The organism is Mycolicibacterium chlorophenolicum, from assembly GCF_001044235.1.
GTDB classification, from domain to species: Bacteria; Actinomycetota; Actinomycetes; order Mycobacteriales; family Mycobacteriaceae; genus Mycobacterium; species Mycobacterium chlorophenolicum.
This window is the reverse complement of the sequence record NZ_JYNL01000001.1, coordinates 170,729-216,266: the sequence shown is the minus strand read 5'-3', so window position 1 is coordinate 216,266 and position 45,538 is coordinate 170,729. Positions and strand designations below refer to the sequence as shown.

Genomic DNA, 45,538 nt, shown 5'->3' with positions numbered 1-45,538 from the left:
TAGCAGTTCTGCGCCACCGTCGGCGGGACCCGAACCGCGGCGGGATCGTAATCAGCCACCCACACATCGATACGGTCACGCAGCTTCTTCTTCGACAGACGCATCCATTTGCGCGCCTGCCCGGCCAGCGACGCATCCAACCCGGCGATGATGTCGTCCTCGACATTCGTGGTGCGGTTGATCACCATCTGCAGCACCCGATAATCGATATCGCCGCGCGCGAACACCGCCGCCACCTGCGGCAGACGCTGATACAACGACACCGCGACCCGCACCTGGCATCCCGCCCGCCCCCGGCTGATGTTCTGCGCCGCCGACACCTCCGCCGCGACCGCCTCGAACACATCCGTGCGCCAGAACTGCGCCTCCTCATAATCCCGGGAGCGCACCCGATACAGACCCGCCACCGCCTCCAGACGCGCAGCGATCGCCGCCGACTCCGCCCGCGACGCCGCAGCCATCGCGTCAATCAGCGCCGCAGGATCACGGGAATCGAACATACATTCGATTCTAATTGCGACGGCCGACACCGGCCGGCACNACCCGCCACCGCCTCCAGACGCGCAGCGATCGCCGCCGACTCCGCCCGCGACGCCGCAGCCATCGCGTCAATCAGCGCCGCAGGATCACGGGAATCGAACATACATTCGATTCTAATTGCGACGGCCGACACCGGCCGGCACAATCTTCAGCCTGTGGATAACTTCGCTCTTGCGCCGGCCTTGAGGGCTAGCGGTCCGAATCGTCCTCCGCCGCAGCACGTCCCGCACGATAGCGCCGCATCGCCGGCCCGAACTCGATCCGGACCGACAGCATCCGCATGTACCCGCGATGCCAGAGCTTGGCCAGTGCGAGCGATTCGCCCGCGTACGGGTTCGGGTCCCCCACCTCGGCCAACGAACCCTCGTACAGTGCTCGGATCACCCTCTGGCGGAACGTCGACATCGGTCAAGTATCCCCCCGCAGTGACCGTCAGAGCCGGAAGCGCCCGGCGAATCCCCGCAGCGGCAGGTCGGCGCTGGTGAGGATTCCCGGCGGTGCCGCCACGACGGACTTGATCGCGTTCAGCGCCGGCATCCCCGTCACCGTCATCCCGATCGAGGCGAAGCTCGCCGGGTCGGACAGGTCGACGCCGGGCTTCGGGAAGATCATGTGCTTGTTGTAGATGTTCGGGTCGCCCTTGATCTGAGTGATGTAGCAGCCCTTGATGTCCCACGACGGGTCGGTGTGCGGCGTCATCTGCCACTCGAGGTGCGTCTCGACGCGCGGCACCCCGTCGACGATCCCCTGGTACTTGATGTAGTTGCCGCCCAGGGAGCCCTTCGGCAGCTGAAACCAGCCCAGGTCGACGTCCTTGGTGCACGCGCCGAGTTCGTAGCTGAAAGTCACGTCGTCGAGGGTCAGACCGAAGCAGTCGGCCATCATCAGCACGCTGTCGGCGAAAACCCGGGTGTACTTCTCCAGCTTGCCCGGGATCGACGGATCGTCGACGGGCTGGCCGTAGCCGACCTCGATCCAGGTGTCGCGGGAGTGGTGGCACGACACGTCCACCGACTCGATGGTGGTGACGTTCTCGATGTCGGCGACGTCGGCCGAGCAGACCACGCCGAGGATCTGGTTGACGCCCGGATTCATCCCGGTGCCGTAGAACGTGGAACCACCCTTCTCGCAAGCGTCTTGGAGCAACTGGGTGACCGGCTTACCGGAGTGGTGCGGATGGTTGCGGTCGCGGTGCCAGCCGGTGATCCAGTCCGCAGTCGTGACGACGTCGATGCCGGCCTCCAACACCTGCACGTAGAGGTCCTCATCGGGGAACACACCGTGGAACGTCAGCACATCGGGCCGGGCCGCGATGATCTCCCCCACCGCGCCGGTGGCGATCACCCCGTTGGGCGCCAGCCCCACCAGTTCGCCGGTGTCACGGCCGATCTTCTCCGGTGAGTAGCAGTGCACCCCGACCAGTTCGAGATCGGGCTGGGTCGCGATGCGCTTGATCATCTCCGAGCCGACGTTGCCCGTCGCCACCTGGAACACCCTGATCGTCATCGATTGCCTTTCTGCTCCGGATAGAACTGCTTCGCCCACTGGCGGATTGCGGTGAAGCCGGCCAGCTCCGAACCGGCCAGCGCCGGCGGATCGGAGTAGCGCTGGTGCGACCAGATGTGGATGTCCTGGCGGAACTGCCGGATGACCTCGATGCCGAACTCGTCGGCCCGGACCCGGGCCTTCTCGGTGTCTTTGCCGGGAGTGCGGCCGATGTAGACCATGAACCGCACATCGGAGGTGGCCTCGTCGACGGGGGTGATCGCCGAGATCGTGCGGTTGTCGATCATCCCCCAGCTCTTGGTGACCGCGATGCCCAGTCCACCGTTGATGGCCTCGACACCGCTGCCGACATCCTCGATGCGCTGGCCGTCATCGCCGGTGAACGTGATCGTGAAATCGACGAACGCCACGGGGGCGTCGAAGTCGTGCCGGGTGAAGACCGGGCTGATCGGGGTGTGGTGGACGTACCGGAAATGCTCGACGTCGACGCCGTTTTCGAGCACGTACTGCGGGTGCATCTCCAGGCCCGGCTCGAACAGCCGCTGCTGCGGGTAGTAGTCGCCGGCGCTGCTGCCGTCGCCGAAGCCGGCGAACACGTCCGGGGCCTCGAAGAACGGTTCGCGGCCCTCGACGTCGTGCCAGACGTACACCGACTCGTTGCGCTCGACCACCGGATAGGTGGTGATCCGCCGCCCCCGGTTGGGCCTGTCCTCGTAGGGGATACACACGTTGCGGCCCTGCTGATTCCACTGCCACCCGTGGAACGGGCACTGCAGGACCTCGCCGTGCACCGTGCCCCCGAAACCGAGGTGGGCGCCCAGGTGTTCGCAGTAGGCGTCCATCACGGTGAGCCGCCCCGACTCGGCACGCCAGGCCACCATCTCGCGGCCGAAGTACTTCATCGTGTGCACGGCGCCGACGCCGATCTCGTCGGACCACGCGACCTGGAACCAGCCGGTCGGTCTCATCGACAGGGGCGGTGGGGCCATGCGTCGGATCATAGAACACTCAATGAAACTTTCGGTACCCTCTGACCATGGCCGACGTAGCAGCCCCCGCACGGCGCCCCAACCGGCGCGGTCAGGCCACGCGCGAGAACATGCTGGAAGCGGCCCTGCGGTCGTTGGCCTCGGGCGATCCGGGGTCCGTGTCGGCCAATCGCATCGCCAAGGACATCGGTGCGACGTGGGGCGCCGTGCAGTACCAGTTCGGCGACGCCGACGGATTCTGGGCCGCGGTGCTGCACCGCACCGCCGAGCGCCGGGCGCATGTGTTCACCCCCGCCGACTCCGACGCGTCGTTGCGCGACCGCGTCGCCGCCATCATCGACACGCTGTACGACGGCCTGGCAGAACCGGATTCGCGCGCGATCGAGAACCTGCGCGCCGCGCTCCCCCGCGATCACGCGGAGTTGGAGCGGCTGTACCCGCAGACCGCGGCCGAGCTGTACTCCTGGGGGCAGTCGTGGCTGGCGATCTGTCACGACGCGTTCGCGGGCCTGGACGTCGACCCCGAGCGCGTCCGCGAGGTCGCCACGCTGATCCCCGGGGCGATGCGCGGGCTGGTCTCCGAACGCCAACTCGGCTCGTACGCCGATCTGGACGTCGCACGCCGCGGGCTGACCAACGCGCTGGTGGCCTACCTGCAGGGCGCGGACTGACTCAGCCGCCCCACGCCGTCATCAACGTCACGTAGCAGGCCGTACCGGCGAGGATGCTCAGCAGCGCCCGTCCGCGCCAGAGCTGCAGACCCGCCGTCACCGCGACCGCCACCGCCAGCCACAGCAGTTGCAGCGCGGTGTCCCCCACAACCGTCGTCACCGAGTAGATCGCCAGCATCGCCATCACGCCGACGGGCATGTGCACGCTGAGGTAGCGCACGACGGCGCTGTCCCGCATGGGGGCCAGCACCGCGAACGGCAACGCGCGCAGCGCCCAGGTGACCGCCGCGCTGACCACCACCAGCAGGGCGATGTAACCGGTGTCAGGCATGGCGGGTCCGTCGCCGCAGCAAGAGCATGGCGGTGAACGCCGCGAACGCACACACCAGCATCTGGCCGGGAACCACCAGCCACGCGCCGACGGCGCAGGCCACGGCGATCGCCGCGGTGAGCCGGTCCGGCCGCTGCCGGTACGCCTCGATGCCCAACACGATGAACAGGGCGGTCAGCGCGAAGTCCAGGCCGACGAGCCGGTCGATCGGCAGCGCCTCCCCCACCAGCCCGCCCAGTCCCGCACCGGTCACCCACAGCAGGTGAAACGTCAACTGCATGAACAGGATCGGGCGGGTGGTCCAGCCCTGCGCCTCCGGGCTGACGGCGACGGCGTACGCCTCGTCGGACAGCGTGTACGTGCTGTAGAGCTTCGCCGGCAGACCGGTCACGCGGTGCAGCGGGAAGGACAGCGCATAGAAGATGTGCCGTGAATTCACCACCATCGAGGTGACCGCGACGGTCGCCACCGGGGCCGCGCCCGCCACCAGCGCCACCATCAGGAACTCCAGCGATCCGGCGTAGATCACCCCGGCGAACACCGGCGCCCACCACCACGCCAACCCGGCGTGCACCACCAGGAAACCCAGCGCCATGCCCAGCGGGATGAACGCGAGCCCGAGCGGGGCGACCAGGGCGAGCACGCGCCGCATCGTCCGAACACCTCCTCCGATCAGCCTCTGACACGCTAGCTTTTCACGCGTGGACGTCTTCGACGAATGGCAACGAGCGGGAACGACTTTCACCTGGGCGTCGACCACGCCCGCCAACGGCGGGCGCGCGGTCGACGTGTTCACCCGTCGCTGCGGGACGCCGGGCGCCCCACCGCTGGTGTGCGTGCACGGATTCCCCACCGCGAGCATCGACTTCCGCGCACTGGCGGACGAACTGGCCGCCGACGTCGAGATCCACACGCTGGATTTCCCGGGGTACGGGCTGTCGGACAAGCCCCGGGCGCCCTACGTCTACTCGCTCTACGACGACGCGCGGTTGCTGTTGCACGCGATCACCGAGGTGTGGCAACTGGGCGAGTACCGGATGATCACCCACGACCGGGGCAGCAGCGTCGGCATGATCACGCTCGCCATGCTCGCCGACCTCGCCGACGCCGCGCTCCCGCGAGAGCTGTTCCTGACCAACGCCAACATCTACCTCCCGCTGGCGAATCTGACCGCGTTCCAGGTCGCGCTGCTCGACGACGCGACCGGCCGCGCCACGGCGGCGGCGACCACCCCGCAGATGTTGGCGGCCGGACTGGGCGCCGCCACGTTCCTGCCCCGCCGTGATCTACAGGATCCCGAGATCGCCGCACTGGCACGCTGTTTCGCACACAATGACGGGATCGCGGTGCTTCCCGACACCGTCCGCTATCTGCACGAACGCGCCGCCGACGAGACCGGGTGGCTGCAGCGGCTCTCGGGCATCGGCGTCGACACCACCCTCATCTGGGGGCTGCACGACAGCGTCGCTCCGCTGCGGGTCGCCAACCACGTCTGGCAGACCTACCTGCGATCCAAGCCGGGCCGCAACCGCTACTGGGTGGTGCCGGGCGCCGACCACTACCTGCAGTGCGACGCACCGGCCGAGCTCGCGCAGATCATCCGGTTGACGATGGCCGACGGCCCGGTCGACCTGCAGACCATCGGCGACCGACCCGACGGGGCGGTGCTGGTGGATCAATCAGGCGGCGACGACCGATGACGTTGCGTCACCGGGGATTCCGACGGTGTCGAAGGCATTGCCGATCGCGCTCTGCTGCGCGGCGGTCAGGCCGAGGGCACGCGCCGCGCTGAGCACCGCGGCTCGCCCGTCGGTGAAGACCGAATCGGTGCTGAGCCGGTACAGCGCGTGATAGAAGACCGTGGCCCACATGTCGTTCGAGATACCCGCCGTCGCAGGGTCGGTCATCATCAGGTACGCCGCATGGCTGAAGATCGTGCTGTTGACGTGCTCTCCGGCGTCGTCGCCCAGCCCTTTGTAGCGGCTCGCGTACGTGTCGCGGTAGGGGCCCATCGACGTACTGATCGACGTGGGATCGGCGAGGTTGCGCACGGCCCCGAGCTGGGAGTCCTCCCCGAGCAGCCAGCGCTGCGTTCCGGACTTGTTCTCGATCAGCATGCCCATGATGTCGGCCATCGCCTCGTTGAGAGCGCCCGACTCCCCGTAGTCGAGTACCGAACCGCCCGATGGCCCGCCCACGACGAAGCTGATCACCGCGTGGGTGAATTCGTGGCCGATGACGTCGACGGCGGCCTCGAGGTGGCCGCTGTCGCCGAAGGCGAGCTGCTCGCGGCCCGGATCCCAGAAGGCGTTGGCGTAGCCGCCGGCCGACTTCTGCGGGTTGTACAGGATGCTGACGTCGACGGGCGCGCCGTTGCCGTCGAAAGACGTGCGGCCCAACACATCCCGGTAATAGTCGTAGACCAGCGCGGTGTTGGCGTGGGCGGATACGCCGCCGGTGTTCCAGCCCAGCAGGCCGCGTTTGACCACGGTCCCCGGCAGCACGCCGCCGCCCAGACCGAAGAACGGGTACGACGTCTTGTACGTGGTGATGTCGCGGCCGGCGTCGATCAGACGATAGGTGGTGAACCAGGACGTCGTGCGGACGTCGACGGTGATGAGGCGCGTCCTGCCGCTCCAGTCCTTGGCGGAGGTCACGGCTGTCAGCGGCACGGCGTTGGGGACGCTGACGAGCACCGTCGCCGTCTGCGCGCCCTCGGCGCCGACGAGCCAGGTGGTCCCCGGCCGGTAGAACAGGGAGTGCGGCGCGGACCCGACGACACGCCACGCGAGGCTGGGGGCCGTCTGGTCGTCGGGGGCGTAGATGACCAGTTGCTTGGTGAACGTCGCGCGCGGGCGGGCGATCGCCGCGATCTCGGCGTTGCCGTCCATCCGGGCGTCAGGTGTCACGTCGAAAGCCGCTGACACGCCCCGGTAGTTGTTGAACAGTCCGGTCACCGTGCCGCTCGCGTCGGTCACCAGGATCACGTCGCTGCCGACGACGGGGATTCCGCCGACGGTCTCGGTATAGCGGTAAAAGGTCTCGGCAGTGTCTCCGGTTCCGGCCGTCACGGTGGAGATGGCCGCGGGGTCGGCGAAGCCGGCGGCGGCGCCGAGCGTCGCGGCGACGTCGTTCATCACCGCGGCCGCGGCCGCGGCATCGGTGACCACCCGGTCGGTGAACGGGCCGTCGATGCGGCGGGGCGGCGCGGCGCCGGCGGCCAGGGTGGCGTCGGCGGGGACGGCGATGACGACCTCGGTCGGCCGGTTCACACCGAGGAGCCCGAGCAGGCCGTGGACGTGGAACGGGTTGCCGGTGGTGTCGTCGACGGTGACCGTGAAACTGTCTGCGCGACCGACCTTTCCGGCGAACGGGGTGTAGACGAACCCGCCGTCGGCGTCGATGCTCACCGTGCCGTAGGCCCCGGCCGAGCTGACGCTGTAGGTCAGGGAGGCGTCGTCGTAGTCGGTGGCGTTGAGGCTTCCGCGCAAGGTGCCGTCGGGGCCCGGTCCGGAAGTGGTGGGCGCCGCGGTCGGCCGCTGGTTGTGCAGGGTGTACTGCGACTGCCGCACCCCCAGCCACAGCGACTGCACCAGGGCCGACACCGGGGCGCTGGGCAGCGGCAGCCCGTCGGGCAGCGGGCGCAGCCCGGACCACGTCAGCACGTCGGTGGCGATGCTCTTCACCGTCACGGGCCGCGCGCTCACCACGCTGCGCAGTGTCGGCCGTTCCGGCGGGGTGTCGACGGTGACGGCCTCGGTCGTGCGGGCGGCCGCCGGTTCGGGAGGTTCGGGCGCCTCCGGTCGTTCGATGGCGGGCCGGTCCGGCGTCGCGGCTGCGTCGGCCTTCTCGGCCTGCGCCTCGACGTGTCGGGCGGCACGGCGGTGACGGCCGCCTGCCGTCGACGTTTCGCGCGACTCGGTCTCGGTGAGGCTCTCGGTGTCGGCAGGTTCGGTGTCGGCGACCGCAGCGTGACGGGAGGCCGGTTCGGTGTCGGGGGCGGTGTGCGCGGTGCCGGTGTCGGCGTCCGCGGAGGCCGTGGTGTCGGCGGAGTCGGCGGGAGCGGCGGCGGCGACGCCCGGTCCGGCGGCCAGGCCCAGGCCGATCCCGATCAGCGCCGCGCCCGTGCACAGCGTCGAGGTCGACCATCGCTTGGGCGGTCGGTCACACCGGGCCACGGTGACCCCCCTCCGCGAAGGTGTGCTGTAGCGGGGAAATTTACCACCACCGACCTCGGATGCGGCCGTCTGCGGAGGATTCGCCGGCGCCGGTGTCACCTACCGTGGAGCCATGAAATACATCGACGTGGACGGGGTCGGACGGGTCAGCCGGATCGGCCTGGGGACCTGGCAGTTCGGCTCGCGGGAGTGGGGCTACGGCGACACGTACGCGGCGGGCGCGGCCCGCGACATCGTCTCCCGCGCCCTCGCCCTCGGGGTGACGCTGTTCGACACCGCCGAGGTCTACGGCTTCGGTCGCAGCGAGCGCATCCTCGCCGAGGCGCTCGGCGATCAACGCTCCGAGGTGGCCGTCGCCAGCAAGGTGTTCCCGGTGGCGCCGTTCCCCGCGGTGGTCAAGCAGCGCGCCCGGGCCAGCGCGCAGCGGCTGCAGCTCGACCGCATCCCGCTCTACCAGATCCATCAGCCCAACCCGGTGGTGCCCGATTCGGTCATCATGCCCGGCATGCGCGACCTGCTCGACAGCGGACTGATCGGCGCGGCCGGGGTGTCGAACTACTCGCTCGCGCGCTGGCGGAAAGCCGATGCCGCGCTGGGCCGGCCCGTGGTGAGCAATCAGGTGCACTTCTCGCTCGCCCACCCCGACGCGCTCGACGATCTGGTCCCGTTCGCCGAACGGGAGAACCGGATCGTCATCGCCTACAGCCCACTGGCGCAGGGTCTGCTGGGTGGCAAGTACGGCGAGCACAACCGGCCCGGCGGCGTGCGGGCGGTGAATCCCCTGTTCGCGCCCGAGAACCTGCGCCGCATCGAGCCGCTGCTGCAGATCCTGCGCGATGTGGCCGCCGACCTCGGCGCCGAGCCGGCGCAGGTCGCGCTGGCATGGCTGATCGCCCTGCCCGGCGTCGTCGCCATCCCCGGCGCGTCCAGCGTCGCCCAACTCGAGTTCAACGTCGCCGCAGCGGACCTCGAGCTGAGCGTGCAGGCACGCGACGCGCTCACCGCCGCGGCGCGTGCGTTCCGTCCCGTGCCACCGACCCGGATCGTCACCGACCTGATCAAGAAGAAGCTGGGGCGGTGACCGCAGCGGGCCCCCTCTAGGCTGTCACGGTGACCCTTCTGCTCGGTCCGGTGCTGCGCCACGTCGGTGACACGACCGCAACGGTGTGGGTGCAGACCGACACCTCCGCGGAAGTGGAGGTGCTGGGTTGCCGCAACCGCACGTTCGAGGTGCAGGGCTGTCATTTCGCCCTGGTTGCGGTCAGCGGTCTGACCCCGGACTCCTCCACCGCCTACGAGGTGCACGTCGACGGCATCAAGTGCTGGCCGGAGGCGGACACGCCGTTCCCGCCGAGCGTCATCAGAACCCGCGGTCCAGGCACGGCCGACCGGCTCAAGGTGATCTTCGGGTCGTGCCGCTACCCCAAGACCGGCGACGCGAAGCTGGACGAGAAGCTGGGCCTGGACGCCCTCGACTGCTACGCCACCCGGCTGACGTCGTCGCCGGTCGACGAGTGGCCGGATGCGCTGTTGCTGCTCGGCGATCAGGTCTACGCCGACGAACTGACCCCCGAGGCGCGCCGGCATCTGGCCGGCCGCCGGTCGTCACGGCGCTCGGCCAACCGCCGTCCACCCGACGAGGTGGTCTCGTTCTCCGAGTACGAGGGCCTGTACCGGCACACCTGGGGCGATCCGGAGATCCGGTGGATCCTGTCCACGTTGCCGACCGCGATGATCTTCGACGACCACGACATCCGCGACGACTGGAACACCTCGGCGACGTGGCGGGCCGACATCAACGCCGAGCCGTGGTGGCGCGACCGCATCCGCGCCGGGCTGGGCTCCTACTGGGTGTACCAGCACCTGGGCAATCTGAGCCCGAGCGAACTCGAGTCCGACGAGGACTACCAGAAGGTGCTCGCCACCGACGGTGACTGCTGGCCGCTGGTCGCCGAGCTGGCCGACCGCGCTGACAGCGAGGTCGACGGCGACAAGGGGCTGCGGTTCAGTTTCCGCTGGGACCTGGGCCGCAGCCGACTGGTCATGGTGGACTCCCGCAACGCCCGCATCCTCGACGGCGGTGAGCGGAAGATGCTGGGCAACCGCGAGTTCGCGTGGGTCGAGCAGCAGGTCGGTGACGACCTGGACAGCGTCGACCACCTGATCATCGGGTCGTCGCTGCCGTGGCTGCTGCCACCCGCGCTCGCCGACCTGCAGACCGTCAACGAGATCGCGGCCGGCCGCGACGGGCTGCGCGGGCGGCTGGCCGAAAAGATCAGGCAGACCGCCGATCTCGAGCACTGGCCGGCGTTCTTCGCGTCGTTCCTGCGGCTCGGAGAGCTCATCGCCGCCGCCGCGTCGTCGCCGCAGGGGCCGGCCACGATCTCGGTGCTGTCCGGCGACGTCCACCACAGCTACGCCGCGCGCGCCGATTTCGGCGTGCCGACGCCGACGCGGGTGCATCAGCTGGTCTGCTCGCCGGTGCACAACTACGTGCCGGCCTTCGTCAAGCCCGCGTTCAAGCTGGGCTGGTCGGCACCGGCGGCCCGGCTCACCCGACGCTGGGCGCGCCGCGCGGGCTCGCCGGAGCTGCCGGTGTCATGGCGCAACCTGAGCGGACCGCTGTTCGGCAACACCATCGCCTCGCTGAACGCGACGGGCCGTCACGCGGAGGTGGTCTTCGAGCAGCCCACCGACGACGGAAACCTGACCGAGGTGACCACGGTCGCGCTCAGTGCACCCCTTCCATCTGGCGGCTGATCCACGGCGAGATGACGAACACCACGGCACCGGCGGCCACCGCGACCACGCCCAGGATGCCGAAATAGGCGAACTCCCGCGACGAGTCGTAGTAGCCGGCGAGCACCCCGGACAGCGCGGTGCCGAGGCCGACCGAGAAGAAGTACAGGGCCATCATCTGTGCGCGGAACGCCTCCGGAGCCAGCTTGGTGGTCACCGACAGGCCGATCGGGGAGAGCAGCAGTTCGGACACCGCGAACACGGCCATGATCGCCATCACGAGCAGGGCGGGCGTCGCCTTGCCCGTCGTGCCGGCCAGCGGCACGAAGCACAGGAACGCCAGGCCCATGCCGATGACGCCGTAGGCGAACTTGCGCGGCGTGGTGGGCGCGCGGTTGCCCAGCCGGGTCCACAGCAGCGCGAACAGCGGCGAGAGCAGGATGATCCACACCGGTTCGATGGAGCCGATCCAGCTCGACGGCGCCGTCCAGCCGAAGATCGACCAGTTCATCCTCTCGTCGGAGTAGACGGCCAGCACCGTGAAGATCTGCTGGAACAGCGACCAGAACACCGCGTTGGCGATGAACAGCGGGATGAACGCGCGGACCCGGACCCGCTCTTCGGTGGTGACGTGGCCGCTGCGCAGCATGACCGCGAAGTACACCACCGATGCGACGACGATGACGCCGGTGGTCACCTGCGACAGGTTGGCCAGCGTGACGAGCTTCAGCGCGATCGCGATGCCGATCACCACCAGGCCGGCGACCATGACGCTGACGGTCTTACCGATGGCGTTGCGCGGCAACGGGTTCGGTACGTCGCGGCCGTGCTCGCCGAGGTTGCGCCGGAACGCCACGTACTGCGCCAGACCCAGGGCCATCCCGATTGCGGCCGCGCCGAAACCGTAGTGGAACCCGACGTGGGTCTGCAGCAGCCCGGTGATCAGCGGCCCGATGAACGCGCCCAGGTTGATGCCCAGGTAGAACAGCGTGAAACCACCGTCGGCGCGCGCGTCACCCTTGTCGTAGAGCGTGCCCAGCAGCGACGACGCGTTGGCCTTGAGCGCGCCCGAACCCAGTGCCACGCACACCAGTCCGACGCCGACACCGGTCAGTCCGGGCAGCACGGCCAGCGCGATGTGCCCGATCATCACCACCACACCGCCGTAGAAGACGGTGCGCTCCATGCCCAGCAGCCGGTCGGCCACCCAGCCGCCGAGCACGGTGGACAGATATACCAATCCGCCGTAGGCGCCGACGATTCCGGTGGCGGTGCTCTGCGGCAGCCCGAGGCCGCCGTCGGTCACGGAGTAGTAGAGGTAGTACGCCAGGATCGTGAGCATCCCGTAGAAGGAGAAGCGTTCCCACAACTCGACGCCGAACAGGTTGGTCAGTCCGATCGGGTGCCCGAAGAACGTGCGCTGACGCTGATGGTCTCGGATGGTCATGGGTCCAGCGTGCCCCTCGGGGGCGGTGATCGAAACAGGGGACGAAGAATTTCGGCCTACACTCGGCGGCATGCCCGTACCGGACAAGCCCCGACCTGGACAGGAGTCGGTGTGGGACTATCCCCGTCCCCCACGACTCGAGGAGTTCGCCGGGTCGATCACCGTCGAATTGGGCGGTCAGGTGATCGCGTCCACCGACCGCGCCTGGCGGGTGCTCGAGACCAGCCATCCCCCCACCTACTACCTGCCGGCCGAGAGCTTCGGAGACGGCGTGCTGCGTCCCGCCGACGGCGCGTCCTGGTGCGAATGGAAAGGGCAGGCAAGCTATTTCGACCTGGTGACGCCGACGGTCGTCGCGCCGCGGGCGGCGTGGACCTACCGCTCACCGACGCGCGGGTTCACCGCGATCGCCGGGGCGGTGGCCGTGATGGCCGCCGCAGTGGACCGCTGCACCGTCAACGGCGAGGACGTCGTGCCGCAACCGGGCGGGTTCTACGGCGGCTGGATCAACAGCTGGATCGCCGGACCCTTCAAAGGGGTGCCGGGCTCCATGGGCTGGTGAGCCGCGCTCAGCAGCCGAGGTGGAGAGCCGCGGCGGCGACGATGTCGTTGCCGGTGGCCAGCGCGATACCCATCTCCCGGTAGAGGGTCTGAACCGCGACGGGCGCGGGCTGGCCGGAGTCGAGGATCGCGCACGAGATCGAGCCGGCGTTCAGCAGCTGCTCGCGGCTCAGCGACGTGTACACGGGTTCCAACCCGTCGAGGAACGCGGCGGTGTCGGCGCCGGCGGGCGGCGCCAGCGTCAGCAGTGCGGCCACGGCGGTCACTCCGCACAGACCCGTACGCGTCATCACCGATCGGTTCACATCCAGCCCCCTGTCGTCGCTGACATCCTAGGACGGTCGGCCGGTGCCCGGATGACGAACGCGCCCTTCGTCAGTCCGCGAGCCAACCGTACTGGCGACCGCAGTCGGTGCATTCGACGTCGAGGAACCAGCGGCTGACCCGGTCGGACCCGGCCGACCAGGTGGGCTGTGACGACACCACCGGTGACGTTCGGCCGCATTTCCCACAACTGGCCTCGATCGGAGCGGTCACCCCTCGAACGTAACCGCGATCGACGGCCTTGGCCACCATCTACCCTCAGCGGGGTGGGTCGCCCCGCCACGAAAAGCTGTTGACGTATTTGCCCATGTCGAGGGCGAGTTGGACGTTGGCGCCCGAGGGCTTGCCGGGGCCGAAGTCCGGCCCGAACTGGTGATAGGGGCCGACGACCGAGGCGACCAGGGCCAGATCGTTCTTGACCGCCACCATCACGATGACGCGCATCCGGGAGTAGCTACTCGTGCCGCCCTGCGGGTAGTAGTCGATCGCCTCGCCGTAGCCGGGCTGGTAGCCCACCATCGCGTTGGGGATCTCGTAGGCCGTGCGGGGATCCGGTACGTGGGCGCCCACCAGGTCGGTGGCGATCTGGCGCGCATCCCTGCCGCGAGCGGGTTCGCTGAACAGGCGCATCGTCCCGCCCTCCCCACCGGTGAACTCCGCGGTGACCCCGGCGTCCTCCGTGGCGATGCGGTACGCCGCGCCGGAGGCGGGATAGGAGACCGAGAAGGATCCGTCGGGGGCGGTGAAGCGCGGATTGATCGCGACGGGCGTGCCGGTGGGCGGCCGGCCGCAGTCCGGCGGGCACACGTAGCGCACCGGCGCCGGGGTGGTCTTCGCCGAGATGGCGGCGAGCACGGCGCCGACGATGATGACTGGTATGAGCCACAGCAGCAACACCTTTCGATGCGAGCTGCGGCGGATGGACGTCGCCTCGTAGCGCTTCCCGCTGACCGCGTAGCCGGGAAAGAACGTGGTGGTGGTCAACGCACGTCGCCGTCGCCGTCAGCGTCGACGGGTTGGGGGCGCGCGGTACGGCGCAGGGCGCGGGAGGACCGCGACGACGCCCGCGCCGCGACTCCGCAGCCCGGGCAGAACGCCATGTCGGGCACCACGTGGCCGCAGTTCTGACAGAGCACGGGTTCGTCGGCGGCGATCTCGTCGTGCGCCTCGTGCAGCAGCGCCAGGTGCAGGCTGACCCGCAGCAGCAGCACGGCCACCGCCGCGACGGCCGTGTACAGCGCCAGCATCAGCCACTGGTGCGAGCGGGAGACGTCGACCAGCCCCAGCGCGATGCTCAGCAGCAGGATCGCCACGGCGAAGAACACCAGGATCGCGCGGGCGACAACGGGGCGCTGATGCTTCTTGCTCTCCGGGCGCACGAACCACAGTGCGGCGCCGATCAGTCCACCCGTCGCGGCGGAGATCAACGGCACCGCGACACCGCGGATGCCCGCTTCGACGACGTAGAAGCTCAGCGGCGCGGTGGCGACGAGCCCGGTGTCGAGCTGGGGCACCAGCCTGGTCATCATCGCCGCCGCGGTGAACATCAGCGCACCCAGCGCACCGATCATGAAGCCTTCCAACGACTCCCGAGAGGGTGGTCCGATCAGGCGGATGACGACGACGGGAGCCAGCATCAGCACCGCGCCGGCCAGCGGGATCGCGACGCCCTCCATCAGCATCTGCTGGGTGGTCATCCCGACGCCGAGCGCGAACCCGGAGGACCGGTCGAACGCGGCACCACTGAACAGCGCGAAACCGATTCCGAGACCGATGCCCAACACCGCGGTCAGCGCCAGCACGCGGGGCGGCAGGTCACGGAACGCGTCGGCCTCGCGCAGATAGATCAGGAACAGGGTGGGCAGGCCGAGGACACCGACGGCGATCAGCGCCGCCGGCATGCGCAGCAGCGCGAAGGCCACCAGCGACACCACCATGGCGCCCAGCGCCACGCGGAACGCGCCGCGATGCGTCAGTTGCGGGAACAGCGAGCTGACCAGTGACGGCGACAGCACGCTCTCACCCGGCGCGGCCCCGAAGTTGCGGATCCGCAACCAGTCCGGGCCCTCGAACTTGCGGGGAGTCAGATGGCATCCGCACAGTCCGCAGAACGTGCCCGCGGGAACGTCGACGCGGCAGATCCGGCACTCGGTGGTGGGCGGTTGTTCGTCGTCGCTCATGAGGTCTCCCGTTGCAGATCCGCGACGTCGCGGACCAGGTTGCCGACCCGGGGGGTGCCCAGACCGGTGACGAGGTCGTAGCCCGGCGCGGCGTTGTCGACGGCATTGCCGCCCAGGGTCACATCGCGAAACGCCGGCAGGCGTGCCCCCGCGGCGATGCGATAGAGCAGCGGATTGAGGTCGCCGAGGCGTCGGCCCCCGGTGGAGAGCAGGTAGTCGTTCATCACTGCTGCGAAGCCCGCCCAGATCGGGGCGGCCTGCGACGTGCCGCCGCCGATGGTCGGCTGGCCGTCGAGGATGAAGCTCACCCCGGTGAACGGGTCGGCGACCGCGGCCACGTCCGGGGTCAGCCGCCGTCCGGTGTTGCGGTCGGCGGCGACGGTGCCGGAGGCGGCGCCCTGCCACCCGGGCAGATCGAAGAGCTCCGACACTCCCCCGCTGGTGCCCAGCGACAGCGGGATGTCGTACCACGTCTGCTCGCCGAGCCAGCCACCGCGGGCGTCGGTCGACAGGGTCGTCCCGCCCACGTTGACCATTTCCGGAAGGGAGGCAACCGAATTCAGCCCGACATTGTCGGCCGCCGGCGCCGACGACCAGTCGTCGCCGCTCTTGCATTCCAGCCCGGCCAGGTCGCCGTTGGCCATGAACGCCGTCGTGCCGCGGGCCGCGGCCGCGGTCAGGGCCGACCGCGCGGGCGCGAGATCGGTTGCGGTGAGCAGCTTGTCGCAACCCCAGCTGATCGAGAAGCTCCACACCGCGCCGGGGAACTGCCGGTCGACGTCCTCCATCATCTGGCCGATCTTGACGTAGGCGCCGTCACCCTCGACCGTCGGGCGCGCGTTGACCACCACCTTCTGCGCATCGGGCGCGATCGCGTGCACGATCGACAGGTCCATCGTCGTCTCCGCACTCGATGGACCGGGCGATCCGCCGATCACCGTCGGAGTGAACCGCGGCAACGCGTATCGGGTCGCGAACGCGTCGAGGTCTGCCTGATCGAAGCCGCCGAACGCGAAGATCGCGATCGTCTGCCCCTTACCGGTGTACCCGTCGCCGAACAGACCGTCGGCCTCGTACGTGGTGCGCAACGCGGCGGGCGTCAGCCCGAATTCGGGGACGTCGAGCGGCAACTGCCGCGGCTGTGAGGTGCGGTAAGGCGTGTATCCCAGGATCCGGCCGACGCCGCTGACCTCCCCGGCCAGCGCGTCGGGGACCGCGGGTTGGTGGCGGGACGCGTAGAACACCCGACCGTGGCGTTCGCGGAAGTCGTGGACGTCGACGCCGAAAGCGCGCGCCACCGTCTGCGCGCCGCCCTCGACGACCGCCCACTGCTGTCCCGGACGCCACCGCACCGCCAGCGACCGGCTGCCGGCCCAGCTCTGCAGGGTGCGCGGTGGGCCGCCGTCGCGCAGCTCGACGATGAGTTGTGCGGTGCGGTCGTGCGACGGCCCGAGATCGACCGAATGCGCCAGCAGCGCGGCATAGGGCCCGCCGATCAGCTCGCCGGGCCCGCCGCGCAGGGAACCCGGCGCCGGCCCGACACTGGCGGTGAGCAGCACGAGGACGCTCACCACCAGTGCCGCGAGACCGGCGTGCCGTTCAGTGACGATGGGTCACCACGGTCACTGTGGCGCGCGGGGCGCCCCCGGGTTCCTGCCGTTGTCTCCCGCGTTGGGCGGGATCGAGGTGAAGGGGTTGCCACCGGCGGTCCGGGGCGCGTTCTCCGTCGGCGCGGCCGGCGGGGGCGGCGGCGGAGCCGCCGGCGTGGTCGCGGTCGTCGTCGTGGTCGTCGTTGTCGTCGTGGTGGAGGTCTCCGGCGCGTTGCTCTCGTTCGAGCTACACCCCACAGCCAGCCACGCCATCGCCGAGAGGGCGATACCGCCGGCAACCAGCGACAGGCGACTGGTCGGTGATCTCATACTGTTCCCCATCTGTTCGTCGAGCCGCGAGCGTTCCCGGTTTTCCCGGGTAGCGACTAGATCTTGACATTCCGCCGTCGTCTCGACCAGCGCAAGAGAGTATCTTGCCCCGGTTCTGCCAGTCGGCGCACTGTAGAACGCCGACGACGCAGAGAAATATGCCGTGACGTCACGTGGTGGAGTGTCGGCAGGGCCGCCCGGCGTTACAGTCGTTCCGCGATTCGCCGCCGGGGCCGTCGCCGGTGACCTATACAGAAGGTCATGACAGGGGCGTCGTGCATCGGTCGCGTCGGGGGGCTCGCCGTGGCCCTGGGCATCGGCCTGGCGGTGAGCAGTGGTCTGGCGGTGGCCTCCGCGGACACCGGTGCCGACTCGAGCCAGGCGTCAGGGGCGGCGGAGCGCGACACCGCGCGGCCCTTCGCGCGGATCGCGAACCGGAACCGACACGAGACCCGGGCCACCGAGGGCGCCGAACCGGCGCGCCAGCCCGGACGACGGGCGCGCGTGAGCGTCGACGACGACCCCACCGGAGCGGAGACGGAGCCGCCGGCCCGCCGGACCCCGAAGCGGCCGGAGGGCGCCGGCCCCGCCGCCTGGCTGACGGCCGCGGCGGCCCGTCGTGAGCTCGGCACGGACGCCGAGCCGGACTCGCCGGTTCGCACTCATGCCGACCCGGTCGACGCGGTGGTCTTCACCCCGATCCACACGCTGGCGCAGGCGTGGATCACCAGCGACGTCGGGCTCGTCGTCGACACCTCCATCAACAGGGTGTTCCGCTCGTACGTGATCGGCAACGGAACGGCCGGCACCGCCGACCATCCCGACGGCGGTGACGGCGGCTGGCTGCTCGGCGACGGCGGCGCGGGATGGAACAGCACCATCGCGGGTGTCTCGGGCGGACGAGGCGGCAGCGCCGGAGGGTTCGGTGTCGGCGGGCGGGGCGGTGAGGGCGGCGCAGGTGCCGACGGAGGGGCCGGCGGGTCGGGCGGCACCGTGATGGGGGTCGGCGGGGCCGGTGGACGCGGCGGACAGGGCAGCGACGCACTCGCCGGTGGTGCCGGCGGGTCGGGCGGCGCCGGGCGCGGCTTCCTGCTGGGCATCGGCGGAGTGGGTGGCGACGGCGGCGCCGGTTCGGGATTGCCCGCCCTCGGCGGCGCGGGCGGTACCGCCGGACGGGTCGGCAGCCACGGCGCGGTCGGGCGACCGGGCGGGGCCCTCACGACTCCGACGCGCGGGACGTTACCGCCGCTGGGCACCACCGGCACCTGGGTGACCAACGGCGACGGCCAGGTCGTCCTGCTGCACGGCCTCAACGAGGTGTACAAGATCGCGCCGTACACCCCGGCGGCCAGCGGGTTCGGTGACGACGACGCCGCGTTCCTGGCGGCCAACGGGTTCAACGTGGTTCGCCTCGGCGTCATCTGGAGCGCCATCGAGCCCGAGCCCGGCGTCTACGACGCCGCCTACCTCGACTCGATCGAGCAGACCGTGCAGACGCTGGCCGCCCACGGAATCCACACCGTCCTCGACATGCATCAGGACAACTACAGCGAGGCGTTCCAAGGTGAGGGCGCGCCGGACTGGGCGACGCAGGACGGCGGACTGCCCAATCCGAGCAACGGCTTCCCGGGCAACTACTTCACCAATCCCGCCCAGTGGAATGCCTGGGACATGTTCTGGGACAACGCGTCCGCGCCCGACGGGCGGGGCCTGTCGGATCACTTCGCGCTGACGTGGCAGCAGGTCGCGGCCCGGTTCAGCGGCAACACCGACGTCGTCGGATACGAGATCATCAACGAGCCGTGGCCGGGCAGCCAGTGGCTGCGCGCCGCGCTCGGCAACGATTTCTTCGGCCGCCAGCAGCTGACCCCGCTGTACAACCAGGTGATCGCCGCCATCCGCTCCGTCGACCCGACCACGACCGTGTACGTCGAACCACCGAACCCGGGCGTCTCGGAGATCCCGATGGTCTTGTCACTGCACGTCAGCCTGGGACCCGTCGACGACCCCAACACCGTGCTGTCCTATCACGGGTACTGCGGCGGGCTGACGCCGATCTGCGGGTTCATCGCGAACCGGATGGGGACCGCGGCCCAGCGCTACGCCAAGCGACACGACATGCCCGCGCTGCTCACCGAATTCGGCGCCACCGACGACCTGACGATCCTGGCCCATGAGATGGCGGGTGCGCAGGACAGGCTGCTGGGCTGGATCGAGTGGGCCTACAGCGGGGTCGGCGACGTCACCGGCTCCCCCGACACCGAGTGGCTGGTCCGCGATCCGGCGCTGCCGCCGGCGGGCGACAACGTCGACTCCGCGAAACTCGCGCTGCTGGCACAGCCCTACCCCCAGGTGATCTCGGGAGTTCCTCAGTCGTGGTCGTTCACCGACGACACGATGACGCTGCGCTACAGCACCCGGAAGGCCGATGGCACAGGCGATTTCGTGGCAGGTTCGCAGACCGTCATCGCCGTTCCCCAGATCGCTTTCCTTGCAGGCTATTCCGTGGCGGTCACGGGAGGGCATGTCGTCTCGGCACCCGGGGCGCCGGTGCTGCTCATCGCGTCCGATGCCGGCGCGAAGAGCGTCGAGGTGGTCGTGACCGGGGTCGCCGCCCGCACCCCTGCGGGCACGGGCGGCAACGTGGTCGGCTGATCCTCTACAGCTGGCCGAGGATCTGGTTGAGCAGGTTGACGATGTTCTGCAGGATTCCGCTGAGGATCCCGTCAGGACCGGCCAGTGCACAGAGCAGCTGGCCCAGCAGGCCGTCGGCCGGGATCGCCGTGATCTCCAGATGCACCTGGTTCAGCTGCACCCGCAGGCCCAGCAGGTTCAGGTCCAGCGGCCCCAGCACCAGGTCGAGCACCGAGCAGCTGGCCTGCTGGCTGGCGAACTGGACGCCACCCTGGCCGGGCGTGGACGAGGAGGGCTGCGCCTGCGCCGCGGGCGGGAAGTTGATCGCCGAGACCGGCATAGCGAAGGTCGAGATGTTCACGTCCTGCGCGGCGCCGGGAGCGCCCGAAGGCTGACCCCCGCCCGGCTTGACCAGCTTCCCGATCAGCTGACCGGTCAGGGCCACACCCGTGTTGGACGAGGTCGCGCCGTTCTCGTCGGATGCCGCCGGGCCGTCCTGCTTGGTGACCTCTTTCGCGGCGGTCGCCACGAACTGGCCGTTGAACTTCACTCCGTCCGGACCGGTGCCCTGCACCTGGACGACGTTCTTCTTGCCCACGCCGGGTGGTTGGGCGGATGCGGTGCTGCCGGTGACCAGACCGACCAATGCGATCATCGCGACGCTGACTGCCAGGGCGAGCAGTCGGGTTAAGCGTGACGTCATGGATGTGCTCCTTGTTTGTGGTGCAGGAAAGCAGCGATCCGGCCCCCGACATATCGGCCAGCGCGTCAACCCGGGAGGACAGGATCTGCCTGCCTGACGCGAATACGCCACTGCTCCCGGGGATTCGATAGCCCTGGACGCCGGCAGCTAAACGGTTCCGGCACTGGTTCTTTCGGATTCAGCAAACGAAGCGGCCGGAACGACGACGCGCCGGCTTCGCCCGCCAGGGTGTCCCAGATATGGGACACCCTGGTGATTAGTGGCAAACGTGGCGCGGTAGGGGCGGCAGGCTAAGTAACTGAACTGACGCCGGCGGTGATTTGTGTATTTGCGGATGCAAATACCTCGAGAAGTCGACTGAATGTGCAGTCATCCGTGCAGTGAAGGACGGTAAAGAAGCTCTTGGATGTGACCATCGAGCGTTCGGCTGGCGACCAGCTCGAGATCGAAGTCGGCCGCACCCTCGAAGATGGGCGCGTCGCCCGTGCGCCCGGTGATCACCGGAAACAGGGTCACCTGCAGGACATCCACGAGACCGGCCGCCATCAACGCCCGATTCATCGAGAGACTGCCGTGGGAACGCAGCGGGACGTCGGACTGCCGTTTGAGCCTGGCGACCACCTCCACCGCGTCACCGCTGTCGACGGTGGCATCCGGCCAGTCCGCGGGCCCGTTCAGCGTGCTCGACATCACCGTGGCCGGCAGTTCCCTCATCCGGGCCACCCAGGGGTCCCGCACGTCGGACCCCTCGGTGCTCTTGGCCAGCATCTGCGCGAACAGTCGGTAGGTGTTCGCACCGAACACCATCCGTTGGTCGGCGTCGTACAGCTCGAGACGACGGTCGAGCAACTCCGGGCCCTGCTTGCCCCAGTAGCCACCCCAGTCGCCGCCGTTGACGCTGCCGAAGCCGTCGAGGCTGGAGAAAACGTCGAACGTGTAGGTCGCTGCCATCGGCTCTCCTCTATCGGGTCTCACTGCTCAGACCGGACGACGTCGCTCAACTCATCGCAGCGGCGAGCAGCCCGAACCGGTCAGCAGATAGGCCGGTTCGAGGGTGGCCGGATCGGAGCGCACCAGGTCGACCATCGCCGCACCCGCGATCTGCGGAGTGATCAGAGGTCCCAGATCGCGGGTGAATTCGTCCTCTGACCGGCCGCCGGCTTGCGCGTACGCCCGGATCCCCGCCCTCCCCACCTCGCCGTGGGGCGTCATCCGCGGCATGACCGTGGTGATGGAGATCTTCAAACCGTCTGTGTCCGAGAGTTGTTGGCTGTACTGGGCGATGAACCATTGGGTGGCCTTGGCGCCCGCATACCCTCCGCTGAGCGGAGACCCGTTCAGCGCTGCCCCGCTGCTGAACAGGACGATTCGGCTGCCCGGAGCCAAGGGTGCGGCCAGCGCCGCGCGCAGCCAGGCGAAAGCGATCCTGACGTCGGAATGCCAGTTGGCCGAGAACGTCTCCCACGTGAGGTGGTGCAGGTCCCCCATCACCGGGGCGGCGCCGGCGACCAGGACCAGCACCTGCGGCCGATACCGGTCGATCAGCCGGCTCGCCGTGTCTTCCTCGACGGCGTCCGCGACCTCGATGCCGATACCCCGATGAGCGGCCGCGAGCTCGGCCAACGGCGCCGCGCGGCGGGCGACGGCGACCACGTCGGCACCCGCCGCGCGGAACGCGATCGCGATCCCTCGACCCAGGCCGCGGCTCGCGCCGACGACCAGAGTGCTTGTTCCTGACATCTCGTTCATCTCTGCCTCCGTGGTGTTGTACGCCGTCACACAGGTAGACGCGGTGCGACCGGCACATCGGGCGGTCGGAGAGCGACCAGTTTCCGCCTCCACAGACGTCAGTACTTGGGAGACGCCGCGACAGGCGGCGAGGCGACAAAGGTGGACGGTGATGCCGGATGACGACCGAGTTGATCGCACGGGCGCGGGTCGGGGACGGCGAGGCGTTCCGGACGGTGATCGAGCCCTACCACCGGGAACTGTTGGTGCACTGTTACCGGATGATGGGCTCGCTGCCCGACGCGGAGGACATGGTGCAGAACACGCTGCTGGCAGCGTGGCAGCATCTCGACGGTTTCGAGGAGCGGGCGTCGATCCGCACGTGGCTGCACCGTATCGCCACCAACGTATGTCTCAGTGCGCTCCGCTCCGCGCGACGGCGACCGGTCGTGCAGGTCGACGTGTCGGCTGCTGACCTTCCCCAGCCCACACACCTGGGCGACATCGCGTGGTTGGAACCGATCCCCGATGCGCTGCTCCCGGACCCCGTCGCCGCCGGCCCCGAGGCGCGCTACGAGCAGCGGGAGGCCATTTCGCTCGCCTTCGTGACGGCGTTGCAGGTGCTGCCCGCCCGCCAGCGGGCGGTGCTGATCTTGCGGGAAGTCCTCGGATACCGGGCCGCCGAGGTGGCCGCCATGCTGAACGGCACCGTGGAGTCCGTCAACAGCGCACTGAAACGTGCCCGCGCCACGCTCGATTCCCGAAGGCCGACCGGTGACGTCCCTCCGGCACCGCATTCGGCGGCCGAGCGGGCCCTCGTCGAGAGGTTCGTGCACGCCTACCAGTCCGGTGACGTCGATGCGCTGGTCGGCCTGCTGACCGCCGACGTGCGGCTGACCATGCCGCCCGTTCCCCTCGAGTACCACGGCCGTCAGGCGGTTGAGCTGTTCTACCGCAGCGTGTTTCGGCATCGGCGCTACGCACTTGTCGCGACCCGCGCCAACGGTCAGCCAGCCTTCGGCGCCTATCTGCGTGCCGCCGACGAATCGATCGGCCACGCAGCGGGTCTGGTCGTCCTCGACCTGACCGGCGAGCGGATCAGCGCCGTCACCCGGTTCGACAACGACGTGATGGCGCGCTTCGGGCTGCCGCATTCGCTGCCGGTCTGACGGCAGGCAGAACCCGGCCGGGTGTCCTCCATACTGAGCGCGTGGACATCGCGCTGCTGGTCATCACCCTGATCCTCTCGGCGGGGCTGATCACGCTCGGCGTGCTGCTCACCGTTTCGCGGCGCCAGCTCGCCAATGCCCGGAAAGAGTTGCGGCACAAGCGTGACCGTCCGCCGGGCGACGGCCGGAGAAGGCGACCCGGAGTGGCACCGCTGGCGGTCAGGACCGTGACGCACACCCTGCGCAACGCCGACGCGCTGATCCGGCATGGCATCGTCGGCCCCGTCCGGAGCTCGGTCGACGAGCTCGCGGCGTGGGCGCGCGTCGAACGGCCGGACCTGGCCCGCATCACCTCCGACGGTCGCGTGGTGCTGGTCTTCTCCGATATCGAAGGTTCCACCCAACGCAACGAATCACTCGGGGACCGCGAATGGGTGAAGCTCCTCGAACGGCACAACGCGCTCATCCAGCGACAGGTCGCCGACCACCACGGTTACGTCGTCAAGAACCAGGGCGACGGCTTCATGATCGCCTTCGCCGATCCCGCCGACGCGGTGCGGTGCAGCATGGCGATACAGCGGACACTGCTCGCGGACCCCGCCCGCTACGACGGAATCCGGGTGCGGATCGGCATCCACGCCGGCACATCGGTCCGGCGCGGTGACGACCTGTTCGGCCGCAACGTCGCGATGGCGGCGCGGATCGCCGATCTCGCGGCCGGCGGCCAGATCCTCGTCAGCGACGAGCTACGCACCGCGGTCGGGGGCGCCAACATCGGATTCGACGAGCCCGTCGAGGTCGAGCTCAAGGGGCTCAGCGGCACGCAGTCGGTGTCTTCGGTCAGGCTGACGTCGCGAGACGCCGAGATCTGAAGCACCGCTATGGAACACTGTTGCCACGACGGAAGGACGTGGATGTCGGACTGGACGTGGAGAAGGGCCTTCGCCGCGCGTAAGGCAGCAGGCGTTGTTTCGATGGTGCTCGCGATCCTGGCAGTGGGCGCAGGAACCGCGGTCGCCCAGCCCGCCCCCGGTGCTCCCGCGGGACAGGACCCGACGCCGTTCGTCGGCGTGGCGCCCTTCGGACCGCCGAAAGTGGCCCCGGTCAACGGTTCTACCGTCGGTGTCGCCCAGCCGATCATCATCGACTTCCCCGGGCTCGTCGACAACTCCGTCGCCGCCGAAACCGCAATCCACGTCTCCTCGATCCCGCCGGTTCCCGGCAAGTTCTACTGGATGACGCCCACGCAGCTGCGATGGCGCCCGCTGGATTTCTGGCCCGCACACACCACGGTGACCGTCGATGCCGGTGGCGCGGTGTCCAGCTTCCAGACCGGCGACAGCCTCATTGCCACAGCAGACGACACGACCCACCAGCTGACCATCACCCGCAACGGAACCGTGGAGAAGACGATTCCGATGTCGATGGGCATGGCCGCCGGCGGCCACCAGACTCCGAACGGCACCTACTACGTCCAGGAGAAGATGCCATCGGTGGTGATGGATTCCTCGACCTACGGTGTGCCGGTCGACTCCACCTACGGATACAAGACGACCGTCGAGTTGGCCGTCCGCTTCGACGACAGCGGCGACTTCGTCCACAGCGCCCCGTGGTCGGTGGCCGACCAGGGCAAGCGGGACGTCAGCCACGGGTGCATCAACATCAGCCCGGCCAACGCCCAGTGGTTCTACGACAACTTCGGCGCCGGCGACCCGATCGTCGTGAAGAACTCCAGTGGCGGCACGTACTCGCGGCACGACGGCTCCAACGACTGGCAGCTGTAGCCCGGGATGAACGTCGAGGCCCTGCTGCAGGCGATCCCGCCGATCGCGGTGTATCTGCTGGTGGGCGGGGTCATCGGTATCGAGAGCCTCGGCATCCCCCTACCGGGCGAGATCGCACTGGTCAGTGCCGCGCTGCTGTCGTCGCGCCACACCCTCGACATCAGCCCGGTCGGCGTGGCGGCGGCCGCCGCCATCGGCGCGATCATCGGCGACACGATCGGATACTCGATCGGGCGCCGGTTCGGGATGTCGCTGTTCGAACGACTCGGCAACCGCTTCCCGAAACACTTCGGGCCCGGACATGTCGCGCTGGCCAAAGGACTGTTCGAACGGTGGGGCGTCTGGGCGGTGTTCTTCGGCCGGTTCATCGCGCTGCTGCGCATCTTCGCGGGCCCGCTGGCCGGTGCCATGCGGATGCGCTACCCCCGCTTCCTCGCCGCCAACGCCACCGGCGCCGTGGTGTGGGCCGGCGGCACCACCGCCGTCATCTACTACGCGGGCATCGCCGCCGAGCGCTGGCTCTCGAGGTTCTCCTGGATCGCCTTGGTGCTCGCCGTCGTGATCGGCATCGGCGCGACACTGCTGATGCGCGAACAGACGTCGCGGCTCATCGCCCAGTTGGAAGCCGAGAACGACTGGGAGACGCTACGACGGCACTGACGGGCGTTGTCCGCTGCGACGGCGTCGATCTGCTGTGTTACGAAGAGGAGGTGGATCAGCCCCCCTTCACCTGGCGCGGCACCCCGGTCAGCCGCCGCGCCCTGCTCGCCGGCGCCGGCGCGGTCGCCGCTTTCCTCGCCGTGGACCTCGGCGCCGTGGCCTATGCCAACAACTGGATGGGCGGGCGCTTCACCCGCCAGGCCATCATCGACCGGTTCCAAGCGCTGTCCGGTGTCCATCCCGGCTTCCGCCGCAACCACGCCAAGGGTGTCGCGGTGTCGGGGCGCTTCGAAAGTACCGGAGCCGCAGCTGAACTGACCGTCGCCACGGTGCTTGCGGCAGGTGTGTCGCCCGTTGTGGGCCGCTTCTCGCTCGGCGGCGGCAACCCCACGGTCGCCGACACACCGGGCGCGGTGCGCGGTTTCGGTGTGGCCATCGGCTTCCCCGGCCGAGATCAGTGGCGCAGCGCGATGATCAACCTGCCGGTGTTCCCGGTGAACAGTCCAGAAGCGTTCTACGACCAACTGCTGGCCTCGGCGCCGGACCCGGCGACGGGCAAGCCCGACCCCGCCGCGATGGCCGCGTTCCTCGCCAAGTATCCGGCGAGTAAGGCCGCCACCGCAGTGATCAAACAACACCCGCCAACACCGGGTTTCGCGGACAGCCCGTTCGGCGGCCTGAACACCTTCCACTTTGTCGACGACTCCGGAGTCAGGACCCCGGTGCGCTGGATGCTCGTCCCCCGCCAGCAGGCGCGGCCGCCGGCCGCCACCGGCCCCAACGGCCTCTTCGACGCGTTGATCCAGCAGGTGAAGGCCGGCCCGGTCGCCTGGGATCTGCGCGTGGTCGTCGGCACCGATCAGGATCCCGTCGACCCGACGCTGCCGTGGCCCGCGGACCGCCGCGCCGTCACCGCCGGCACCCTGGTGCTCGACACCATCGAGACCGAGTCACCGGGAAATGCACGGGACCTCAACTTTGATCCGCTCGCCCTGCCCCACGGCATGGAACCGTCCGACGACCCGATTCTCGGGGCGCGGTCGGCGGTGTACGCAGAGTCTTATCGGCTTCGCACCGGGGAACCGAAGTCGCCGTCGGCCGTGCAGGTGGACGAGGTCGCGTCGTGAGCGGCGGGCGCTTCCCCGTCCGGTCCCGGGTGCTGCACTGGATCACGGCGGTTCTCGTGTTCGCGGCGCTGCTCATCGGGTTCACGATGGTCAACGCGCTGGGCTCGTACGGCGTTCTCGTCGGTATCCACATGACGATCGGGGTAACGATCCTGGTGGTCATGATCGTGCGGCTGATCAACCGGTGGCGCTCGACGCCACCGCCGTGGCCGTCCACCGTCGGCAGAGTCGAGGGAAAGATCGTCTCCCTGTCGGAGCGAATGATTTACGCGCTGCTTCTCGCGCAACCACTCGTCGGCTGGGCGATGGTGTCGGCCGCCGGACGGCCGCCGGTGATCGCCGGGGGCCTGCACCTGCCGCGGATCGCCCCCTTCGACGCCGACGTGTATGCCGTTCTACGCCCGACACATTCGGTGCTGGCGTTCCTGCTCGTCGCCGTCATCGCCGCGCACGTGAGCGCGGTGCTGTTGCACACGCTCACGCTCCGCGACGGGATGCTGTCCCGGATGACGTTCGGCCGCTCCGCCGACCCGGCGGCGTCGTCTACTTCGGTGGCATCCTGATGCCGCCGTCGACGCGGACCACCTCGGCGTTCATGTAAGAGTTCGTGATCAGTTCGACGACCATGGATGCGAGCTCTTCGGGCTTGCCGAGCCGTCGCGGGTAGAGCACGGACTCGCCGAGCTTCGCCTTGAACGCCTCCGATTCCGGTCCCTCGCCGTAGATCGGCGTGTCGATCAGGCCGGGAGCGACGGTGTTGACCCGGATCCCGACAGCGGCGAGATCGCGCGCCACCGGCAGGGTCAGTCCCACCACGCCGCCCTTCGACGAGGAGTAGGCGGCCTGGCCGATCTGACCGTCGAAGGCTGCGACGCTGGTCATGTTGACGATCGCGCCGCGCTCACCGGACTCCGTGAGGTCGAGTCGGCTCATCGCCGTTGCCGCCAGCCGGATGCAGTCGAAGGTTCCGACAAGGTTGATCGCGAGCACCTTCTTGTAGGCGTCCAGGTTGTGCGCCGAGGAGAACTCGCCGTCCTTACCGATCGTCCTTTGCGCCCAACCGATTCCGGCAGAGTTGACCAGCGCGCGCAGGGGTCCGAGATCGATGGCGGTGTTCACCGCGTCTTCGATCTGCGATGTGTCGGTGACATCGACGCTGACGTAGACGCCGCCGATCTCGTGAGCCAGTTCCTGACCGCGTTCGGCCTGCAGGTCGGCGATGACGACCCGGGCACCCTGTGATGCCAGTAGCCGGGCGGTGGCGGCGCCGATACCCGAGGCTCCGCCGGTGACAATTGCGCTGGTTCCGTTGACGTCCACAGCGCGAGTGTAGGGGCAGGGTGTGGGGGGTTCGAACCCGACCAAGGGATCCTGTGATCGCGAGATCGGCCTGCTCTCGAAGATGATGCGCGACTGTCAGTTTTTTCGCGTGGGGGTTCGCCGTCGACGACGCAAGACGAACTGACGCAGGTCGCCGAAGTAGCGGGCCTCGGTCACGGGGGTATCCGGGCGAACGATCATGCCGCGGGCGACGAACTCGCCCACCACCGCGACGCCGGACACCTGGGCCAGCAGAAGCGAGACGAGCACCAACACCTGCACCGCGCCGGCTTGCGCGGCCGACCCCGTCGCCAACAACACCCCCACGAACGCACCGGGAAGCGTGACCAGTCCGGCGGTGCGCGCTTGATCGAGATTGGGCAGGAGAGCATCCGACAGGGGCCGCTCGATCACCATCATCCGCGAGAAGCGTTCCGGGAGGCCGAGACTGAGAGCGGCCTCGACCTCGCCGGCGCGCTGGCCCAATGCATCGAGTGCACGGCGCGCCGCAACGGCTGCGGCCGTCATGGTCCCGCCCAGCACGATGCCGAACACAGGGACCAGCGCGACGCCCTTCAGGGGCACGACGCCGGTCAGCAACAGCAGGGGCATCACTGCGAGCATTCCGGCGGCAAGGGCAACGGCCAGCCACGCCGCACCCCGGCGTGCCTCGCTGCGGCGCGCGGCGGTGATCGATGCCACGGTGAACATCACCGCCAGCACCAGGATCGATGACCACAAACGTTGCAACGCGATCGCCAAGACGGTCGCCACCGCGGCCAACTGGACGGACGCACGTATCGCAGCGACGGGTGCTGCAAAGGGCGATCCACTCAAGACGAATCGGTTCACGGCGGCGGCTGCGAGCGCCATGATCACGCACACGGCGACCAGCGTCGGGGTCAACACAGGTCCCGCAGCGGTCATCCGCTCAGTGTGAAGTAAGGGGGCGGGGCTCGAACCCGCGGCCAATGGATCGTGAGTCCGATTTCAGCCTTGCCGCGGGCTACCCAAACGGGTGCCGGCGTTCTCAATACGCCGTCAGTACGAGCTAGGTACGTGCCCGGTTAGCCCCCAGTCGGCGGGGCGAGACCGATGTCTGCAGACGTCTAGGGGGCAGCCTGCGGCGTGACGAGGAACTTCTCCCCCGTGGCCCGTTTCACGTATTCGTTGAACGCCTCGGGTTGGAGCATGCCGGCGAGAGACACCTCGCGGGTATAGCTGCTTGCGAAGGTCGTTGCAAGCTCGGCGGCCACCCGAGCGCGCAGCCGACCAATGGTCTCGGCGCCTGCGCTCGCCAGGAATGGCGTCAGCAGCCATCCGCCGATCCCCCAGGCCATACCGAAGTTCCTGGTCAGGATCGTCGGGCTGGTGTCGAGCCCGCCGTAGATGTACACCTGCTTGTGGACGTTCGACCCGTAGCGGGAGTACTCAGCCGCGGTCGCGCTGGCCGCCTCTTCCATCGCATTGAGGATCTGGCTGGCCAGGGTTCCGCCGCCGATGGCATCGAATGCAATGGTCGCCTCGGTCGCGGTGAGCGCCTCGACCAGATCGGACTCAAAGGACGGCGACGTGGAATTGAGGACGTGTTCTGCGCCGAGGGACTTCAGCAGTTCCTCTTGCTCGGGCTTGCGGACGATGTTGACCAGCGGGATGCCGTCTTTCTGGCAGAGCTTGACCAACATCTGCCCGAGGTTGGACGCGGCGGCGGTGTGCACGAGGGCTGAATGTCCTTCGCGGCGCATGGTTTCCGTCATGCCGAGTGCGGTCAGCGGGTTTACGAACGACGATGCCCCGTCGCGCGCGGTGGCGCCGTCGGGCAGAACAAGAGCCGCTCGTGCATCGACTGCGCGGTACTGGGAGTACATCGCACCGCCGGCGATGCCCACCGTTTTGCCGAGAAGAGCTTGGGCTGCGTCGGATGATCCGGCCGCGACGACAGTGCCCGCTCCCTCATTGCCAACGGGGAGGGATTGGTCGAGGCGCGCGGCGAAGGCGTTGACGGCGCCGTCTGGCAGCGGGGCGGTGACGACGGGGCGGTCGGGTGTGCCGCTCACCGTGGCTTTGGACATGTCGGCGCCGCCGACGAGAAGACCCAGGTCGGAGGGATTGATCGGCGAGGCCTCGATCCGTACCAGCACCTCGTTGTCGCCCGGGGTGGGTACGTCGACGTCCTGCAGCGAGAGTTCGAGGGTGCCCGCTGATGTCACCAGCGACCGCAGTTCGATGGCTGTGTCAGGCAGATCTGCGGCCATGGTCGTTGCCTCGTTCCAGATTGGGATTCATCTCAACGATAGGAACTCACGGCACCGAACGGAATGTTCCCGACGTTTCTCGAGGTCGATGATGTTCGGGCGGTTGTACGCCTTTGCCGCTTGACCCGCTTTCCGTGAGGGCAACATGAGGCCTCTGGGCGATGGTGTGGTTTCCGCACCGATCAGGGGCGTGACGTAACGGGGCGTAGAGCATCAACTGTCGTAATACACGCCAGAGGTAGGGATGTTGAGCTTCGGTTGATTCTTGACGGATGTGTGTCGCCTGCGAGATCGACAACCCATCGCTGATCACCGCTAACACAGCCTGATACCGCTGCTCAGCCACGCTCAACTCCCTCATCTAGGGAGTGTCAAGGATCAGCCGAAGCAACTGTCAAGCATCAGCCGAAACACTGTCAGCGATCACCCGAACGAGAAATGTCAGGCATCAGCCGACGCAATACACGCCAGAGGTAGGGCGGGCGGGACTCGAACCCGCGACCAATGGATTATGAGTCCACGGCTCTAACCGACTGAGCTACCGCCCCATCGCGACGTACGCGGCCACCATGGTCGCATACCCGGGGCGGGGCCGACGGACCGATCGTCCCCGAAACGACGACCGACGGTGCCCCTCCGGCCGACATCGGAGTTGTACCGAATCGGCTTTCGGACTACGGGCCGACGAGTCGATCCACCAGCAGCGCAACGCGTTCGGTGACGTGACCCGGCCGTAGCCGTCCGGCGCGGTCGAGGATCACCAGTCCGTGCAAGGACGACCAGAAAACCTCGGTGAGGGTGTCTGCGTCGTCGGCTCTCGCGACACGGCCCACGGCGTGACGCAGCCTGGCGAACGCTGCGTCCAATTGTTCCGGAGTGTCCGCAGTCGCGAACCGCAGCGTCGTCGATCGGGTGAACATCGCGTCGTAGACGGCGGGATTGGCCTGCGCGAACGCCAAATAGGCGTGGGCGACGCGCGCCAGCGCGTCTGAGGCTCCAGTGGTCACGTCGGCAGCGCCGATAGCCTCGGCGAGTTCACCGAAGCCGTCCACCGCGACGGCTTCGGCGATCTGTTCCATTCCTGCAAAGTGCTTGTACAAAACCGGTTGGCTGTACTCGATTTCGGAGGACAGGCGGCGAGTGGTGACGGCGTCCCAGCCCTCCTCCTCGGCGAGTCGGCGTGCCGTGGCGACGATCAGTGTGCGGCGCTCTGCTCGCTCTCGGTCGCGGCGGCGATCATTGGCCATGCCGCAGATTAGCATCGAAATTATTTCTAGCAGCGCTATTGCCACAATATCGAACAGGGGTTAGCGTTGCTAACACCTACCACGAACGGATAGATCATGACCCTCGAACTGGCCCGCTGGGCTGCTGCGATCGCCGTGCTGGGCACCGCTGTGGTGTACGGCACCGACGTGTTCTGCGCGATGGTGGTGCGAGCGGCACTTGCCGCCGTCAGCGACGACGCGCTCGTGGAGGTGATGGGTGGCATACACCGCTACGGAGACCGGCGCATGCCGGTGCCCGGAGTGCTGGGCATCGTCGCGGCAGGGATCAGCGCCGCCGTGGCAGCTGTGTCCGCCCACTGGGCGCAGGCGGTCGCCGCGGGTGTCGCCTTCGCCCTCCTGCTCGGCTGGCTGGGCATCTACGCGCGGGTGAGTGCGCCGATCAACAGTCAGCTGACCGCGGCGTCCACCGCCCTCACCTCACTGCCCCAGGCTCGCGCGCTGCAGGCCAAATGGGACAGCGTGATCGATCTGCGCGCAGCAGTACAAGGGCTGGCAGTGGCCGCTCTGTGCGTGGCCTTGGCGGTGTGATGTTCCAGCTCCGGATCTACACCCTGCGGACGCCCCGAGCCCTGCAGCAGTACGCCGCCGTGCACTGGGCCCGGCACGTCGTCACCTTCCCCTGTTTCGGAGTGCATACGCACGGCGTGTGGACGGAGTCCGACGGCGACGCGCACCGGCTCGTAGCCCTTATCAGCTTTCGGCGGGACGCCGACCCGGGCCGGATCACCGGGGAAGTCATGGCCAGCGCGGAGTTCGCCGCCGATATGGCCGGCTTCGACGCCGATGACATCGTCGCGGTGCAGACGATGCTGCTCGACCCCGCGACGTGCTCACCACTTCACTGACACGGCAGGGAGATACAGACATGCTCATCACCATCGGCTACATCCTCGCGGGACTCATCGCCGCGGCCATCATCGCCATCGGAGCGCGGTTCCTCGTCGCCCCACGGACCGCCGCCGCCGGGTACGGTGTCGCCCCCGACGTCGACATCGCGCAGATCCGCGCCTACCTCAGCGTCAAAGGGGTTCGCGACATCACCTCGGGACTGTTCGTCCTCATCCTGATGATCGCCGGCGCCACCCACCTCGTCGGCTGGGTCGTCCTGGCCGCCACCATCATTCCGATCGCAGATGCGGTCATCGTGCTGCGCAGCGGCGGCCCCAGGTCGATCGCCTACGGTGTGCACGGCACGACCGCCGTCGTCATGCTCCTGACATGCGCTCTGCTCCTGGCGTCTTGAAGTGGGGCCGGGGGGCGGTCAGGCGAAGACGGTCTGTCCCGCCTCGTCGACTTCGTAGCGCTCGGTGCCCTCGGCCACCCGCGGCGCGTCCGCGGCCAGCGAGACGGCGATCTTGTTGGCGGCGTTGCGCATGACGTCCAGTGTCAGCTCGAACGATTGCTTTTCCGAGAAGTGCTGGTGCACCCCGTCCACCACCGCGTCGTCGATCTGCGAGGGCGACCAGATCAGCGCGTCGACGTAGCGCAGCGCCGCCTTGTGGGCCTCCGACAGGTCCGGCGCTGTCTCGAAGTCCTCGATCTGGCGGTACAGGCTCTCCGAGCCGCCCGCATCGAGGGCGTGCGTTTCGCGCAGCGACTTGCACAGCCGGCAGTTGTGCGCGGCCGCTCCGCGCAGCCGCACCACCTCTGTCGTCACCGCATCCAGTTCGCGCAGCCGCGCCACCGCGGGCACGAACCCGCCGAGCAGCTGCTCCACCGGATCGCCGTCGGCGTCCCAGGCCACCTCGGACACCCAACCCGGCCTGCCATGGCCGAGCGCCTCACAGCCCGCCCACACCCGGGGCACGAAGTCGGCGACGAACACCGCGACCACCACGCGAAAGGCGTTGCCTCCGTAGGCTTCTGTGAGCCGCTGCCGCTGGTTGTCGCCGATCCCGGTGACGTCGGTGCAGAACTGCTCGGCGAACGCGGCCAGCACCAACTCCGCATCGGAGCGCCCGTCGGCGAGGTCGGCCGGCACCGGCAGCGGTGGCAGCGACAGCGCGCGCCCGCACGTCAACCGGATCAGGGTGTCGGCGCGGCTGTCCCCCGAGGACAGCGCGACGAGATCGGCCAGCCGTTCGGGCAGCGCGTGGTCGCTCACCCGAGTGATTATTGCGCCTGACTGACCGATGACATGTGGAAGTCGGGAATCCGCAGGGACGGCATCTGCGCGCGGGTGGCCCAATCGCCCCACTCCCGGGGCAGGGTCGCCTCGCTGACCCCCGCCTCGGTGGCCCGACGCAGCAGATCGAGCGGGCTCTCGTTGAACCGGAAGTTGTTGACCGCGGCGGTCACCTCGCCGTCCTCGACGAGGTACACCCCGTCGCGGGTCAGCCCGGTCAACAGCAGCACCGACGGGTCGACCTCGCGGATGTACCACAGCGTGGTGAGCAGCAGTCCCCGCTCGGTCGCCGCGATCATGTCCGGCAGGGCCGCCGACCCTCCCGTCATCAACAGATTGTCGGCACCCACGGCGACCGGGGCGCCGAACTCGGCGGCCGCCGCCCGCGGATACGCCAGCGCGTTGATCACGCCGTCGCGGATCCAGTCGACCCGCTCGATGTCCATGCCGTTGTCGAACACCGAGGCCCGTTCCGAGGACGTCGAGACGGCCACGTACGGCGCGCACTCCAGCCCCGGCGCGTGCGGGTCGGAGTACAGCGTCAACGGAAGATCGGTCAGCGTCTCCCCCACCCGGGTGCCGCCGCCGGGCGCCGCGAGCGCGGTCCGGCCCTCCTGCGCGCCGCGCCCGCCCATCGTCCACGTCAGGTAGATCATCAGGTCGGCGACCGTCGACGGGGGCAGGATCGTCTCGTAGCGGCCCGCCGGCAACTCGACGGTGCGGCGCGCCCACGACAACCGGGTGCTCAACTCCTCGAGCAGCGCATCGGCGGACACCCCGGCGAGATCGGGCGTGCTCACCCCCGCCCAGGCGCTGGCGCCGTCACGCTTGGCGTTGATCTCGACCGAGCCCGTCGGCTGCGTGAAGCGCCGGCGCAGCCCGCCCGACGTGGCGACGAACGTGGTCTCCAGGATGTGGCGGGCATAGCCGAACAACGTGTCACTGCCCCGGAAACCGCGTGCGAGATCGGTTGCGACACCGGCGAACACATCAGCCCCGGTGCCGGGGACGGGCGCGTCCCAGTCCGACGGAGCGTCACCACCGGGCAGCGGCGGCGCACTGTCGCGGGCCGGAGGCGCTGCGGCCGCGGCCCGCTGCGACGCGGTGACCAGGTCGACGAGCACCGCCGGATCGACGGCGCTGGAACGCACGGAGCCGACGTGCGCGTCGTCCCCACGGCGGACGATCGAGATGACGGTGGTGGTCCTGCTGGTGGATTCGCCGTTGGTGGTCATCGTGTTGTTCGCCCACCGCAGCGCCGCGTCGCTGCGATCGGTGACCAGCACGACGGTCTCGTCGGCCCCGCCCAGCCGCGCCGCCTCGGCGAGCGCGAGATCGACGACCTGCGCCGCGCCGATCATCGTCCGCCCTCTTCGCGCGTGTTGAGCACCGAGATGCCGCGGAACAGCGCGGACGGGCACCCGTGACTGACCGCCGCGACCTGCCCGGGCTGCGCCTTGCCGCAGTTGAACGCCCCACCGAGACGCCAGGTCGATTGTCCGCCAACGGCTTCCATCGCACCCCAGAAGTCCGTGGTGGTCGCCTGGTACGCCACGTCGCGCACCTGCCCGTCGAGTCTGCCGTCCCGAATGCGGAAGAACCGCTGACCGGTGAACTGGAAGTTGTACCGCTGCATGTCGATCGACCAGCTCTTGTCGCCGACGATGTAGATCCCGTCGCTCACCCGGGCGATCAGGTCCTCGGTGCTGACGTCGTCGGGTGACGGTTGCAGCGACACGTTGGCCATCCGCTGGATCGGGACGTGGTGGGCCGAATCGGCGTAGGAGCACCCGTTGGACCGGGCCACCCCCAGCCGCGGAGCGAACACCCGGTCGAGCTGGTAACCGACGAACAGCCCGTCGCGCACCAGATCCCAGCTCTGCGCCCGCACGCCCTCGTCGTCGAATCCGACGGTCGCCAGGCCGTGCTCGACGGTGCGGTCGGCGGTCACGTTCATCACCGCCGAACCGTAGGCCATCCGGCCCAGTTTGTCGGGGGTGGCGAACGACGTGCCGGCGTAGGCCGCCTCGTAACCGATGGCCCGGTCGTATTCGGTGGCGTGGCCGATGGATTCGTGGATGGTCAGCCACAGGTTCGACGGGTCGATCACCAGATCGGTCGGTCCGGCGACGACACTGGGCGCCTTGACCTTCTCGGCCAGCAGGGCCGGCAGCGCCGCCAGCTCGCCGGTCCAGTCCCAGACCTGGTCACCGGCAACGGCTTCCCAACCGCGCCCGGTCGGCGGGGCCAAGGTGCGCATGGTCTCGAACGTGCCAGCCGCCGCGTCCACCGTGACCGCGTCCAGGTTGGGCAGCACCCGCACCCGCTGCTGGGTGATCGACGACCCGAACGTGTCGGCGTAGAAGGTCTGCTCCTTGGCCGCGTGCAGCCACGCCGACACGTGATCGACCCCGTCGGAGGCCAGCAGCCGGCCCGAGTAGTCCTCGAGCACCGCGATCTTCTCCGCGACGGGCACCGCGAACGGGTCGATGCGGTAATCCGAGACCCACGTCATGTCTCGGTACACCGGCTCCGGCGCGAGCTCGATGCGTTCGGCGTTCAGCGCCGCCAGCGTGGTGGCCACCCGCACCGCGCGCCGCGCCGTCTCGACGGCCGCGTCCGGGCTCAGTTCGGCGTGCGACGCGAAACCCCACGTGCCGTCGACGATCACCCGCACCGCGAGGCCGATCTCGTCGTCGACGACGGCGTTCTCGAGGGCGCCGTCGCGCAACTGCACGGTCTCGGTGGTGATCGCGTGGATGCGCAGATCGGCATAGCTGGCACCGGCGTGCAGTGCCGCACTCAGCGCCGCGTCGGCAAGGGACTGGCGGGGAAGGGCGAGGAAGTCCGCGTCGACTGTTCGGGGCGCCGTCACGCCCCTACCGTATCGGCTCAGCTACGCGCGGCGCTGGTCGGAAACACGGTGAGCTCGACGGCCAGCGCCACGGCGCACACGGCGATGACGACCGCGAACGCCACCCAGTCGCGGCGCGCGGGCCGCGACGGGGCGGCCGAGATCTGGCCGGCCCCACCGCGCGCGGTGATCGCGTCGCCCATCTCGTCGGCCCGTCGCAAGGCGACGGTGATGGCGGCGGCGAGCAGATCGATCAGCTCGGCGGCCCAGCGTCGTCCCCGCGCCCGCCGGTGCACGTCGACGTCCTGCGGTCGCAACCGGCGTGCCGCGTAGAGCACGCTGAATTCCTCGATCAGCATCGGAAAGGCTCTCAGCGCCAACGACAGTGCGACCGCCCAGTCGTCGACGGGGATGCGCAGCGGGCGTAGCGGGCGGCCCAGGGTGGACACGGCGGGTGCGATCTCGGCGACGTTGGTGGTCCACGACACCATCGCGCCGAGGCCGAGCAGCACGATCGACAGTGCGGTGATGCGCAGGAAGTTCAGCAGCCCGCCCAGGCCGATCTCGACCGAGCCGAGGGCGATCACCGGACTGCCACCGGCGAACGTGGCGGTCAGCGCGCCCAGCGCCAGCAGGAACCACAGAAAGCGCGGAACCGTGGGCAGCACCCCGCGCGGGATGTGCGCCATGCGCGCGGCCACCGCGACCAGCAGCGCCACCGCAGCGATCGGCACCCAGCCGGGATAGAACGTCAGCAGCACACCGATGCCGGCGACGATGAGCAGTTTGGCGCCCGCCCACAGGTCGTGGATCACGGTGCGCCCCGGCACCGGCCGCAGCAACACGACCTGCCTGCGCTGCTTGCGGCTGCTCACGGCAACCCTCCCGCGTTGGTGGGAGCGGCGGCCAGTTCGCCGTCCTGCAGGTGCAGGGTGCGCGGGCAGAGATCCTCCAACCCCGCGAAGTCGTGCGAGATCACCACGACGGTCAACCCGCGCCGCCGGCGCAGGTCCTCGAGCAGCCGCAGCAATCCGCGCGCCGAGGCCGCATCCAGGCCGGCCAGCGGCTCGTCGAGGATCAGCGCCCGCGGCGATCGGGCCAGCAGTCCGGCCAGCACGACGCGCCGCATCTGTCCGCCGCTGAGTTGGTCGATGCGGCGTGATGCCAGCGTCGGGTCCAGGCCGACGGTGTTGAGAGCCTCGGTGACCTTGGCCTGGTCGTACATCGAGAAGCCAGCCGACGACGCGATCTCCAGCGCGACGTGGCTGCGCATCAGCTGCAGCCGGGCCGCCTGGAACGAGATCGCCACGCCGCCAACCTGTTCGGACACCGGTGCGCCGTCGAGCAGGCACTCCCCGACGGTCGGCACGGTGAGCCCGGCCATGATCCACGCCAGCGTCGACTTGCCCGAGCCGTTGAGCCCGTGGATCAGCACGCCGTCGCCCTCGTGCACGGAGAAGTCGATTCCGCTCAGCGCCGTCTTCGCCCACGGCGTGTCGTAGCCGTACACGTGACCGACTCCGCGCAGTTCCAGTACCGGTCGCCCGGCGGGGCGATCCGGGGCTGTCGAGGCCACCGGCACCTCGGCGGTCTCGACCATCTCCGGGCCCGCGACGTTGTCGGCGCTGGCGCCGTTGCCGCTCAGCGTGACCGTGCGGTCGGCGGCCTCGGCCTCGTCGTTGTAGTGCGTGATGTGCACCAGCGCGGTGCGGTGCCGGCGGGTGAGGCCGGACAGCACCGACATCAGGCCCTCGCGGCCGTCCTGGTCGACCATGCTGGTCACCTCGTCGGCGATCAGCAGCGCGGGCTCACGCGCTAGCGCGCCGGCCACGGCGAGCCGCTGCAGTTCACCGCCGGAGAGCCCGCCCGTGTCGCGCTCGCCGAATCCGTCGAGGCCGACCTCGCCGAGCAGCCGGTCCACGTCGATCGACGTCCCCGGCGGCAGGCCCCACACCACGTCGTCGGCGACGCGCGTGCCCAGCACCTGGCTCTCGGGATGCTGCATCACCACCGCGGTGCCGCCGGTGCGGCCCAAGCCGACCGCACCGGGGCGCTGCACCGTCCCCGCGGTCGGTTCGCGGCCGGAGAGCACCAGCATGAGCGTGGTCTTCCCCGAGCCGTTGGCCCCGGTGACGGCGACGTGTTCGCCCGGCTGCACCGTCATCGACACCGGACCCAGCGCATCCTTGGGCGACGACGGGTACCGGAACCGGACGTCGAGCAACTGCAAGGGCACCGGGGCGATCGGGCCATCGCCGATCGGGGTCTCCAACTTGTGCACGTCGGGAACCCCCACCAGGCGCGTCATCACCCGCGACAGCGCCCACCAGCCGACGAGGCTGACCCACAGGATGGTGCCCACGCCGATGGCGAACAACAGGATCGGCCAGTAGTGCAGCGCGGTCGCGAAGTCGGCCTTGAGGCGCTCGGCGGCCCCCTCCAGCTGCGGTACGCGGGCCATGATCGCGGCCACACCGTCCACGTTGGCCGTCATCGAATCGAAGATCAGGTGCCGCAAGCGGCTCAGCACCGTCAGCGCGGCGACCGCGAACACGCCGAACGCCGCGCCGGCCACCAACGAGGAGGCGACGACCGTCGGCGTGCCGCGTCCGCGGCGTTTCACGATGCCGGTCAGCCCACCGATGTAGGCGCAGTTGACGACGGTCATGAAGCCGCCCATGCCGGCGATGAGGAAGGCCACCAGACCGCCCGCCACCGTGGCGGTGATGAGCACCCGCAGCCGGTACCGGTAGGCCAGCAGACCCATCGGGACGGTGCCGAGCAGGGACAGTCCGGCCGCGAAGGGCACCACGACGGCGATGATCGCGATGGCCGCGCACAGCGCCGCCATCACCGAGGCCTGGGCCAGTTCGACCGGCTGCAGGGAACCGGACCGTCGCGGGGTGCGCTGCGGGCCGGCCGTGGTCATTTCACGATTCTGCCAGCCCGTCCGCGCGCAGCCGACGGCCGGCATGTGACCGCTGCCACGGCATGGGCAGTGGAATACATAGGATTTCTATGGAACTATGGCGGTCATGTCCTCGACACTCGGCGCAGATCTGCTCTCGGTGGTGGCGCGGCTCAACCGGCTGGCCAACCAGCGGGTGCGGATGCCGATCCCGTTCGCCCAGGCCCGGCTGCTCTCCACGATCGAGGACCGGGGCGAGGCGCGCATCTCCGACCTCGCCGCGCTGGACCACTGCTCGCAGCCCACCATGACCACGCAGGTGCGTCGCCTCGAGGACGCCGGCATGGTCACCCGGACCGCGGACCCGCAGGATGCGCGGGCCGTGCTGATCAAGATCACCCCCGAGGGGAAGAAGGCGCTGCGTCAGGCCCGGGCCGATCGCGGCGCCGCCGTCGATCCGTATCTGGAGCGCCTCAGCGAAGCCGACCGCGAGCGCCTCACCGAGGCGGTCGACGTCATGCGTCGCCTGATCACCGACGCCACCTCCCCCCGCACCACCGCACGATAAATCGTCCGAAAGGAGTGGTTCGCCCCATGTGGCGCCAACCCAAGGCCGTCTGGGCCGTCGCGTTCGCTTCCGTCGTCGCCTTCATGGGGATCGGTCTCGTCGACCCGATCCTCAAGCCGATCGCCGACAACCTCAACGCCTCGCCGTCGCAGGTCTCCCTGCTGTTCACCAGCTACATGGCGGTGATGGGGGTGGCGATGCTGATCACCGGCGTGGTGTCCAGCCGCATCGGCCCCAAGCGCACACTGCTGATCGGCCTGGTGATCATCATCGCCGGCGCCGGGCTGGCCGGCATGTCGGACACCGTGATGGGCATCGTGGGCTGGCGGGCGCTGTGGGGCCTGGGCAACGCGCTGTTCATCGCGACGGCGCTGGCGACGATCGTCAACTCCGCGCGCGGCTCGGTCGCCCAGGCGATCATCCTGTACGAGGCCGCCCTGGGCCTCGGCATCGCCGTCGGCCCCCTGGTCGGCGGGGTACTCGGTGAGATCTCTTGGCGTGGGCCGTTTTTCGGCGTCTCGGTGCTGATGGCCGTCGCACTGGTGGTCACCACGTTCCTGCTGCCGTCGACCCCGCCCGCCGCGCGGGCCACGACGCTGGCCGACCCCTTCCGGGCGCTGGCACACCGCGGACTGCTCGGTGTCGCGACGACCGCGCTGCTGTACAACTACGGCTTCTTCACGCTGCTCGCGTTCACCCCGTTCCCCCTCGACATGGGCGCCCAGGAGATCGGCCTGATCTTCTTCGGCTGGGGTCTGGCGCTCGCCTTCACGTCCGTGTTCGTCGCGCCGCGTCTGCAGCACCGCTTCGGCACCGTGCGCACGCTGGTGGTCAACCTGCTGCTGATGACGGCCACGCTCGCCGCGATGGCGGTGTGGACCGACCACAAGCCGGTGCTGGCCGGGTGCGTGGTCGTGGCGGGTCTGTGGATCGGCATCAACAACACCCTGATCACCGAGACGGTCATGAAGGCGGCCCCGGTGGAACGCGGTGTCGCCTCAGCGGCCTACAGCTTCATGCGGTTCGGCGGCGCCGCGGTGGCGCCGTGGCTCGCGGGCGTCCTCGGAGAGCAGGTCAGCGTGCACCTGCCGTTCTGGGTCGGCGCGGGCGCGGTGCTGTTGGCCGCGGTGGTGCTGACGACGACGCGGACGCACCTGAGCCACATCGACGACGAGGAGACCGAGCTCGACGAGCTCACCGACGAGGCGCGCGCCGTCACCGTCGGCAACGAGAGCTGAGCGCTCAGGTCGCGGCGACGCCGATGAGGTGCCCGACGAGGTAGGTCGCGGCGATCGCCACCGCGCCGAACGTCAACTGGCGCGCCGATCCCCACGCCGGTGACCGGCGGGTGATGCGCGCCGCGGCGGCCCCGGCCAGCATCAGCCCGAAACCGCCGAAAGCGAGCCCCGCCCAGAGGAGTTCGTAGCCCAGCAGGTACGGGATGAGCGGGATCACCGCACCTACCGCGAACATCACGAACGACGATCCGGCGGCCAGCCACGGCGAGGGCTTCTCCTGGGGATCGACGCCGAGCTCCTGGATCAGGTGGAAGTTGATCGCCTTGTGGTCGTCCTGGTGGATCTCCTCGGACGCCTTGGCCGCGGTCTCGGCAGACATCCCCAACGCGACGAGCTTGGCGACCAGTTCGGCTTGCTCGGCCTCGGGCTGGCGCCGGAACGACGCGCGCTCGACGTGTACCTCGGAGTCGATCTGCTCGTTGGCCGTCGTCACGGACGTGTACTCGCCCAGCGCCATCGAGAAGGAGCCGGCGAGCAGTCCCGCGACGCCGCTGATCACCACCGTGTGCGCGTCCGCACTGGCCGCCACGCCTGCGATCAACGCCGTGTTGCTCACCAGCCCGTCCATCGCGCCGAACGTCGCGGCCCGCAGCCAACCGCCGGTGACGTCGGCGTGCCGGTGATCCTCGACGTGGGCAGCCCCTGAGTCGGTCATGGCGACCATCTAACGCCGCGTCGCGAACGCCGGCGGGATCGGGATGGTGACGGTTTGCGACATCACAGTTTGCGCGACGGTTTTGCGGGCTACCGTCGAGGTATGACGACCACTGCGGAGTATCTGCGGAATTCTCTCGACGGACGCTGGCGCGATGTGAAGAACCGGGTGCGGAAGGAACTCAGCAACGAGATCTTCCGTCCGCACTACACCCCCAACACCGTGATCGCCCGCACGAAAGTGGCGGAGCAGCTGAAGATCATGGCCTCGCGCGGCGCGGCCGAGGACGGGTTCAAGAAGGAGCACGGCGGCAACGGCGACGTCGGCGCCGCCGTCACGCAGATCGAGATGCTCGCGATGAGCGACCTGTCGCTGATGGTCAAGGCCGGTGTGCAGTGGGGCCTGTTCGGTGGCGCGATCGAGAACCTCGGCACCGAGCGCCATCACCAGGCCTACGTCCAGAAGCTCATCAACCTCGAGCTGCTCGGCTGTTTCGCGATGACCGAGACCGGGCACGGCAGCGACGTCCAGTCCATCGAGACGACGGCCACCTACGACCCTGCCACCGAGGAGTTCGTCATCGACTCCCCCACGCCGTCCGCGCGCAAGGATTACATCGGCGGTGCGGCCGAGACCGCGCGTGTGGCAGCAGTTTTCGCGCAGCTGATCACCCCCGACGGCGAGGGCCACGGCGTGCACTGCTTCGTGGTGCCCATCCGGGACGACGACGGCAACGATCTGCCCGGCGTCATCACGTCGGACTGCCACTACAAGGGCGGGCTGCCCGGCGTGGACAACGGCCGCATCCAGTTCGACCACGTCCGCATCCCGCGGGACAACCTGCTCAACAAGTACGCCGACGTCGCCGCGGACGGCACGTACACCTCACCCATCGAGAACCCGAACCGGCGGTTCTTCACGATGCTCGGCACGCTCATCCGCGGGCGGGTCACCGTCGGCGGCAGTGCCGGGGCCGCCGCCCGGGTCGCCCTCGACATCGCCACGCGCTACGCGTTGCAGCGCCGCCAGTTCTCCGATCCCGACGGCGGCGAGGTCCTGCTGATGGACTACCTCGTCCACCAGCGTCGCCTCTTCCCGCTGATCGCCCGCTCGTATGCGCTGCAGTTCGCGCAGAACGAACTGGTCGCCAAGTGTCACGAGCTGCAGACCGCCGACGATCCGGATCCCGAGGAACAGCGCGAGCTGGAGTCACGGGCCGCGGGACTCAAGGCCGCCAACACCTGGCATGCCACCCGGGCCATCCAGGAGGCGCGCGAAGCCTGCGGTGGCGCAGGCTATCTCGCCGAGAACCGCCTCATCGCGCTCAAGGCCGACACCGACGTGTTCACCACCTTCGAGGGCGACAACCACGTGCTGTTCCAGCTGGTGGCCAAGGAGCTGCTGACCGCCTACGCCGATGACATCAAGGGCATGAGCCCGGTGGAGTGGGTCGGGTTCGCGGCCCGGTTCGCCGGCGAGCGGGTGCTGAAACGGACTGCGGCACAGACGATCATGCAGACCATCGTGGACAGCCGCGAGGACAACGAGGAAGAAGGCAGCCTCTTCAACCGCGGCACCCAGGTCAAGATGCTCGAGGACCGCGAGGAGTACATGACCGCGTCCGTGGCGCGGCGCCTGCAGAGCAAGTCCAAGGAGATGAGCGCGTTCGAGGCGTTCAACTCCGTGCAGGACCATGTGCTGCACGTCGCGCAGGCCCACATCGACCGGATCGTCCTCGAGGCGTTCGTCGCGGGCATCGACGGTTGCCAGGACCGGACCGCCCGCGAGATCCTCGGCCTGGTGTGCGACCTGTACGCCCTGACCGTGATCGAGGAGGACAAGGCGTGGTTCGTCGAGCACCGCTTTCTGTCCACCGAGCGCGCCAAGGCGGTCACGCGCGCCATCAACGACCGCTGCAAGCGGCTGCGGCCCTACGCCGAGTTGCTCGTCGACGGCTTCGGCATCCCGGAGCCGCTGCGCTACGCGGAGATGCTGCACCCCGAGCACATCCCCGACGCCGACGACCACGTCCGCCAGGACGCGACGAGCGCGGGCGTGATCTGACGCCTACGGGCCGGGAATCGGGTCCAGGATGGTGAGCCTGCCGTCTTCCAGCGTCACCCGCGCCGATCCGATCCCGGTGGGACAGCACGCCGGTTCGGAGCCCTGGCGCCACTGATACTGCACGACGGCATCGTGGTCGCCCTGGGCCGTGACAGTGATGTACGGGCGCGGGTCGGGTGTCGGTGAGCCGATCCCCTTCTCGCCGTCGAAGAACAGCACCTGCTGCGGGCTGTCGGAGGCGCTGCCGGCGCTGACCACCACCCAGGTGAGCCGGCAGTCCGCCGCGTGGCCCCGCGACGCCTCGGTCCACGAGGCCGGCGGAAGCAGGGCGATCTCGTCACTGAGCGCGGCCGCGCCCGGACCGGGCCCGCACGCCGCGGTGCTCGTCGGCGCCGGCGACGGCGGACTCCAGCCGCACGCGGCGGTCAGCAGTCCCACCATGACCGGCGCCGCGAGGGCCCGCGAAAGTCGCATGGCCTCAAGGATAGGCAGGCGCGAATCCGGTCAGCCTTCGCCGCCGAGCTCCGTCTGGTCCCGTTCGTTCTCCCCGGCGTCCTGGGCCATCACCGACTCGTCGAGCCACCTCTGCACGTCACCCCCGAGCCGGTCGGCGGCCAGCTCGGCGAAGTCGAGTGCCTGCACGGCCATCGCGGCCAAGATCTTCATCGCCCGGCCGCTGCTGTGGATCTCGACCATCAGCGCGTGCAGCGCGTCGTTGTCCTCGCGGTGCAGGGCCGAGAGATAGCGCCGGGCATCGGAGAACTCGCGGTCGACGTGGGCCGACTTCCGGCGGAAGTCATCCGGTGAGGGCAGATGGTCGGGCACGTGGGTCATGGCTCACTCTTTCCGGCGGTGAACCTCATTACAACCCCTGCACATCCTTGCGCCGAACGTGACCCCTCTCACTAAGTGCTAGCCAGATGCTTGCAGGAGTTAGCACGGGGGTATGCGCATCGGTACAGGATGACCGAGCACAAAGGAGATATCGATATGGCAGACAGCAACAGCGGCC

48 protein-coding genes and 1 tRNA gene (1 of these 49 only partly in view) are annotated in these 45,538 nt (G+C 69.1%); 20 read left to right on the top strand and 29 right to left on the bottom strand.

Annotation, left to right across the window (positions count from 1 at the left end):
- The 4 genes from MCHLDSM_RS00980 to MCHLDSM_RS00965 all read right to left on the bottom strand — a co-directional run.
- Window positions 1-530: DUF222 domain-containing protein (locus MCHLDSM_RS00980; protein WP_234713801.1), on the bottom strand; the 530-nt coding region annotated here is incomplete at its 3' end.
- A 199-nt stretch (window positions 531-729) separates the two neighbouring features.
- The gene (locus MCHLDSM_RS00975) at window positions 730-945 is read right to left on the bottom strand and encodes a ribosome modulation factor (protein WP_048468437.1); all 216 of its coding nucleotides are present in this window, start codon (window positions 943-945) and stop codon (window positions 730-732) included.
- Between the two features lie 27 nt (window positions 946-972).
- Window positions 973-2,046 (bottom strand): NAD(P)H-dependent amine dehydrogenase family protein, encoded by a 1,074-nt coding sequence (locus MCHLDSM_RS00970; protein ID WP_048468436.1) that lies wholly within the window; start codon window positions 2,044-2,046, stop codon window positions 973-975.
- The gene (locus tag MCHLDSM_RS00965; protein ID WP_048468435.1) at window positions 2,043-3,035 is read right to left on the bottom strand and encodes a 3-ketosteroid-9-alpha-monooxygenase, oxygenase component; all 993 of its coding nucleotides are present in this window, start codon (window positions 3,033-3,035) and stop codon (window positions 2,043-2,045) included. The genes MCHLDSM_RS00970 and MCHLDSM_RS00965 overlap by 4 nt, the downstream gene beginning before the upstream one ends.
- A gap of 47 nt (window positions 3,036-3,082) precedes the next feature.
- Between MCHLDSM_RS00965 and MCHLDSM_RS00960 the strand changes: the two genes are divergently transcribed.
- The gene (locus MCHLDSM_RS00960) at window positions 3,083-3,706 is read left to right on the top strand and encodes a TetR/AcrR family transcriptional regulator (protein ID WP_048468434.1); all 624 of its coding nucleotides are present in this window, start codon (window positions 3,083-3,085) and stop codon (window positions 3,704-3,706) included.
- Between the two features lies 1 nt (window position 3,707).
- On the opposite strand, the gene MCHLDSM_RS00955 is transcribed toward MCHLDSM_RS00960, so the two are convergent.
- Together MCHLDSM_RS00955 and MCHLDSM_RS00950 are read right to left on the bottom strand one after the other, a co-directional pair.
- Window positions 3,708-4,037 carry a branched-chain amino acid transport AzlD family protein gene (locus MCHLDSM_RS00955; protein ID WP_048468433.1) on the bottom strand — a complete coding sequence of 110 codons (330 nt, stop codon included), beginning with the start codon at window positions 4,035-4,037 and terminating at the stop codon, window positions 3,708-3,710.
- Window positions 4,030-4,689 (bottom strand): AzlC family ABC transporter permease, encoded by a 660-nt coding sequence (locus tag MCHLDSM_RS00950; protein WP_048468432.1) that lies wholly within the window; start codon window positions 4,687-4,689, stop codon window positions 4,030-4,032. The genes MCHLDSM_RS00955 and MCHLDSM_RS00950 overlap by 8 nt, the downstream gene beginning before the upstream one ends.
- 49 nt (window positions 4,690-4,738) lie before the next feature.
- Between MCHLDSM_RS00950 and MCHLDSM_RS00945 the strand changes: the two genes are divergently transcribed.
- The gene (locus MCHLDSM_RS00945; protein WP_048468431.1) at window positions 4,739-5,737 is read left to right on the top strand and encodes an alpha/beta fold hydrolase; all 999 of its coding nucleotides are present in this window, start codon (window positions 4,739-4,741) and stop codon (window positions 5,735-5,737) included.
- Here the strand turns inward: MCHLDSM_RS00945 and MCHLDSM_RS00940 are convergent.
- Complete coding sequence (locus MCHLDSM_RS00940; protein WP_048468430.1) at window positions 5,717-8,215, bottom strand: M4 family metallopeptidase; 2,499 nt, start codon at window positions 8,213-8,215, stop codon at window positions 5,717-5,719. The genes MCHLDSM_RS00945 and MCHLDSM_RS00940 overlap by 21 nt on opposite strands.
- Before the next feature lie 112 nt (window positions 8,216-8,327).
- Here MCHLDSM_RS00940 and MCHLDSM_RS00935 point away from each other — a divergent pair, with 112 nt between their 5' ends.
- Together MCHLDSM_RS00935 and MCHLDSM_RS00930 are read left to right on the top strand one after the other, a co-directional pair.
- Entirely contained in the window at window positions 8,328-9,296 is a 969-nt protein-coding gene (locus MCHLDSM_RS00935) for an aldo/keto reductase (RefSeq protein WP_048468429.1), read from the top strand.
- Between the two features lie 29 nt (window positions 9,297-9,325).
- A complete protein-coding gene (locus tag MCHLDSM_RS00930; protein ID WP_048468428.1) occupies window positions 9,326-10,975 on the top strand; it encodes an alkaline phosphatase D family protein in 1,650 nt (549 codons plus the stop codon).
- Here the strand turns inward: MCHLDSM_RS00930 and MCHLDSM_RS00925 are convergent.
- Window positions 10,947-12,401 carry a peptide MFS transporter gene (locus tag MCHLDSM_RS00925; protein WP_048468427.1) on the bottom strand — a complete coding sequence of 485 codons (1,455 nt, stop codon included), beginning with the start codon at window positions 12,399-12,401 and terminating at the stop codon, window positions 10,947-10,949. The two genes, MCHLDSM_RS00930 and MCHLDSM_RS00925, sit on opposite strands and share 29 nt — an antisense overlap.
- A gap of 70 nt (window positions 12,402-12,471) precedes the next feature.
- Between MCHLDSM_RS00925 and MCHLDSM_RS00920 the strand changes: the two genes are divergently transcribed.
- Window positions 12,472-12,963, top strand: coding sequence for a DUF427 domain-containing protein (locus MCHLDSM_RS00920; RefSeq protein ID WP_048468426.1), 492 nt, complete (start codon window positions 12,472-12,474; stop codon window positions 12,961-12,963).
- A 7-nt stretch (window positions 12,964-12,970) separates the two neighbouring features.
- Here the strand turns inward: MCHLDSM_RS00920 and MCHLDSM_RS00915 are convergent, their stop codons facing one another.
- From MCHLDSM_RS00915 to MCHLDSM_RS00900, 5 genes are all read right to left on the bottom strand, one after another.
- On the bottom strand, window positions 12,971-13,252 hold the full coding sequence (locus MCHLDSM_RS00915; protein ID WP_131722563.1) for a DUF732 domain-containing protein: 282 nt from the start codon (window positions 13,250-13,252) through the stop codon (window positions 12,971-12,973).
- A gap of 85 nt (window positions 13,253-13,337) precedes the next feature.
- Complete coding sequence (locus tag MCHLDSM_RS40635) at window positions 13,338-13,538, bottom strand: DUF7160 family protein (protein ID WP_456320038.1); 201 nt, start codon at window positions 13,536-13,538, stop codon at window positions 13,338-13,340.
- Between the two features lie 6 nt (window positions 13,539-13,544).
- A complete protein-coding gene (locus tag MCHLDSM_RS00910) occupies window positions 13,545-14,270 on the bottom strand; it encodes a hypothetical protein (protein WP_048468424.1) in 726 nt (241 codons plus the stop codon).
- Window positions 14,267-15,466 (bottom strand): zinc ribbon domain-containing protein, encoded by a 1,200-nt coding sequence (locus tag MCHLDSM_RS00905; protein WP_048468423.1) that lies wholly within the window; start codon window positions 15,464-15,466, stop codon window positions 14,267-14,269. Before MCHLDSM_RS00905 ends, MCHLDSM_RS00910 begins: the two co-directional genes overlap by 4 nt.
- Complete coding sequence (locus tag MCHLDSM_RS00900) at window positions 15,463-17,022, bottom strand: S53 family peptidase (protein WP_048468467.1); 1,560 nt, start codon at window positions 17,020-17,022, stop codon at window positions 15,463-15,465. The genes MCHLDSM_RS00905 and MCHLDSM_RS00900 overlap by 4 nt, the downstream gene beginning before the upstream one ends.
- A gap of 115 nt (window positions 17,023-17,137) precedes the next feature.
- Here MCHLDSM_RS00900 and MCHLDSM_RS37980 point away from each other — a divergent pair, with 115 nt between their 5' ends.
- Together MCHLDSM_RS37980 and MCHLDSM_RS40030 are read left to right on the top strand one after the other, a co-directional pair.
- Entirely contained in the window at window positions 17,138-17,452 is a 315-nt protein-coding gene (locus tag MCHLDSM_RS37980; protein ID WP_156090902.1) for a hypothetical protein, read from the top strand.
- A 194-nt stretch (window positions 17,453-17,646) separates the two neighbouring features.
- Window positions 17,647-20,040, top strand: coding sequence for a cellulase family glycosylhydrolase (locus tag MCHLDSM_RS40030; RefSeq protein WP_048468421.1), 2,394 nt, complete (start codon window positions 17,647-17,649; stop codon window positions 20,038-20,040).
- 4 nt (window positions 20,041-20,044) lie between these two features.
- On the opposite strand, the gene MCHLDSM_RS34805 is transcribed toward MCHLDSM_RS40030, so the two are convergent.
- From MCHLDSM_RS34805 to MCHLDSM_RS00875, 3 genes are all read right to left on the bottom strand, one after another.
- Window positions 20,045-20,722, bottom strand: a complete 678-nt coding sequence (locus tag MCHLDSM_RS34805; RefSeq protein WP_131722562.1) for a hypothetical protein — start codon at window positions 20,720-20,722, stop codon at window positions 20,045-20,047.
- Window positions 20,723-21,091: 369 nt separating this feature from the next.
- A complete protein-coding gene (locus MCHLDSM_RS00880; RefSeq protein WP_048468420.1) occupies window positions 21,092-21,673 on the bottom strand; it encodes a dihydrofolate reductase family protein in 582 nt (193 codons plus the stop codon).
- Window positions 21,674-21,724: 51 nt separating this feature from the next.
- Window positions 21,725-22,471, bottom strand: coding sequence for an SDR family NAD(P)-dependent oxidoreductase (locus tag MCHLDSM_RS00875; protein WP_048468465.1), 747 nt, complete (start codon window positions 22,469-22,471; stop codon window positions 21,725-21,727).
- A gap of 158 nt (window positions 22,472-22,629) precedes the next feature.
- Between MCHLDSM_RS00875 and MCHLDSM_RS00870 the strand changes: the two genes are divergently transcribed.
- Genes MCHLDSM_RS00870 through MCHLDSM_RS00845 form a run of 6 tightly spaced genes read left to right on the top strand, consistent with a single transcriptional unit; the run spans window position 22,630 to window position 27,753 of the window.
- Window positions 22,630-23,619 (top strand): sigma-70 family RNA polymerase sigma factor, encoded by a 990-nt coding sequence (locus tag MCHLDSM_RS00870; protein WP_048468419.1) that lies wholly within the window; start codon window positions 22,630-22,632, stop codon window positions 23,617-23,619.
- A gap of 41 nt (window positions 23,620-23,660) precedes the next feature.
- The gene (locus MCHLDSM_RS00865) at window positions 23,661-24,491 is read left to right on the top strand and encodes an adenylate/guanylate cyclase domain-containing protein (protein ID WP_109788707.1); all 831 of its coding nucleotides are present in this window, start codon (window positions 23,661-23,663) and stop codon (window positions 24,489-24,491) included.
- A gap of 42 nt (window positions 24,492-24,533) precedes the next feature.
- Entirely contained in the window at window positions 24,534-25,403 is an 870-nt protein-coding gene (locus MCHLDSM_RS00860; RefSeq protein WP_048468418.1) for a L,D-transpeptidase, read from the top strand.
- Window positions 25,404-25,409: 6 nt separating this feature from the next.
- The gene (locus MCHLDSM_RS00855) at window positions 25,410-26,063 is read left to right on the top strand and encodes a DedA family protein (RefSeq protein WP_048468417.1); all 654 of its coding nucleotides are present in this window, start codon (window positions 25,410-25,412) and stop codon (window positions 26,061-26,063) included.
- Window positions 26,064-26,113: 50 nt separating this feature from the next.
- The gene (locus MCHLDSM_RS00850; RefSeq protein WP_048468416.1) at window positions 26,114-27,190 is read left to right on the top strand and encodes a catalase family peroxidase; all 1,077 of its coding nucleotides are present in this window, start codon (window positions 26,114-26,116) and stop codon (window positions 27,188-27,190) included.
- Window positions 27,187-27,753, top strand: coding sequence for a cytochrome b (locus MCHLDSM_RS00845; protein ID WP_048468415.1), 567 nt, complete (start codon window positions 27,187-27,189; stop codon window positions 27,751-27,753). Before MCHLDSM_RS00850 ends, MCHLDSM_RS00845 begins: the two co-directional genes overlap by 4 nt.
- Here MCHLDSM_RS00845 and MCHLDSM_RS00840 read toward each other — a convergent pair.
- From MCHLDSM_RS00840 to MCHLDSM_RS00820, 5 genes are all read right to left on the bottom strand, one after another.
- Entirely contained in the window at window positions 27,734-28,510 is a 777-nt protein-coding gene (locus MCHLDSM_RS00840; RefSeq protein WP_048468414.1) for an SDR family NAD(P)-dependent oxidoreductase, read from the bottom strand. The genes MCHLDSM_RS00845 and MCHLDSM_RS00840 overlap by 20 nt on opposite strands.
- A gap of 96 nt (window positions 28,511-28,606) precedes the next feature.
- Window positions 28,607-29,437, bottom strand: coding sequence for an ABC transporter permease (locus MCHLDSM_RS00835; RefSeq protein ID WP_082168616.1), 831 nt, complete (start codon window positions 29,435-29,437; stop codon window positions 28,607-28,609).
- Between the two features lie 182 nt (window positions 29,438-29,619).
- On the bottom strand, window positions 29,620-30,765 hold the full coding sequence (locus MCHLDSM_RS00830) for a zinc-binding dehydrogenase (protein ID WP_048468413.1): 1,146 nt from the start codon (window positions 30,763-30,765) through the stop codon (window positions 29,620-29,622).
- Window positions 30,766-31,239: 474 nt separating this feature from the next.
- A tRNA-Ile gene (locus tag MCHLDSM_RS00825) sits at window positions 31,240-31,313 on the bottom strand.
- 126 nt (window positions 31,314-31,439) lie between these two features.
- Window positions 31,440-32,012, bottom strand: coding sequence for a TetR/AcrR family transcriptional regulator (locus MCHLDSM_RS00820; protein WP_048468412.1), 573 nt, complete (start codon window positions 32,010-32,012; stop codon window positions 31,440-31,442).
- Between the two features lie 96 nt (window positions 32,013-32,108).
- On the opposite strand from MCHLDSM_RS00820, the gene MCHLDSM_RS00815 reads away from it, so the two are divergent.
- Genes MCHLDSM_RS00815 through MCHLDSM_RS00805 form a run of 3 tightly spaced genes read left to right on the top strand, consistent with a single transcriptional unit; the run spans window position 32,109 to window position 33,297 of the window.
- Window positions 32,109-32,582 (top strand): DUF1772 domain-containing protein, encoded by a 474-nt coding sequence (locus MCHLDSM_RS00815; RefSeq protein ID WP_048468411.1) that lies wholly within the window; start codon window positions 32,109-32,111, stop codon window positions 32,580-32,582.
- Complete coding sequence (locus MCHLDSM_RS00810; RefSeq protein WP_048468462.1) at window positions 32,582-32,899, top strand: NIPSNAP family protein; 318 nt, start codon at window positions 32,582-32,584, stop codon at window positions 32,897-32,899. The genes MCHLDSM_RS00815 and MCHLDSM_RS00810 overlap by 1 nt, the downstream gene beginning before the upstream one ends.
- Window positions 32,900-32,919: 20 nt before the next feature.
- Window positions 32,920-33,297 carry a DUF4267 domain-containing protein gene (locus MCHLDSM_RS00805; RefSeq protein WP_048468410.1) on the top strand — a complete coding sequence of 126 codons (378 nt, stop codon included), beginning with the start codon at window positions 32,920-32,922 and terminating at the stop codon, window positions 33,295-33,297.
- Between the two features lie 18 nt (window positions 33,298-33,315).
- Here the strand turns inward: MCHLDSM_RS00805 and MCHLDSM_RS00800 are convergent, their stop codons facing one another.
- From MCHLDSM_RS00800 to MCHLDSM_RS00780, 5 genes are read right to left on the bottom strand one after another with little or no spacing between them, the layout of a single operon-like run.
- A complete protein-coding gene (locus MCHLDSM_RS00800) occupies window positions 33,316-34,158 on the bottom strand; it encodes a carboxymuconolactone decarboxylase family protein (protein ID WP_048468409.1) in 843 nt (280 codons plus the stop codon).
- An 8-nt stretch (window positions 34,159-34,166) separates the two neighbouring features.
- Entirely contained in the window at window positions 34,167-35,540 is a 1,374-nt protein-coding gene (locus MCHLDSM_RS00795) for a metallopeptidase TldD-related protein (protein ID WP_048468408.1), read from the bottom strand.
- Window positions 35,537-37,054 carry a TldD/PmbA family protein gene (locus MCHLDSM_RS00790; RefSeq protein WP_048468407.1) on the bottom strand — a complete coding sequence of 506 codons (1,518 nt, stop codon included), beginning with the start codon at window positions 37,052-37,054 and terminating at the stop codon, window positions 35,537-35,539. Before MCHLDSM_RS00790 ends, MCHLDSM_RS00795 begins: the two co-directional genes overlap by 4 nt.
- Window positions 37,055-37,071: 17 nt before the next feature.
- Window positions 37,072-37,908 (bottom strand): CbiQ family ECF transporter T component, encoded by an 837-nt coding sequence (locus MCHLDSM_RS00785; RefSeq protein ID WP_048468406.1) that lies wholly within the window; start codon window positions 37,906-37,908, stop codon window positions 37,072-37,074.
- Window positions 37,905-39,962 carry an ABC transporter ATP-binding protein gene (locus MCHLDSM_RS00780; RefSeq protein ID WP_048468405.1) on the bottom strand — a complete coding sequence of 686 codons (2,058 nt, stop codon included), beginning with the start codon at window positions 39,960-39,962 and terminating at the stop codon, window positions 37,905-37,907. The genes MCHLDSM_RS00785 and MCHLDSM_RS00780 overlap by 4 nt, the downstream gene beginning before the upstream one ends.
- 106 nt (window positions 39,963-40,068) lie before the next feature.
- Between MCHLDSM_RS00780 and MCHLDSM_RS00775 the strand changes: the two genes are divergently transcribed.
- Window positions 40,069-40,509 (top strand): MarR family winged helix-turn-helix transcriptional regulator, encoded by a 441-nt coding sequence (locus MCHLDSM_RS00775; RefSeq protein ID WP_048419311.1) that lies wholly within the window; start codon window positions 40,069-40,071, stop codon window positions 40,507-40,509.
- 26 nt (window positions 40,510-40,535) lie between these two features.
- On the top strand, window positions 40,536-41,747 hold the full coding sequence (locus MCHLDSM_RS00770) for an MFS transporter (RefSeq protein ID WP_048468404.1): 1,212 nt from the start codon (window positions 40,536-40,538) through the stop codon (window positions 41,745-41,747).
- A gap of 4 nt (window positions 41,748-41,751) precedes the next feature.
- Here the strand turns inward: MCHLDSM_RS00770 and MCHLDSM_RS00765 are convergent, their stop codons facing one another.
- On the bottom strand, window positions 41,752-42,462 hold the full coding sequence (locus tag MCHLDSM_RS00765) for a VIT1/CCC1 transporter family protein (protein WP_048468461.1): 711 nt from the start codon (window positions 42,460-42,462) through the stop codon (window positions 41,752-41,754).
- A gap of 102 nt (window positions 42,463-42,564) precedes the next feature.
- On the opposite strand from MCHLDSM_RS00765, the gene MCHLDSM_RS00760 reads away from it, so the two are divergent.
- Window positions 42,565-44,526, top strand: coding sequence for an acyl-CoA dehydrogenase family protein (locus MCHLDSM_RS00760; RefSeq protein ID WP_048468403.1), 1,962 nt, complete (start codon window positions 42,565-42,567; stop codon window positions 44,524-44,526).
- A gap of 3 nt (window positions 44,527-44,529) precedes the next feature.
- Here MCHLDSM_RS00760 and MCHLDSM_RS00755 read toward each other — a convergent pair whose 3' ends face one another.
- Both MCHLDSM_RS00755 and MCHLDSM_RS00750 read right to left on the bottom strand, forming a co-directional pair.
- Window positions 44,530-45,000, bottom strand: coding sequence for an LppP/LprE family lipoprotein (locus MCHLDSM_RS00755; protein ID WP_048468402.1), 471 nt, complete (start codon window positions 44,998-45,000; stop codon window positions 44,530-44,532).
- A gap of 30 nt (window positions 45,001-45,030) precedes the next feature.
- Complete coding sequence (locus MCHLDSM_RS00750; protein WP_048468401.1) at window positions 45,031-45,360, bottom strand: hypothetical protein; 330 nt, start codon at window positions 45,358-45,360, stop codon at window positions 45,031-45,033.
- 156 nt (window positions 45,361-45,516) lie between these two features.
- Here MCHLDSM_RS00750 and mbp1 point away from each other — a divergent pair, with 156 nt between their 5' ends.
- On the top strand, window positions 45,517-45,538 hold the 5' portion of the coding sequence (gene mbp1, locus MCHLDSM_RS00745) for a microaggregate-binding protein 1 (protein WP_048468400.1). 221 nt of this gene lie beyond the right edge of the window; the window shows 22 of its 243 coding nt (coding positions 1-22); the start codon lies at window positions 45,517-45,519; its stop codon lies beyond the right edge, outside the window.

Coding starts and splice junctions, on each gene's coding strand:
- MCHLDSM_RS00870 (WP_048468419.1), top strand. CDS start 22,630: ATGACGACCGAGTTGATCGCACGGGCGCGGGTCGGGGACGGCGAGGCG.
- MCHLDSM_RS00965 (WP_048468435.1), bottom strand. CDS start 3,035: ATGGCCCCACCGCCCCTGTCGATGAGACCGACCGGCTGGTTCCAGGTC.
- MCHLDSM_RS00820 (WP_048468412.1), bottom strand. CDS start 32,012: ATGGCCAATGATCGCCGCCGCGACCGAGAGCGAGCAGAGCGCCGCACA.
- MCHLDSM_RS00935 (WP_048468429.1), top strand. CDS start 8,328: ATGAAATACATCGACGTGGACGGGGTCGGACGGGTCAGCCGGATCGGC.
- MCHLDSM_RS00805 (WP_048468410.1), top strand. CDS start 32,920: ATGCTCATCACCATCGGCTACATCCTCGCGGGACTCATCGCCGCGGCC.
- MCHLDSM_RS00750 (WP_048468401.1), bottom strand. CDS start 45,360: ATGACCCACGTGCCCGACCATCTGCCCTCACCGGATGACTTCCGCCGG.
- MCHLDSM_RS00955 (WP_048468433.1), bottom strand. CDS start 4,037: ATGCCTGACACCGGTTACATCGCCCTGCTGGTGGTGGTCAGCGCGGCG.
- MCHLDSM_RS00970 (WP_048468436.1), bottom strand. CDS start 2,046: ATGACGATCAGGGTGTTCCAGGTGGCGACGGGCAACGTCGGCTCGGAG.
- MCHLDSM_RS00755 (WP_048468402.1), bottom strand. CDS start 45,000: ATGCGACTTTCGCGGGCCCTCGCGGCGCCGGTCATGGTGGGACTGCTG.
- MCHLDSM_RS00835 (WP_082168616.1), bottom strand. CDS start 29,437: ATGACCGCTGCGGGACCTGTGTTGACCCCGACGCTGGTCGCCGTGTGC.
- MCHLDSM_RS34805 (WP_131722562.1), bottom strand. CDS start 20,722: ATGACGTCACGCTTAACCCGACTGCTCGCCCTGGCAGTCAGCGTCGCG.
- MCHLDSM_RS40030 (WP_048468421.1), top strand. CDS start 17,647: ATGACAGGGGCGTCGTGCATCGGTCGCGTCGGGGGGCTCGCCGTGGCC.
- MCHLDSM_RS00855 (WP_048468417.1), top strand. CDS start 25,410: ATGAACGTCGAGGCCCTGCTGCAGGCGATCCCGCCGATCGCGGTGTAT.
- MCHLDSM_RS00880 (WP_048468420.1), bottom strand. CDS start 21,673: ATGGCAGCGACCTACACGTTCGACGTTTTCTCCAGCCTCGACGGCTTC.
- MCHLDSM_RS00950 (WP_048468432.1), bottom strand. CDS start 4,689: ATGCGGCGCGTGCTCGCCCTGGTCGCCCCGCTCGGGCTCGCGTTCATC.
- MCHLDSM_RS00810 (WP_048468462.1), top strand. CDS start 32,582: ATGTTCCAGCTCCGGATCTACACCCTGCGGACGCCCCGAGCCCTGCAG.
- MCHLDSM_RS00830 (WP_048468413.1), bottom strand. CDS start 30,765: ATGGCCGCAGATCTGCCTGACACAGCCATCGAACTGCGGTCGCTGGTG.
- MCHLDSM_RS00975 (WP_048468437.1), bottom strand. CDS start 945: ATGTCGACGTTCCGCCAGAGGGTGATCCGAGCACTGTACGAGGGTTCG.
- MCHLDSM_RS00775 (WP_048419311.1), top strand. CDS start 40,069: ATGTCCTCGACACTCGGCGCAGATCTGCTCTCGGTGGTGGCGCGGCTC.
- MCHLDSM_RS00815 (WP_048468411.1), top strand. CDS start 32,109: ATGACCCTCGAACTGGCCCGCTGGGCTGCTGCGATCGCCGTGCTGGGC.
- MCHLDSM_RS00780 (WP_048468405.1), bottom strand. CDS start 39,962: ATGACCACGGCCGGCCCGCAGCGCACCCCGCGACGGTCCGGTTCCCTG.
- MCHLDSM_RS00960 (WP_048468434.1), top strand. CDS start 3,083: ATGGCCGACGTAGCAGCCCCCGCACGGCGCCCCAACCGGCGCGGTCAG.
- MCHLDSM_RS00920 (WP_048468426.1), top strand. CDS start 12,472: ATGCCCGTACCGGACAAGCCCCGACCTGGACAGGAGTCGGTGTGGGAC.
- MCHLDSM_RS00915 (WP_131722563.1), bottom strand. CDS start 13,252: ATGACGCGTACGGGTCTGTGCGGAGTGACCGCCGTGGCCGCACTGCTG.
- MCHLDSM_RS00770 (WP_048468404.1), top strand. CDS start 40,536: ATGTGGCGCCAACCCAAGGCCGTCTGGGCCGTCGCGTTCGCTTCCGTC.
- MCHLDSM_RS00860 (WP_048468418.1), top strand. CDS start 24,534: ATGTCGGACTGGACGTGGAGAAGGGCCTTCGCCGCGCGTAAGGCAGCA.
- MCHLDSM_RS00875 (WP_048468465.1), bottom strand. CDS start 22,471: ATGAACGAGATGTCAGGAACAAGCACTCTGGTCGTCGGCGCGAGCCGC.
- MCHLDSM_RS40635 (WP_456320038.1), bottom strand. CDS start 13,538: ATGGTGGCCAAGGCCGTCGATCGCGGTTACGTTCGAGGGGTGACCGCT.
- MCHLDSM_RS00905 (WP_048468423.1), bottom strand. CDS start 15,466: ATGAGCGACGACGAACAACCGCCCACCACCGAGTGCCGGATCTGCCGC.
- MCHLDSM_RS00760 (WP_048468403.1), top strand. CDS start 42,565: ATGACGACCACTGCGGAGTATCTGCGGAATTCTCTCGACGGACGCTGG.
- MCHLDSM_RS00925 (WP_048468427.1), bottom strand. CDS start 12,401: ATGACCATCCGAGACCATCAGCGTCAGCGCACGTTCTTCGGGCACCCG.
- MCHLDSM_RS00765 (WP_048468461.1), bottom strand. CDS start 42,462: ATGACCGACTCAGGGGCTGCCCACGTCGAGGATCACCGGCACGCCGAC.
- MCHLDSM_RS00795 (WP_048468408.1), bottom strand. CDS start 35,540: ATGATCGGCGCGGCGCAGGTCGTCGATCTCGCGCTCGCCGAGGCGGCG.